Origin of the sequence: Chryseobacterium tagetis (assembly GCF_016735585.2) — a bacterium.
Lineage (GTDB): Bacteria > Bacteroidota > Bacteroidia > Flavobacteriales > Weeksellaceae > Chryseobacterium > Chryseobacterium tagetis.
Map to the genome: position 1 here is coordinate 115344 of NZ_JAERSE020000005.1, position 57671 is coordinate 173014.

General features: G+C 32.2%; 48 protein-coding genes and 1 tRNA gene (2 of these 49 cut by a window edge). 20 read left to right on the forward strand and 29 right to left on the reverse strand.

What is annotated here, in order from left to right:
- The 4 genes from JI747_RS17345 to folK all read right to left on the reverse strand — a co-directional run.
- Positions 1 to 1862, reverse strand: the 5' portion of a protein-coding gene (locus tag JI747_RS17345; protein WP_225690134.1) for a RecQ family ATP-dependent DNA helicase. It extends 40 nt beyond the left edge of the window; the window shows 1862 of its 1902 coding nt (coding positions 1-1862); it begins with the start codon at positions 1860 to 1862; the stop codon falls past the left edge of the window.
- A gap of 75 nt (positions 1863 to 1937) precedes the next feature.
- Positions 1938 to 3395, reverse strand: a complete 1458-nt coding sequence (locus tag JI747_RS17350; RefSeq protein WP_225690135.1) for an OmpA family protein — start codon at positions 3393 to 3395, stop codon at positions 1938 to 1940.
- A gap of 38 nt (positions 3396 to 3433) precedes the next feature.
- Complete coding sequence (locus JI747_RS17355) at positions 3434 to 4540, reverse strand: OmpA family protein (protein ID WP_225690136.1); 1107 nt, start codon at positions 4538 to 4540, stop codon at positions 3434 to 3436.
- Positions 4541 to 4557: 17 nt separating this feature from the next.
- Positions 4558 to 4974: a 2-amino-4-hydroxy-6-hydroxymethyldihydropteridine diphosphokinase gene (gene folK / locus JI747_RS17360; protein ID WP_225690137.1), complete on the reverse strand. Its 417-nt coding sequence runs from the start codon at positions 4972 to 4974 to the stop codon at positions 4558 to 4560.
- A 19-nt stretch (positions 4975 to 4993) separates the two neighbouring features.
- Between folK and sppA the strand changes: the two genes are divergently transcribed.
- Positions 4994 to 6748: a signal peptide peptidase SppA gene (gene sppA / locus JI747_RS17365; protein WP_225690138.1), complete on the forward strand. Its 1755-nt coding sequence runs from the start codon at positions 4994 to 4996 to the stop codon at positions 6746 to 6748.
- A 69-nt stretch (positions 6749 to 6817) separates the two neighbouring features.
- Here sppA and JI747_RS17370 read toward each other — a convergent pair whose 3' ends face one another.
- The 13 genes from JI747_RS17370 to JI747_RS17430 all read right to left on the reverse strand — a co-directional run bounded on the left by JI747_RS17370 (position 6818) and on the right by JI747_RS17430 (position 20242).
- Positions 6818 to 7081, reverse strand: coding sequence for a GlsB/YeaQ/YmgE family stress response membrane protein (locus JI747_RS17370; protein ID WP_225690139.1), 264 nt, complete (start codon positions 7079 to 7081; stop codon positions 6818 to 6820).
- A gap of 72 nt (positions 7082 to 7153) precedes the next feature.
- The gene (ftsY, locus tag JI747_RS17375) at positions 7154 to 8107 is read right to left on the reverse strand and encodes a signal recognition particle-docking protein FtsY (protein ID WP_225690140.1); all 954 of its coding nucleotides are present in this window, start codon (positions 8105 to 8107) and stop codon (positions 7154 to 7156) included.
- A gap of 102 nt (positions 8108 to 8209) precedes the next feature.
- Positions 8210 to 8359 (reverse strand): DUF4295 family protein, encoded by a 150-nt coding sequence (locus JI747_RS17380; RefSeq protein ID WP_065722020.1) that lies wholly within the window; start codon positions 8357 to 8359, stop codon positions 8210 to 8212.
- A gap of 20 nt (positions 8360 to 8379) precedes the next feature.
- Complete coding sequence (gene rpmG / locus JI747_RS17385) at positions 8380 to 8562, reverse strand: 50S ribosomal protein L33 (protein ID WP_039368104.1); 183 nt, start codon at positions 8560 to 8562, stop codon at positions 8380 to 8382.
- A 6-nt stretch (positions 8563 to 8568) separates the two neighbouring features.
- Positions 8569 to 8811, reverse strand: coding sequence for a 50S ribosomal protein L28 (gene rpmB, locus JI747_RS17390; protein ID WP_002976757.1), 243 nt, complete (start codon positions 8809 to 8811; stop codon positions 8569 to 8571).
- A 122-nt stretch (positions 8812 to 8933) separates the two neighbouring features.
- Positions 8934 to 10574 carry an apolipoprotein N-acyltransferase gene (lnt, locus tag JI747_RS17395; protein ID WP_225690141.1) on the reverse strand — a complete coding sequence of 547 codons (1641 nt, stop codon included), beginning with the start codon at positions 10572 to 10574 and terminating at the stop codon, positions 8934 to 8936.
- Positions 10575 to 10696: 122 nt separating this feature from the next.
- Entirely contained in the window at positions 10697 to 11845 is a 1149-nt protein-coding gene (locus JI747_RS17400; protein ID WP_225690142.1) for a cytochrome-c peroxidase, read from the reverse strand.
- Between the two features lie 3 nt (positions 11846 to 11848).
- A complete protein-coding gene (locus tag JI747_RS17405; RefSeq protein ID WP_225690143.1) occupies positions 11849 to 13372 on the reverse strand; it encodes a DUF6850 family outer membrane beta-barrel protein in 1524 nt (507 codons plus the stop codon).
- A gap of 4 nt (positions 13373 to 13376) precedes the next feature.
- Positions 13377 to 14606: a DUF4876 domain-containing protein gene (locus tag JI747_RS17410; protein ID WP_225690144.1), complete on the reverse strand. Its 1230-nt coding sequence runs from the start codon at positions 14604 to 14606 to the stop codon at positions 13377 to 13379.
- A 16-nt stretch (positions 14607 to 14622) separates the two neighbouring features.
- Positions 14623 to 17376 carry a TonB-dependent receptor plug domain-containing protein gene (locus JI747_RS17415; RefSeq protein WP_225690145.1) on the reverse strand — a complete coding sequence of 918 codons (2754 nt, stop codon included), beginning with the start codon at positions 17374 to 17376 and terminating at the stop codon, positions 14623 to 14625.
- Positions 17377 to 17521: 145 nt separating this feature from the next.
- Positions 17522 to 18544 carry a UDP-N-acetylmuramate dehydrogenase gene (gene murB / locus JI747_RS17420; protein WP_225690146.1) on the reverse strand — a complete coding sequence of 341 codons (1023 nt, stop codon included), beginning with the start codon at positions 18542 to 18544 and terminating at the stop codon, positions 17522 to 17524.
- Positions 18545 to 18547: 3 nt separating this feature from the next.
- On the reverse strand, positions 18548 to 19027 hold the full coding sequence (locus tag JI747_RS17425) for a hypothetical protein (RefSeq protein WP_225690147.1): 480 nt from the start codon (positions 19025 to 19027) through the stop codon (positions 18548 to 18550).
- Between the two features lie 9 nt (positions 19028 to 19036).
- Positions 19037 to 20242: a pyridoxal phosphate-dependent aminotransferase gene (locus JI747_RS17430; protein WP_225690148.1), complete on the reverse strand. Its 1206-nt coding sequence runs from the start codon at positions 20240 to 20242 to the stop codon at positions 19037 to 19039.
- A 268-nt stretch (positions 20243 to 20510) separates the two neighbouring features.
- On the opposite strand from JI747_RS17430, the gene JI747_RS17435 reads away from it, so the two are divergent.
- The 6 genes from JI747_RS17435 (at position 20511) to JI747_RS17460 (ending at position 27589) form a co-directional block, all read left to right on the forward strand.
- Complete coding sequence (locus tag JI747_RS17435) at positions 20511 to 23336, forward strand: fibronectin type III domain-containing protein (protein WP_225690149.1); 2826 nt, start codon at positions 20511 to 20513, stop codon at positions 23334 to 23336.
- 106 nt (positions 23337 to 23442) lie between these two features.
- The gene (locus JI747_RS17440; protein WP_225690150.1) at positions 23443 to 23898 is read left to right on the forward strand and encodes a DUF1801 domain-containing protein; all 456 of its coding nucleotides are present in this window, start codon (positions 23443 to 23445) and stop codon (positions 23896 to 23898) included.
- On the forward strand, positions 23876 to 24532 hold the full coding sequence (locus tag JI747_RS17445) for a YiiX/YebB-like N1pC/P60 family cysteine hydrolase (protein ID WP_225690151.1): 657 nt from the start codon (positions 23876 to 23878) through the stop codon (positions 24530 to 24532). Before JI747_RS17440 ends, JI747_RS17445 begins: the two co-directional genes overlap by 23 nt.
- 164 nt (positions 24533 to 24696) lie before the next feature.
- On the forward strand, positions 24697 to 24999 hold the full coding sequence (locus JI747_RS17450; protein WP_225690152.1) for an NIL domain-containing protein: 303 nt from the start codon (positions 24697 to 24699) through the stop codon (positions 24997 to 24999).
- A gap of 107 nt (positions 25000 to 25106) precedes the next feature.
- On the forward strand, positions 25107 to 25658 hold the full coding sequence (locus tag JI747_RS17455) for a LemA family protein (RefSeq protein ID WP_225690153.1): 552 nt from the start codon (positions 25107 to 25109) through the stop codon (positions 25656 to 25658).
- A 2-nt stretch (positions 25659 to 25660) separates the two neighbouring features.
- Positions 25661 to 27589 (forward strand): DUF2207 domain-containing protein, encoded by a 1929-nt coding sequence (locus JI747_RS17460; RefSeq protein WP_225690154.1) that lies wholly within the window; start codon positions 25661 to 25663, stop codon positions 27587 to 27589.
- A gap of 82 nt (positions 27590 to 27671) precedes the next feature.
- Here the strand turns inward: JI747_RS17460 and murA are convergent, their stop codons facing one another.
- The 3 genes from murA to JI747_RS17475 all read right to left on the reverse strand — a co-directional run bounded on the left by murA (position 27672) and on the right by JI747_RS17475 (position 30133).
- Complete coding sequence (gene murA, locus JI747_RS17465) at positions 27672 to 28979, reverse strand: UDP-N-acetylglucosamine 1-carboxyvinyltransferase (RefSeq protein ID WP_225690155.1); 1308 nt, start codon at positions 28977 to 28979, stop codon at positions 27672 to 27674.
- Positions 28979 to 29629 carry a DUF4290 domain-containing protein gene (locus tag JI747_RS17470; RefSeq protein ID WP_225690156.1) on the reverse strand — a complete coding sequence of 217 codons (651 nt, stop codon included), beginning with the start codon at positions 29627 to 29629 and terminating at the stop codon, positions 28979 to 28981. Before JI747_RS17470 ends, murA begins: the two co-directional genes overlap by 1 nt.
- 87 nt (positions 29630 to 29716) lie before the next feature.
- Positions 29717 to 30133, reverse strand: a complete 417-nt coding sequence (locus tag JI747_RS17475; RefSeq protein ID WP_225690157.1) for a thiol-disulfide oxidoreductase DCC family protein — start codon at positions 30131 to 30133, stop codon at positions 29717 to 29719.
- Positions 30134 to 30483: 350 nt separating this feature from the next.
- Here JI747_RS17475 and katG point away from each other — a divergent pair, with 350 nt between their 5' ends.
- From katG to JI747_RS17530, 11 genes are all read left to right on the forward strand, one after another.
- Positions 30484 to 32706 (forward strand): catalase/peroxidase HPI, encoded by a 2223-nt coding sequence (gene katG / locus JI747_RS17480; protein ID WP_225690158.1) that lies wholly within the window; start codon positions 30484 to 30486, stop codon positions 32704 to 32706.
- Positions 32707 to 33163: 457 nt separating this feature from the next.
- Positions 33164 to 34615, forward strand: coding sequence for a tyrosine-type recombinase/integrase (locus tag JI747_RS17485; protein WP_225690159.1), 1452 nt, complete (start codon positions 33164 to 33166; stop codon positions 34613 to 34615).
- Between the two features lie 2 nt (positions 34616 to 34617).
- Positions 34618 to 35523, forward strand: a complete 906-nt coding sequence (locus JI747_RS17490; protein WP_225690160.1) for a hypothetical protein — start codon at positions 34618 to 34620, stop codon at positions 35521 to 35523.
- A gap of 82 nt (positions 35524 to 35605) precedes the next feature.
- Positions 35606 to 35869 carry a helix-turn-helix domain-containing protein gene (locus JI747_RS17495; RefSeq protein ID WP_225690161.1) on the forward strand — a complete coding sequence of 88 codons (264 nt, stop codon included), beginning with the start codon at positions 35606 to 35608 and terminating at the stop codon, positions 35867 to 35869.
- 157 nt (positions 35870 to 36026) lie between these two features.
- Positions 36027 to 37565, forward strand: coding sequence for a hypothetical protein (locus tag JI747_RS17500; RefSeq protein ID WP_225690162.1), 1539 nt, complete (start codon positions 36027 to 36029; stop codon positions 37563 to 37565).
- A gap of 433 nt (positions 37566 to 37998) precedes the next feature.
- Positions 37999 to 40521, forward strand: coding sequence for a DEAD/DEAH box helicase (locus JI747_RS17505; protein WP_225690163.1), 2523 nt, complete (start codon positions 37999 to 38001; stop codon positions 40519 to 40521).
- A gap of 220 nt (positions 40522 to 40741) precedes the next feature.
- A complete protein-coding gene (locus JI747_RS17510; protein ID WP_225690164.1) occupies positions 40742 to 42262 on the forward strand; it encodes an LA2681 family HEPN domain-containing protein in 1521 nt (506 codons plus the stop codon).
- A complete protein-coding gene (locus JI747_RS17515; RefSeq protein WP_225690165.1) occupies positions 42259 to 43995 on the forward strand; it encodes a DUF4209 domain-containing protein in 1737 nt (578 codons plus the stop codon). The genes JI747_RS17510 and JI747_RS17515 overlap by 4 nt, the downstream gene beginning before the upstream one ends.
- Positions 43996 to 44127: 132 nt before the next feature.
- On the forward strand, positions 44128 to 44397 hold the full coding sequence (locus JI747_RS17520; protein ID WP_225690166.1) for a hypothetical protein: 270 nt from the start codon (positions 44128 to 44130) through the stop codon (positions 44395 to 44397).
- Positions 44398 to 44427: 30 nt separating this feature from the next.
- The gene (locus JI747_RS17525) at positions 44428 to 45369 is read left to right on the forward strand and encodes a HamA C-terminal domain-containing protein (protein WP_225690167.1); all 942 of its coding nucleotides are present in this window, start codon (positions 44428 to 44430) and stop codon (positions 45367 to 45369) included.
- Positions 45369 to 47618 carry a DEAD/DEAH box helicase gene (locus JI747_RS17530; RefSeq protein ID WP_225690168.1) on the forward strand — a complete coding sequence of 750 codons (2250 nt, stop codon included), beginning with the start codon at positions 45369 to 45371 and terminating at the stop codon, positions 47616 to 47618. The genes JI747_RS17525 and JI747_RS17530 overlap by 1 nt, the downstream gene beginning before the upstream one ends.
- Before the next feature lie 83 nt (positions 47619 to 47701).
- Here the strand turns inward: JI747_RS17530 and JI747_RS17535 are convergent, their stop codons facing one another.
- From JI747_RS17535 to JI747_RS17570, 8 genes are all read right to left on the reverse strand, one after another.
- Positions 47702 to 48589, reverse strand: a complete 888-nt coding sequence (locus tag JI747_RS17535) for a hypothetical protein (protein WP_225690169.1) — start codon at positions 48587 to 48589, stop codon at positions 47702 to 47704.
- Between the two features lie 36 nt (positions 48590 to 48625).
- A complete protein-coding gene (locus JI747_RS17540; protein WP_225690170.1) occupies positions 48626 to 49288 on the reverse strand; it encodes a hypothetical protein in 663 nt (220 codons plus the stop codon).
- A gap of 11 nt (positions 49289 to 49299) precedes the next feature.
- Positions 49300 to 50187, reverse strand: coding sequence for a pPIWI-associating nuclease domain-containing protein (locus tag JI747_RS17545; protein WP_225690171.1), 888 nt, complete (start codon positions 50185 to 50187; stop codon positions 49300 to 49302).
- A 162-nt stretch (positions 50188 to 50349) separates the two neighbouring features.
- A complete protein-coding gene (locus tag JI747_RS17550) occupies positions 50350 to 51432 on the reverse strand; it encodes a hypothetical protein (RefSeq protein WP_225690172.1) in 1083 nt (360 codons plus the stop codon).
- Positions 51433 to 51868: 436 nt separating this feature from the next.
- Entirely contained in the window at positions 51869 to 52183 is a 315-nt protein-coding gene (locus JI747_RS17555; RefSeq protein ID WP_225690173.1) for a hypothetical protein, read from the reverse strand.
- A gap of 19 nt (positions 52184 to 52202) precedes the next feature.
- The gene (locus JI747_RS17560) at positions 52203 to 53195 is read right to left on the reverse strand and encodes a hypothetical protein (RefSeq protein ID WP_225690174.1); all 993 of its coding nucleotides are present in this window, start codon (positions 53193 to 53195) and stop codon (positions 52203 to 52205) included.
- Between the two features lie 2 nt (positions 53196 to 53197).
- Entirely contained in the window at positions 53198 to 53590 is a 393-nt protein-coding gene (locus tag JI747_RS17565; protein WP_225690175.1) for a hypothetical protein, read from the reverse strand.
- 279 nt (positions 53591 to 53869) lie between these two features.
- The gene (locus JI747_RS17570) at positions 53870 to 56122 is read right to left on the reverse strand and encodes an nSTAND3 domain-containing NTPase (RefSeq protein WP_225690176.1); all 2253 of its coding nucleotides are present in this window, start codon (positions 56120 to 56122) and stop codon (positions 53870 to 53872) included.
- A gap of 494 nt (positions 56123 to 56616) precedes the next feature.
- Between JI747_RS17570 and JI747_RS17575 the strand changes: the two genes are divergently transcribed.
- Entirely contained in the window at positions 56617 to 57144 is a 528-nt protein-coding gene (locus JI747_RS17575; protein WP_225690177.1) for an antirestriction protein ArdA, read from the forward strand.
- Positions 57145 to 57292: 148 nt separating this feature from the next.
- Here JI747_RS17575 and JI747_RS17580 read toward each other — a convergent pair.
- Positions 57293 to 57363 (reverse strand) — tRNA-Gln (locus JI747_RS17580).
- Positions 57364 to 57640: 277 nt separating this feature from the next.
- On the opposite strand from JI747_RS17580, the gene der reads away from it, so the two are divergent.
- Positions 57641 to 57671 carry the 5' end (the start) of a ribosome biogenesis GTPase Der gene (gene der, locus JI747_RS17585; protein WP_225690178.1) on the forward strand. Its footprint extends 1280 nt past the window's final position, so 31 of the gene's 1311 nt are visible here — the first part of the coding sequence; the start codon lies at positions 57641 to 57643; its stop codon lies beyond the right edge, outside the window.

Sequence of the window (57671 nt, forward strand, 5' to 3'; positions counted from 1 at the left end):
TTCCCCGAATCCAAAAGATAAATAAGATTTTCCAGAATGTTGTCTTTCGGGTGATAAGTCAGTTGTATCGATAAGTCCTCTATTGTTGCCGGTTTTTTAGCTAAAATATTAATGATTTCCAGAGAAATGTTTTGTCCGAAAACAGATCGTTTCTTTTTTTCACAAACAGAACAATTACCACAGTTTTTTGCATCCTTTTCTCCAAAATAAGAAAGGATCAGCTTCATTTTGCAATGTCGGTTGTCTTCAAGATAGAATTTCATTTCTTCCCATTTTTGGATTTTGTTTTTTTGAATGTGTTCAAAAAGTTTCCAGTAGGAGCTGTTGATCACTCTTTCGTCTCTGGGTTTTAAAAATTTAATGCTGGAAAGTGCTCCGTCAATATATTCAACATAATTTTTTTGCTGCAGTTCTTTTAATCTTTCTTTTATTAAATGAACACTCACCTCAATTTTATTGCTTACCTGCTGTTCACTGAACATTACTTTGTGCGTAGCAATTCCTGAAACGGTTCTTAGTAGGAGCTCAATAAAATAAGCATCTTTCTGAGGTAGCTGATCAATTTCATCAGGTTTCATCAGTAGTTGAAGAGAAGAGAGGCTTTTATTATTATTAAAATAAATAATTTCCTGATTGTGCAGAAAGCCTAATACATTATTAATTTTTGCTTTTGATAACCTTGTGAAATTCTGAATTCCTGCTATATTTAGTTGGAAAACCTTTTCAGGTAGTTCGTATTCTGCAACCTGAAAGATAGAGTAGAGGTAAGAAATTATTTTTAAAAACTCGGCTTTATTCGGAATCTGGTTTTTTAAGATCTGATCAAAATTTGAAAGTTCCTGCTTGTCCCAAAGCAAAAATGCAAAACTTTTTTTACCATCTCTTCCTGTTCTACCTATTTCCTGATAATAATTTTCAATAGAAGGAGCAGGAGAGAAGTGAATAACGAAGCGAACATTATCTTTGTCGATTCCCATTCCGAAAGCATTGGTAGATATTAAAACATGCTGGTCGCTTCTGTTCCAAATATTTTGCCTTGTATTTTTTTCTTTTGTTGTTAATCCAGCATGAAAGAAATCAACATTTTTTAATTGATTTTTATGAAGAAATTCGGTAAGCTGTTCCGCATCTTTTCTTGTTCTTACATATATAATTCCTGATTTTGTAGCATATTTTAAAATGTCAAAAACTCTTTGATATTTATCTGAAATTTCTTCTGAAAATATTTTGATATTATCTCTTTTGAAACTTTTCTGAAATACAGTAGGATTCTTTAATTCAAGTTTTGCTTTTATTTCATCTAAAACTTTTGGTGTAGCTGTTGCTGTTAAAGCTAAACAGGCTATTCCGGGATGGTTTTTTCGAAATTCTTTAATATTCTGATAACTGGGTCTGAAATCTTGTCCCCATTCTGAAATACAGTGCGCTTCATCTACAGCAATAAAGGATAGCTGAATTTCTTCAATATTTTGTAAGAATTGAGTATTCGTCAATCTTTCCGGAGAAACGTACAATAATTTTGTAAGTCCGTCCTTGCATCTGTTATAAATAACTTCTGAATCAAATTCATCCAGTTCTGAAGATAAATATTCTGCTTCAATCTGATGGCTTTTCAGTTGATTAACCTGATCTTTCATAAGTGCAAGTAATGGTGAAATGACCAAACATACACCTTCCCGAAGAAGTGCAGGCAATTGATAACAAAGCGATTTCCCTGCTCCTGTAGGTAATAATGCCAGTGTGTCTTTAGAATGCAGCACAGAATCTATTATTTCTTCCTGAGAATCCCTGAAAGTATCATAGCTCCAAAAATACTTTAGAGTGTCGAATTTTAATTTTTGAAGGTCTTGTGGAGAAATCATAGGGTAAAAATAAGGAAAGTATCAACACAAAAAAAGTCACGCATTGCGTGACTTTTAAATATAATAGAAAGTTTACTATTTAGCTTCGAAATAAACCCTTCTGTTTGCTCTGTTTTTCCATTCTGGACATTTTGTAGCAGGATCACATTCAGGATATTTTAAGTCTTTTTTACCTTTACCGATAGCATTTAATTTTCCAGACTCTACTCCATTTTTAATTAAGTAGTCTTTTACATTATTTGCTCTTCTTTCAGATAATTTTTGGTTGTAAGCATCAGTACCTCTTGTATCTGTTGCACCTACCACTGTATATGTACCAGTAGATGAGTTGATATAATTTACAGCGTTGTTAAGGATAGGTGTGTTAGATGGCAAGATTCTATCTGAGTTAAGATCAAATTCGATTCCTTCAAGCGTTCTTGTATCATCTGTTACAGGCCCGGTTGTAGCAGGTGCAATAGGGCAACCAGCATTTTCAACAGGTCCAGGAACAGTTACACATTTATCGTAAAGGTCGATTACTCCGTCTAGGTCTGTATCAAGTGCAACTCCGGCTCCGTCAACTCTTGCACCAGCAGGAGTATCAAGCTGTCTGTCCCAATCGTCACAAACACCATCATTATCTAAGTCACCTTTTTTACAAACTTCAATATCTTGGTTTTTATTAGCTAAAACATCTAGTTTGTAATATACTTCCTGAAGTGGGTCATGCCACATCAAGTGAGATTCGTGTTTTCCTAATTTTAAGCTTACCCCTAAAGTAGCATTAAAGAAGTTGTCAGAAACTTGCTCTTCACGTTGGTTGATTGGACTATACTTGTTACCTCCACCATCAAATTCATCATCACCAGTGATTACATACATTAATCTACCTTCAATATCAATTCTTCTGTTAACTTTAAATTTAACACCGGCACCAGCTTGAGCAAACATAGAACCTAATTTAAAAGGTTTTTCTTCTGTAACCAATCTTTGCCCCATCTCATCTTTCTGATAAGCTCTGTAAGCTAATGTACCAACACCTCCATAAGCGTGTAAAGCCCATCTGTAAGGAGACTTGTTGTCTACTCTTCTTAATAGGTTTGAAATATTAAGATCCCCGATTAAAGAGATCGCATCATATTGAGTTCTTGCTCCTACATGCTGAGTCGAAGATGCATCTGCGGGAGCTGCTTTTTTAGTACTGAACCATCCTTGTCTGGTTTCTCCTCTGTCATATTGTAAATTAATACCAAAAGCATGAGTAATCGCTTTATCAATACTTACATATGCAGAATATCCGAAAAGGTTTTTACCGTTACCATTTTTTATTGATGTCAAATCTGCCGATTGCATTAATGGCACACCAACCCCAGCTGAAATAGCCCAATCATTAAATCTTTTAGATTTGTTAGTGAAAGGAGAAACGTTAGCTGAACCTGATGAAAAAGTATTAGGATATTTTTCTGCAGCCGAAACTGCTGTTGAGTCTTGTGCAAAGCTTACGGCAGGAACGGCCAGTGCTAATGCTACAATTGCTAAACTTATTTTCATAGTGTATTTTTATTATTTAGTTAATTAAATGATTTTATTTATTTAGGACAACCAGCATTTTCAACTGGTCCCGGTACAGTTACGCATTTATCGTAAAGATCAATCACACCGTCAAGATCCATATCAAGGGCAACACCGGCTCCGTCAACTCTTGCACCAGCAGGAGTATCAAGTTGTCTGTCCCAATCATCGCAAACTCCGTCATTGTCTTGGTCTCCTTTTTCACAAACAACAAAATCTACATTTGTATTTTCTAATGTATGAATTCTAGCATACGTTTCTTGTAATGGGTCATGCCAAGCTAAGTGAGATAGATGCTTTCCTAATTTGAAAGATACTCCTAAGTTAACAGTCCAAGCATTGTCAGATCTTCTTTTGTTGATCATGTTATACTTAGAAACATTAGATGTCGGATCGTAATCTGCAGGTCCTGCATTTCCTCCTCCGTCAAATTCATCATCCCCACTCATAATATACATCGTTCTTGCTTCTACATCAATAAGCCTTGAAACATTATATTTCAATCCAATACCAAACTGGTAATAGATTGAATTAAGATCCATTTTTTGCTTAATAAATAAAGGAACTCTTGCTGGAGTAGTACTCCACCTGAATTCATTATTATCATGTAAAGATGTATTATAACTCATTAAACCAACACCGGCATAACCATGGAACGCCCATCTGTAAGGAGAAAGGTTGTCTACTCTTCTCAAAAGATTTGAAAAGTTAACATCTCCCATTAAGGCAATCTGATTAAATTTAGTGTTAGCTTCCGCAATTCCTGCGGCAATACCAGCAGCTCCTTCAAGCTGTGCTTTCTGTGTCGTTTCACCTCTTTGGTAAATAACGCTAAGTCCCATAAAATGGGTGATTTGTTTGTCAATACTCACGTAAGCGTTATATCCCCAGTTGACCTTTTTATCGGTAATCGATTTCAGATCAGAGTGAACCATGAAAGCAGCACCTCCCCCAACTGAAATAGACCAGTCATTGAATTTTCTGGCTTTGTTGTTGAAAGGCTGTACATTGGCAGAACCAGAGGAGAACGTATTAGGGTATTCATCGTAGGAACTAACAGCAATACTGTCCTGTGCATATGTTGCAATAGGCAATGCAGCTAATAATAATAAACCTAATTTCATACAATATGTTTTATGTTTTAGATAAAGTCTTTTAAAATTATCTTAGAGAATTCCCTTTCAAAAAGATGCTTCTGATGAGGGATTTCTAGCTTTTCTGACACAAATTTCAGGTTGTCAAACTTTACAATATCAATATCTATTACTCTGTCTGTATAGCCTCCAAGGGTGCTAGAATCCTGAGTTCTTCCCATCTCAACTTCAATTCTTTTGATCTGTTTAAGTAGTTGAATAGGTGAAAAATGTGTGCATATTACTAGTGCAATATTACAAAAAATATTACAACTAGCAAATTCTACGGGTTCAGTAATTAAAAATTCACTAAGGGCTGTCACTTTTCCTACTTCCTGATTAAGCTTTTGAATGGATAACTCTATATTTTTTTTTTTATCACCAAGGTTACTTCCGAGTAACAAAACGACATGATGTTGCGACATATTGTTTAAAATAAATTTTATGAAGAGTTTCTTTAAAAATGTATTGGCAAATATAGTTGCATTTGTAATACTATCTGCCGTGTTTTTTTTCTTTTTTATAGTCGTTATTTTCTTCAGTGCGATGAGTGGAGAAAAGTCTGTTGTAGTAAAAAAGAATTCAGTTTTAACAATTAATTTGAAGACGGATATTATAGATAGTCCTACAGAAGAACAAGCAAGTATATTCAGTGTAAATAATAAGAATAAGAGTGTATTATTATATGATGTTTTAGAAGCAATTAAAAATGCTAAAACAGATGATAATATTAAAGGAATCAGTATTGAAACGGATCAATTAAATGCAGGTATTACTCAGCTTGATGATATTAGAGCTGCTTTAGAAGATTTTAAGAAAAGTGGGAAATTCGTATATGCGTATGGGAATGGAGTTTCCCAGTCTACTTATTATTTAGGATCTGTGGCAGATCAGTATTTTTTAAATCCTTCAGGAATGATCGATTTAAAAGGCCTGTCTACAGAGGTTACTTTCTTTAAAGAATTTGCTGATAAATATGGTATCGGAATAGAAGTGATCAGACATGGTAAATTTAAATCGGCTGTAGAACCTTTTATAAGAAATGATATCTCTGATGAAAACAGAGAGCAGTTAAGTACTTTGCTTAATGATATCTGGGGGAATACGGCTGCGAAAATATCAGCTTCGAGAAAAATAGATGCAGGTCAGTTCAAAACTGCTGTAGACAGTCTTTACGGGATGATCCCTGAGCAAAGCTTGAAATATAAATTAGTAGATAAATTAGTTCAGAAATCAGAATACGATGATTTTATCAAATCTAAAGTAGGAACTTCTAAAGATGATAAACTGAATAAGGTATCTATCACAAACTATATCACTTCATATTCAGATAAAAATAAATCAGGAGATGGAGTAGCGATATTATATGCTTCGGGTTCTATTAATAACGGAGATAAATATGGAGATATCTATTCTGAAAAATATGTAAAATATATTCAGGAGCTTAAGAAAGACGATAAAGTAAAAGCGGTTGTTTTCAGAATCAATTCTCCGGGAGGGAGCGCAAATGCATCAGACGAAATTTTATATGAACTTCAACAGCTTAAAAAAGTAAAACCAGTTGTAGTGTCATTTGGAGATTATGCGGCTTCAGGAGGATATTATATTGCGATGTCTGCAGATAAGATTTATTCTGAACCGAATACACTTACAGGTTCAATAGGCGTTTTTGGAGTGATGCCTTATTATAAAGAGATTGCTAATAAAAACGGGATCCGTTCAGATATTGTTGCTACAAATGCTAATTCAGCCTATTATTCAGCCTTAAACGGACTTACGCCCTATGGAGTTGCGCAAGTGACGAGAAGTGTAGAAGGAACTTATAAAAGATTCGTTCATTTTGTAACGCAAAACAGAAAACAAACATTTGAGCAGATTGATAATGTAGGTGGAGGAAGAGTATGGAGTGGAGTACGTGCTAAGCAGATTGGATTGGTAGACGATTTGGGAACGCTTGATGATGCTGTAAAATTCGCTGCACAAAAAGCAGGATTGAAATCTTATGGCGTAACTTCATATCCGAAGAAAAAGACTGCATTTGAACAAATTTTCGATGACATGAATGAAGATGAAATTTCTGCAAGAATTATCAAAAGCAAAATAGGGAAGACGAATTATGATATTCTAGAGCAGGTAACCAATGAGAAACTGAGATCTGAAGTGAAAATGGAAATGCCATATCAGATAAAAATTAACTAAATTATATATTGTACAGAAACGGCGGATTTGAATATTCAAATCCGCCGTTTTATTTTTATACTAATTTATCTAGCTGCTTTTCTTCGTTGCCATTCCGTAGATCCAGAGGATGATTAAAGCGCCTCCAATTGCCAGAATCCAGCTTCTGGGATTCCAGAAAGAGGTAACATCACCCCAGTGTAAAATATACACTCCAATAGCTCCACCTACGAAAGCTCCTATGATTCCCAAAATGATGGTGATCAGCCATCCTCCTCCCTGAGTTCCGGGCATGATCATTTTTGCGATTGCTCCAGCAATAAGTCCGAATAAAATCCATGTTAAAATTCCCATAGTTGCAAATTTTTAAATTGTTAATATTTATGAAATTGTGATACTACTAATGAAGGGAAAACATGATAAATATCATCTTTTCTTGAAGAACGAATCAACAAATTCCGTACCATTGAATAATTGGAGGTCCTGCATTTTTTCGCCGACTCCAATATATTTTACAGGAATTTGGAACTGATCGGAAATACCAATCACAACCCCGCCTTTTGCGGTTCCGTCAAGTTTTGTTACAGCCAAAGCATTTACTTCTGTTGCTGCAGTGAACTGTTTTGCCTGTTCGAAAGCATTCTGACCTGTAGACCCATCCAATACCAATAAAATCTCATGAGGAGCATCCGGAATAACCTTTTGCATTACTCTTTTGATTTTAGAAAGTTCATTCATTAAGTTGATCTTATTGTGAAGTCTTCCTGCTGTATCAATGATCACAACATCCGCATTTTGAGCAACAGCACTTTGTACGGTGTCAAAAGCAACAGAAGCAGGATCTGATCCCATTTCCTGTTTTACGATAGGAACTCCCACTCTTTCACTCCAAATTACTAACTGGTCTACAGCAGCAGCTCTAAAGGTATCTGCAGCTCCCAGAACCACTTTTTTTCCTTCTGTCGTAAATTGATGTGCTAATTTCCCGATGGTGGTTGTTTTTCCAACTCCATTTACTCCTACTACCATAATAACGTATGGTTTTTTAGAAGCGTCGATATTTCCTGTTCCTGCATGAGGGTTTTCAAGCAGGAGACCTGAAATTTCTTCACGGAGAATTTTATCTAATTCACTTATGCTAACATATTTGTCCCGAGCAACACGTTCCTCAATTCTTCCTATGATTTTGATGGTTGTAGAGGCGCCTACGTCGGATGCGATAAGTATTTCTTCCAGATCATCCAGGACTTCATCATCTACTTTGCTTTTACCGACTACGGCTTTCGTCATTTTTTCAAAGAAACCCTGACTGGATTTTTCCAATCCTTTGTCTAAAGTTTCTTTTTCTTCTTTCTTAAAAATATTTTTAAACCAACTCATAGAATTCTATATAAGATGTTGTGTTATCTGTCTTTAGGACAAAGATAACAAAAAAACTACCCAAAAGCTGAGTAGTTTTTTATATTGTAAATAAAGCGTAGATTATTTTTTCAAATAACCGTCTACTTCGTCTGCATTCATTACTTTTTCTTCGAAAACGTAAGCACCTGACTTAGATGACTTAACCATTTTCACAACTTTAGTCATTTTTTTAGACCCAGTTTGTAGGGTTGCTACTACTTTCTTTGCCATGGTAAATTATATTTGATAAATTACTTAATTTCTTTGTGAACGGTAACTTTTTTAAGAACTGGATTGTACTTCTTAAGCTCCAATCTCTCTGTAGTGTTCTTTTTGTTTTTAGTAGTGATGTATCTAGACATTCCTGCTACTCCGCTTTCTTTATGCTCTGTGCATTCAAGGATTACTTGAACTCTATTTCCTTTTTTTGCCATGATTTATTAATTCTTTTTAATCAATCCGTTTCTAGTAGCTCTTTCAATAGCTTCTTCGATTCCAATCTTGTTAATCACTCTCAATCCATGAGCTGATACTTTCAGTGTTACGTGCTTATCTTGCTCCGGAAGGTAAAACTTCTTCTCCAATAAGTTAATTTCAAAACGACGCTTCGTTTTGTTATTAGCGTGAGAAACGTTGTTACCAACCATTGCACGCTTTCCTGTTATTTGGCAAATTCTTGACATATCTCGATGTTCTTATTTGTATAATATTTGAGGTTGCAAAATAACGAAGAATTTTTTAGATAGACAAATGTTTTAAAATTTATTTTTCAATTAGTTATAATATTTTTTCAGAAATATGGCCACTAAGCCTTTTGTTTAGCCATCTTTTTCTGAATACGTTTTATCATAAAATAAAATAATAAAAATCCTAACGCAAATAAAGAGAATCGGGTGAGGAGATCTCCGGCCTTTACATAGAAAGTCTGGTTTTCATATAAATTGATTTTTGCGAAAAGTGCAGTTTTGTCTCCATAAAAAGTATCTTCTACAATCTCTCCTTTAGCATTGATGTGGGCAGAAATACCACTGTTTGCTGCACGTGCAATTTCTCTTCGGGTTTCTATGGCTCTTAATTTCGCATAGGAGAGAAGCTGTTTGTGTCCTTCTGAAACGCCCCACCAGGAATCATTGGTCATAATTCCTAAAAAGTTGGCACCTTTTTTTACATATTCTGTTACGAATTCTCCATAGATGCTTTCGTAGCAGATAATAGGGGCAATTTTTCCTTTGTTGTAAGGATTTGAAAAAGCAACCCTTTCTTTATCTGTTCCCAACGAGGCAACAGTTCCCCCCAGATTGATCATAGCATTGCCCAAAAGAGGCTTTAAATAGTTCATATAAGGGAAAATTTCCACTCCAGGAACCAATTTGCCTTTATGATACACCTGTACGTTCTGATTAGGCGTAACCTGTATTGCCGTATTAAAGCTTTCAACCCAAAGTCCCTGATTGATCTGATAAGCTTCTTTAGGCAGGTTTTCCTGACTGGTGTAAAATTTATGAGAAGAAATTCCTGTTGAAAAAACGGAGCCAGGATGTTTTGCTAAGAAATCTTTAAGGTTATTTAAAATAACACTTTTCTCAAAGGCGGTTTCAGAGATGGAACCTCTTCCCGGAAGTGCGGTTTCAGGAGCAATATAATAATCAATCTTTCCTTTTGTGTTTTTTTCGGCAAGATCCAAAAGTTCCTGTTCAATTGTTAAACTGTCTTTGGAGTATTTTTCACCATAAGGGTTAAGATCAGGTTGAAGCATTAAAACATTGACGGATCCGATAGGTTTTTCATCGAAGTTATTGTATTTTATTACTGAAATAATCATTGGGATAATGATGAGGGCGGCAAGAATAGACGAGTTTTTAATTAAATCTTTTCTCTTTCTTCCGGCTTCCCAGGTTCTTATGGTATAAAACAATAAAACATTGATTAATAAAATCCAGAAACTTCCGCCTGTTGCGCCTAAGGTATCATACCACTGAACTAGTTTTGGATATTCTGAAAATGAATTTCCTAAATTCAACCATGGCCATGTCAGTTCCCAATTCAAATGGAATTTTTCAAAGCTCATCCAGATCGCCACGAAAAAAGCCAGTCCCCAATACGTTCCCTGTGCATTTTTGTACCAGTGGTAGCATTGAAATACTAATGAATATAGCAGAGAATTGACTAAAACAGGGAATAAAACAGCCATTAAAGAATGACTTCCGTCAGGGTTTTTCGAACCATACAGCCAGCCTGTCGTTACGATATTCCAGATGACAAAACATAAGTAGGAGAGCCCGAAAACAACCCAGCTTTTTCTTTTGTAATCTGAAAATTTAGAAACTCCATGTTCCATCATTAAAAGTGGAACAAGGGCCGTAAATATGAAAAACGGAACTCCGTAAGTAGGCCATGAGATGGACAGCAACATCGCTGATATCAGCGTAAGTAAAATGTATTTCATTAAAAACAATTAACATACAAATTTACTGTTTTTAATGAAATAGTTTGGGTAAATGATAGCAACGAAATTTTATAGATTTTCTGAGCTGTCTTGAACCGCTTTTAGCTTAAAAACTTTCGCACTTATTCAACCGGGAATTCAGGTCTTCTCATCTTGAATTTTGTTCCTGAAAGCGCTTCTAAAAATGAAACCAAAGCTTTCTTTTCTTCAGCGGTTAATTTCAATGGTTTTAATAAGGGATCTGTGACCGGATAAAGGGGATCTTGTTGTTTTTTCTCGGGAGAAGGGTCGATCATGTGCATTCCGCTATCGTACATATTTACAACGCCGTCAAGATCGTTGAAAAGTCCATTGTGCATCCACGGTTGGGTAAGCATAAGATCTCTGAGTTGCGGGGTTCTGAATTTGCCCACATCTTCAGATTTTTTGGTTATATTATATAGGCCGAGATCTTCGTATTTCTTTTTGTAATAGGTAAGCCCAATGTTGTGAAAAGATTCATCCGTAAGGTTTTTACCGTTGTGGCAGTTCATGCAACGGGCCTTTGTTCTGAAAATATGCATTCCGTAGATTTCTTCATCGGAAAGAGCGTTGTATTTTCCTTCCATGAATTTATCAAATCGGCTTGGCTGGCTTTTTATGGTTTTCTGAAAATCAGCAATGGCTTTTACAATTCTTGCATAGGTAACTTTCTGATCTCCATAAGCATTTTTAAAAAGCTGCTGATAACCTTTTACAGCCTGAATTTTTGCAGGTAATGTTTTTACATCCATTGCCATTTCATGGTGGGCTCCAAGAGGTCCTGCAGCTTGTTCTTCAAGGGTTTTTGCTCTTCCGTCCCAGAAAAAAGATGTACGTTCTGCAATATTGTACAGAGAAATGGTATTTCTGTTTCCTAATAAGTGATCGTTTCCTAATGCCACTCTTCTCCTGTCTGACCAACCCATTTCCGGGTCGTGACAGGAACTGCAGGAAACCTGATTTGATTTTGATAGTTTAGGATCAAAAAAGAGCATTTTTCCTAAGATAACATTGGGTTTGTCCTGCTCTGTAAAGTAAGCGGAATCACTTTTTATGGGAGCAAATTCTTTCCATTGTACTCCGTAGTCAATATTAGGTTTTGGCCAGTCTGTAATTGCTTTTTTATAGCTTTTTACAATTTCTTCTATGGTTGGATCTTCAATTTCAATCAGATCACGGCTCACTTTTGGTGTAAAGCTTAATAGAATAAATAAAACAGTTCCTAAAACCCAAAATATACCTCTTTTCATTACTTAAAACGTTATCCCTAAAGTTGCACCTACAAAATTATTGTTTTTTTTCTGAATTTTCTGGGATTGGTATTCTGCACTTACAAAAAATGTAGGTAGTTTTTCTAATTTGAAATCATATCTTAAAGACATTCCTACTGTGAAAATATCACTTGCCTGGAAGTTATAATCCTGAAGAAGCCACTCGTCTACAGCAGCATTTCCTGTACTTGTGATGGCATTGATCGATTTATTAACCATTCTTTGCGAGAAATAAGGCTGAATGCTCAGAATTTGATTTTCTTTGATCTGTTGTTTGTAATCGAAGTTGATCCCAAAGTAAGAGTACACAAATTTTTGCCCTGAATTTGGGAAAAGTCTTCTTTCTTTCATTTCCTGATATCCGAAAAACGGAGTGGCAGCAAATGTAAAGTGATCTTGATTGTACTGATAGAAACCTTTTACCATAGTTATATAGTCTTCTTTTCTATACGATTTTCTTTTAAAAATCTGAGTCATACTCGTCGTGTTCAGAGAATATCCGAATTCAGAACCTGTTTTTACATACCCTGTATAGTTCGCTAAAAGTCCGATACGATGTTTCTCATTTAAGCTAAAGAACTTGGCTCCTTCAAACTCAAAGCTTTTATTCTCCAGATCAGATAAGTCAAAGAATGTGCTTGAATCGTTATAACTTTTAAGGTTTTTAGATCTTCCCACGGTTGCCTGAAGATAAAAATCTTTTCCTTGTTTGTTTGAAATTTGAGCTCCTCCTTTATATCCAAACTCTTCGTAAGTTGCCGCCGGATTGGTTCCTCCGTTAAATAAATAATTGGAATATCCGAATCCCGTCATCTGATAGACATAAGGTCTTCCCAGTAGACTTTGAAATTTAATGGAATTATTTTGCGTGTATTTATTGAATTCACCAAAAACACCTACTTCATATTCTTTGAAAACATTGTAGTTAAGCCCTGCATTTATTTTTAAGTCAGATGTGGTGCTTCTTAATCTGGGATCTCTTGAGCGATACCCAAGCTGAGCCAGATAATCGATTTGTCCGGAAAGAGTCCATCGATTCATTTTTTGAAGGTAACCACCGGAAAACTGATAGCGCTCCAGATTTAATTTGCCTCCCACTGAATCTGCGGTTAAATAAGGAGTTGTACGGTCGTAATCTAATGTTTCATTCCATTTTACGTGACCGGTTTTTAAATTCTGGTAACTGGCGCTTCCCCATACAAAACGGCCGGGTTTTAGCTTTTGAAATGATTTTGCTTCAACTGTAAGTCCTTGATCTCCGTCTCCAAGCTGTTGACGGTATATTTTTTCATTTCGGGAATGGTATCCAACTTCGAATTCCGAAAATGAAGCAGAACTATAACCCGACATAGAAGCCGGGTTATAGTAATATTGAGTTTTAAAATTTCTTTCTACATTGTACTGATTAGCTATTTTTTTGTACAAGCTAAGACTATCCTGAGCATACGCACTCAATGAACTTAAGCTTAATAATAGCAGATAGAAAGACTTTTTTGTAGTTAGCATAATTTTAGTGTGTAATACCGTCTTTTAAACTTGGCTGCGAGTCTTTTACAAAGTCATTAGACGAATTATTGGTATCTGAATATAATGTTTTACCATTTTGCATTTTTCCTAAAACTTTACGTCTTACAGATTTTCCGTAACGGGTTGCGTCGTTGTCTATTGTTCCGGCAGATGTCCATCCTGCATCAATACTTGCTGAAGTTAAAGTATGAACGAATTTGGTAGGAATACTGTTGTTTACCGCATCAATAATCCATGAGTTTGGAATAGCGTAAGCACTTTTTGATGTTACTGTTCCTGCACTGTTTTGGTAAGTGTAATTGTATTTTTGATTTTGTAAGAATGTGCTTTTATCTTGTCCTGCAGGGAAACGTGCAATAACATAGCTCTCGAATCCTCTGTTGTGTAAGAAGAACATATTGTACGTCATCTGAGTATAGATTACTTCTACATTAGGTACTGAAGGATTATCTACCTGTCCTAAAGAAGGATTGGTTGAAGGGAATTCAAAATCTGCATTGTGCAGATCGTAAGCTGTACTCGTATTATTTTTATGATTGATTGCATTGTCAGCAATAACGATGAAATCTCCTGGCTGTACCGGATACTGAACTCCGCTTCCAGGTAGTACCATTACCCCTTTTACCGCAAAATACTGGTTTACATCGTATGGAGTAGGGTTCTTGTCATCTGTTGTAAGGAACTCAGATTGACCAAGGATCAATCCGTCTGCATAAAGAACTTGATCTGTATTGTTGGTCAGCTTGAAGTAACGGCTTGAATTATAATTTTTACCTTCAGTAGTTTGAACGCCTGTAAAGAAAACCTCTTCTATAATAAAATCATTATGGAAAGATTTGAAATATAAAGGAATTTCCAGATTAGTAGCCAATGCTGTAATATCTGTCTGTCCTAATCCTCCTGCTGAAACCTCTTCCTGTGAAGATGTGATAACCTGACCATTTACAATAATTTTATAAGATCCGTAAGGGACTTCAATCGAAGTTACATTGTTGTTATCAACAGTTTTTTTGATAATAGCATTAGTATTTACTTCACGTATCTCTATTTCTAAAGTTTTAAACGAAGAAATATTTTCACCCGTAAATTTTAATGTCAAAACACCATTTTGAGTGGCAGTCACTCCAAAATCATCATCACTTGAGCATGATGTTACTGAGAATGTTGCCGACATCATGGCTACTAAACTTAATAGTAAAACTCTTTTTTTCATAATATTTTCTTAGTATTTAAAAATTATAATTTAATTCCATTCCGAAGTAAGGCGTATTGGTTCCTCTTCTGTACACTGTTACATTATTAAATGTATAAGGTGCACTGTAGTTAAAAAGTCTGTTGACAAATAATGAGGTACGCAGTGCTTTGTAAATGTTTTTTGTTACTTTAATATTTCCGTTTAAGGTAAATGTGTATAGAGTAGGTAGGTTATCTGATACAGAAACATTTCTTACCAGCCATTGTTTATAAGTGTCTGTTTTGTCTGCTTCGGTAAACGGATGTATGACTCCGTCCATTCCGTAATAAGAGATAGGTTCTGCTATTCTCTGGTCGTTCTTTCTGTGATCAAACAGACTTCCCTGTAAAGACGCTGAAATAATCAAATCCAGACTTGGTAAATAGGTGTCGATCAGTAAATTGTAATTCATATTCGAATTAACATATCCATAATCGTTTTGGTAAATTCCGTAATAAGGGAAAGGCTCTGTACCGATAGAAACCGTTGGTTTATAAATGATAGGAACAGTATTTCTATACTGAGTTTTAAAATAAGCTCCTGTAAATGTAAATCGTGTATTAATCGCCTTGATTCTTGGAGAGCTGTAGCCAAACTCAATTCCTTGTTTTAGCGTTGCGCTTCCGTTTTCGGTAATTTCATAGTTGGCAAAAATATTTTTGATCTGGTAAGGAACATTAGATAGATCCGGTCCGTTAGCAGTCCACTGAGTAAGATCAACCTGTGTGGCATCATATTGTTTATAAGTATGAACCGTTGAATGCCCCATACTACGGAAACCGTTTGTCATATCTTCTTTGAAGTAAGTAAGGAAGAAATCGTGATTTCTATAACTTAAATCTAACCTGATTTCCTTTTTTATGCTTTTTGCTGCTTCAAGATCCTTGTTTTCTCTTGATTGTACATAAGTCATGAAATTCACATAACGGTACTGAGCATCGTTGTGATAATAATTCAGCTGCGTATAATCCCAATATTCCTTGTTAGGATAAAGCATTAGTAAAGTCGGTTGCTTATAAAATAAACCGTATCCTAAAGTAACATCTGTTTTCAACGGATAATTGTTGATCATCAGATGAGGTAAGCTATACTGGAAGTTCAGTCTGGGCTCTGTAAATACCTTTTTGCTTATAGCATAAGACTCATCCATTCCCATATTTTTTGAGAATCTTAAACCTGCATACAATGTAAATTTGTGCTGATTGATCGCATAGCTCATCTGGTCTCCTACAAAAGCTGCCAATAAACTGGAAGCCGGAATATCACTGAAAGATCGTGGTCTTGCGATTCCTGAACTTGCAGAAGGAGGTGTTTTCATATCATAAACCAGCCCGTCTCCGTTGTTTTTTGAGAATCTCCAGTCAAGACCTGTTTCGTAAGTATGCGTTATACCACCAGTTTTTTTTGTTCCATTCAGTTGGAAAAGAGCAGTAATATCCAAAGGTTTTCCTTCCGTTGAAAAATCTGTTACATAACGAAGATCAGGAAAGAAACCAATATTTTCTCCTTGATCGTAAGCTAAAGAGAAAGAACGGGGTCCTGATAACTGTACCAGTTTTGTCTGTTCTATCTTTTCGAATCCGGCACGAATAGAGGTATTTAAAGTTACCTTATTAAAGAATGAGCTTTGATCTAACTGATACGTGAAATTGTTGGCAATACTGATCTTTTTATTGTTAGATTCATATTTATCCGTTGAAGGATACCCGTTATCCGGATCGTATTTTTTGTTGTCTATGTTGGTGGAAAAATCAAGATTAGATCTCCATTCCAATGGTTTTGACCATAGTGTAGATATTTTTTTTGAACGAAGCGAGGCTGTTATACGCTGATAATTCTCAAAAGAATCTGTAGGATCAGATTTTGAATCAAGGAAATCTGCACTTGCGCTTAACTGCCATTTGTCATTGATTTTAAATCCTTTGCCTACATAATATTGCTTGCTGTATCCGTCTGCTTTAAATCTCGCTTGTAAAGGAGATTGTCCGATTTTACGCTCAATTTTAATCAATCCGGAAGTAAGATCACCATAAGCTGCTGAAGGAATTCCTCGTATAACTTCTACCTTTTCAATATCGTTGGTAGAAATAGTTCTCATATCAACTCCGGAATAGGCTGTTTCTCTGGACTGTGGTGCCGAGCTAAATTGATTTTTGTCCACCGAAATCTGCATATCAGCATTAGAATTGATGATATTGTCATCAATCATAAACTGGACTCCTAGAGAAGAAGTTTTGTAATCGTCACTTGTCAGGCTGCCGGGATTTTCACGAAGGAAAGCTCTGTTTGCAGAATTTAGATTCGGTGCTTTTGCCAATCCTCCGGGAAGTAATTCCATCAGATCTGTAAAGCTGGAAGGCTGCAAATGCTGCATAGCCTGTCGGTTGATAATAGATTTGGTTGTCAGACCTTTACTTTCCTTTGAAAAAACAATGACCTCTTCAAGTTTACTCAGAGGTTGTAACTGAATCGTTATATTTTGCTGAGAATCTAATGTAATATTAAGTTCCTTTTCCTGATAATTAGGATGGGTGATTTTTAAATGATGTTTCCCGTTCAATAATAGAATATTGGCATTCCCATTATTATCTGTTGTGATTGAATTGTTTCCTGTAGTAATAGATACACCACTGAGTTCTTTTTGATCGCTGTTGTAAACGGTAATGTTCAGTTGAGATTTTCCTTCCTGAGCATTGATAAGCTGAGTGGTGAAAATAAAGAAGAATACAAAAGATAAAAATCTGATCATTATTGTTTTTAATTTTTCTAAATAAAATCGAACGCAAATATATTCAATATAATTGCATCTCGAAAGGTTTATTTAGAATAAATCAAAATAACTAACAAAAATCAGGAAAAAAACTACAGAAGAATTACAAGATTTTCCTGTAAACTTATATAATATTCACTTCTCTTTCCAGCTCAATTCCATATTTTTCTTTTATAGAATTAATCACTGCGGTAGAGAAATCAAAAATCTCTTTTCCGGTTGCATTTCCTGTCGCATTGATGAGTACTAATGCCTGAAGTTTATGAGACGCAACATTGCCGATCTGTTTTCCTTTCCAGCCGGATTGTTCGATCAGCCAGCCCGCAGGAACTTTTACAACTTCGCCGTTAGGATAACCAGGAATATTATTAAATTTTTCTTTTAATATTTCGAACTGAGCTAAAGGAATAGTCGGGTTTTTAAAAAAGCTTCCTGCGTTTCCGGTCTCTTTTGGATCGGGAAGTTTGCTTTGTCGGATGTTGATTACCGCTTTAGAAACATCCTGAATGGTTACATTGTCATTAATACCTAAGTTTTCCAATTCAGATTGGATGGCTCCGTATTCCGTTTTAATGTGATGATTTTTTGTAGTAAGCTTAAATGTAACTTCCAAAATCACATATTTTCCTTTTCCTTCCTGCTTGAAAATAGAATCTCTGTATCCGAATCTGCATTCTTCAAGATTGAATGTTTTGAGTTCTGAATTCTCTAAATCCAGAACTTTGCAGCTTACGAAAACGTCTTTTATCTCTGTTCCGTATGCTCCGATATTTTGCATCGGTGAAGTTCCTACATTGCCGGGAATTAAAGAAAGATTTTCCAGACCCCCGTAATTTTTTTTCAAACAATGAATAACGAAATTGTGCCAGTTTTCACCTGCTTTTGCAGTGACCAGAACTTCATTTTCATTGATGCTTTCTTCAGAAATCCCCTGTAAATTCAATTTAATGGCAAGTCCGTCAAAATCCTGAGTGAATAAAATATTACTTCCGCCTCCAAGAAACAGGATTGGAAGCTTCGGGGTATTCGAATTTGCAAAATGAAGAACTTCTTTTAATTCTTCTACGCAGGTAACCTCAGTGAAGTATTTTGCCTTAGCTTCTACGCTAAAAGTATTGAAAGGTTTTAGGGAAAAATTTTCTTGCATGAGCTATTTGTATTCTTTAGGAAGAATTTTTTCGAGTTCGGTTTTCACTTTTTGTAGTTGTCTATAATGAATAGTATCATTGTAGGCATTTACATATACATGAGATTTTTTTTTGGTTTTGATCTGAAAAGTTTCGTCAGTTCCATCTACTGATTGAGTGCTCGGTGAGCTTTTAATAAGATCTAAGGTTTTTATATCGACAGGAGAAATGAGATTTTTCCATACGAGATTATTGATGGCAACCCTTTGCTCATTATGCATGTTTTTTGCAGCAACACCCTTTTCTAGATAGAGTGAATCTTTTTTGACCTTTATGATCTTGTAATTTCCAGAGTCTCCTCCTACATACGATAGAATAATATAGTCAATTTCTTCAGGTGGATTGTCTGTTTTTTTTTCTTCTTTCGAAGAACAGGAAAAAAATATCAGCAATAAAAATGTTGAAAAGAATAGTTTCCAAGAATTATTTTTTATTGCTGACATTGTATTGTATTAAAGGTTGAACTCTAATCTGTATTGCTGTAATGCACCTTTTAGAATTTCTGCACTTCTTCTTAAATCTTCTTCTTTAAGAACATAGGCGATTCTTACTTGTTTTTTTCCCAGTTCAGGATTGCTGTAGAATCCTCCTGCAGGCGCAACCATAATTGTTTCGTTATTGTCGGTGTATTTTTCCAGCAGCCATTGAGCGAATTTCTCCGTATCATCCACAGGAAGCTCTGCTACACAATAGAAAGCACCTTTTGGTTTTGGACAAATTACTCCCGGAATAGCATTCAGTAAATCTACCAACACATTTCTTCTGTGAGTATATTCTTCTCTTACTGCTCTGATGTAAGCTCCGTCATTTTGATGTGCGGCAGTCGCTGCAATTTGACCCAAAAGAACCGGACTCAGTCTTGCCTGAGCAAAAAGCATGGCTGCATCGTGAATTTTTTTAGATCGGGTAATCAGACATCCGATTCTTACTCCACACATAGAGTAACGCTTAGATTCTGAATCGATAATAATGCAGTTTTCGCTTAATTCAGGGAAAGCAAGCATTGAGATTTGTTGTTTTCCATCATATACATACTCTCTGTATACTTCATCAGAGATAACAACGATGTCATATTTTAAAGCAATTTCTGCTAATTTTTGTAATTCTTCACGAGTGTAAAGATATCCTGTAGGATTTCCTGGGTTACAGATAACAATCGCTCTTGTTTTTTCTGTGATTTTCTTTTCAAACTCTTCAATAGGAGGAAGTGCAAAACCTGTCTCTATTGTTGAAGGAACTGCTACTACATGTACATTGAAAGTACTCGTGAATCCGTTGTAATTCGCATAATAAGGTTCCGGGATGATAACTTCGTCTCCGTCGTCACAAAGTGTTGAAATGGCAAAATTTAAAGCTTCAGAACCACCGTTGGTTACAATGAAATTGTCAGGCGTAAGATCTGTAAAATCTAAAGAATGGTAATATTCTGTAAGAGCTTTTCTGTATTCTATATTTCCTTCAGAAAGAGCATATTCTAATACTTTTAAATCAATGTTTTTTAAAGCATTCAGGGCTGTTTCGGGAGTTTCAATATCCGGTTGCCCGATATTAAGGTGGTATACTTTTGTTCCTTTCTGTTTTGCTTTTAATGCAAAAGGGACTAGTTTTCTCACCGGTGAAGGCGGCATCTGCTGTGCTCTGTTTGAAATATTAGGCATTGTTTTTTATCTAAAATTGATTGCACAAAAATAACAAAATATTTTATCTAAGGGTGAAATACTAAGGACTAAATCTAATATATTATGCTTTAAATAATAATTATGATATGTTTTGTGTTTTCTTTTATTCCGTACGTTTTTCTGGTAATTAAACGTTTGTTTATTATGTAATTTATTTAGTTTTTGTTTAAATGTTGAAAAATAATCAAAATATGTATTGTGGTTTTAGATTAAATTCATAGTTTTACGCATACTAATAAAAAAATTTATGAGAAAAAATCAACAAGCTCTTGTGCTTGGAGCATTAGGACTGTTTGTAAGTTCTTTTGCGTTGGCACAAAATTATCAGAAAATGCCTATTCAGTCAGGTTTTAATGAAGATGTGATAGCAAATGGGATTGGCACTTCATTGAGCTCTACTACAGGTATTTTAGATGGAGATTCTTATGTTTTTGTTTCGAAAGATTTTCAGGCAACTGCAACCAGTACTCCTATTACTTATGGTGTGCCTACAGATGGTATTATTAATTCGGTAGTGACAACTACACCAGGATTAAGTTATCAGCTGGGAAATCTTAGTGGACCGAATTCTTTAAGGCTTTCTAATGCCATTCCTACGGCGACAATGACTTTTGCAACTCCTAAAGCGGCTTTTACATTATATATGTTGGCTACAGGAGGAAGTGGTGCTTCAACACTCACAGTAACGGTGAATTTTTCGGATGGAACAAATCAACAGTTTACAGGAGTTTCTGTAGCTGACTGGTATAATGCAACAGGTTTTGCGGTTCAGGGATTAGGTAGAATTAATAGAACTAATGATACTTTAGATGCAGCTAGTGGTACTAACCCTAGAATGTATCAAATACCTTTAGCCATTGATGCAGCTAATCAGGCGAAATTAATTCAAAGTGTTACGCTTACAAAAACAACGACAACGGCAGCATTTCCAAATATTTTCGCTTTTTCGGCAGATGCGTATTCCACTTGTGTACCGCCTACATTACAAGCGGTGGGAACAATTACAGCGAATTCAGCAGCAATTTCGTGGACAGCTCCTACAGGATCTACACCGGCAAGTTACGATATTTACTACAGTACTTCGAATACCATTCCGGCAAGTACAGCAACACCTAATTTTCCTGGGGTAACATCTACTTCTTACACTATTCCTAGTTTGACTTCAAATACAATCTATTATTATTGGGTAAGATCAAACTGTAGTACGGGAACAAGCCAGAGTGCGTGGTCTTTTGGAGGAACGTTTAAAACAGCTTGTTCTATTTTTACCGTTCCGTATACAGAGAATTTTGATACTACAAGTACCGGTTCTTCAACAAACCTTACGGTACCAAGCTGTTGGTCATATTTAGAAACTGCTTCATCTGCAGGTTACGGGTATGTGACAACAACTTATCCTAATTCTTCGCCTAATTCTTATTATCTGTATAATTCATCTGATAATACAGGTAGCCAGATGTTGGTTTCACCTCCAACTACAAATCTTTCAAGTGGTACGAAACGAGTGAGATTTTACGCAAGAGGTAGTTCAGCGGGGTATTCATTAGTGGTAGGTACTTTATCAAATGCTGCAGATCCTACTACTTTTACACCAATTGGTTCTGCTATTACATTAACGGCTGCTCAGACACAATATACTGTTAATATTCCTTCAGGTACTAATACGCAATTGGCATTTAAACATGGTTTAGGAGGAACATATCGTGCGATTTATCTTGATGATATTACGGTTCAGGAAATCCCTTCTTGTCTTGAGCCAACTGCACTTACGTCATCGAATTTAGCTGCGTTTTCTGCTACAGTGGGTTGGACGGCTCCATCAACTGCACCTGCACTTGGATATGATGTCTATTATAGCACTTCTAACGTAGCACCTAGTTCAAGTACCGTTTTAAATAGTACTAATTCTGCGGCTTCTACGACTCTTTCTGCTCAATTAACAGGATTAGCTTCTAGTACAACTTATTATACTTGGGTTAGATCTAATTGTAGTTCTACCGATAAGAGTTCTTGGACGGGATCAATTTCTTTTACCACTCCATCATTCTGTCCTACCGTAACAGCACCTGCTGCTGGAGCAACGGGAGTTTCTGTAACGCCATCAATTACTTGGAATGCTGTAACTGGAGCAGCAGGATATAAATTGACAGTAGGTACTACTGCTGGAGGAACAGATGTCTTGAATAACGTTGATGTTGGAAACGTTACTACTTATCCATTCACTACTTCTTTAGCATTTAATACCAAGTATTATTATACTGTTAATGCTTATGTTGGAGGACAGACTTCATCATCTTGTACAGAAAATAACTTTACTACAGTATGTACAAGTACGGGTGCACCTTACCTTTTAGATTTTGAAAGTGTAACTACACCTGCGCTTCCGGGATGTACATCTAATTTGAATGCAGGAACAGGAAATAATTGGACAACAGCGGATGCTCCTACTGATTGCCCAGGATTGACCACTAAGGTATTGAGATATGCTTGGAACGGTTCAAATGCTGCGAATGCTTGGTTCTTTACTCAAGGATTGAGTTTAACGGCTGGAACTCAGTATACGATTTCTTATAAGTATGGAAATAACTCTACATCATATACGGAAAAATTAAAAGTAGCATTCGGTACTTCAGCAACTGCAGCTGCAATGGTTAATCCTATAGGAGATTATCCTACTATTAATGATAAGACTGCTCATACGGTATCTGTTAACTTTACAGTACCTACAACAGGAGTTTACTACTTCGGATTTAATGCTTATTCTGCGGCAAACCAATATTATTTATATGTTGATGATATTAATGTTACTAACTCAAGTTTAGCTACTTCAGAAACATCAGTTAAGAAAAATGAGATTAATGCATATCCAAATCCATTTACAGATGTTTTAAATATTTCTGACATCAAAAATGTAAAATCTATTTCTATTGTGGATATTGCAGGAAGATTGATTAAAAACATTGAAAGTCCTTCTTCAACGCTTCACTTAGGAGATTTGAAACAAGGAGTGTATTTGGTTGTGCTGAATATGAACGATGGTTCTAAGCAGACAATCAAAGCAATTAAAAAATAACATTTTATTTTAATTATTTAAGCGGCTTTACTTTTTGTAAAGTCGCTTTTGTTTTTACGCTTAATATAAAAATGGTTAATTTTAAACCGTTAAAAATTATACTTATATGCAAATTCCTGCAATTTCAATAGATGATTATGTCTCAAAGATTCCTGAGGAAAGACAAGAAGGTTTTAAGAAGCTTTTCGATGCTGTAAATGATAATTTACCAGAAGGTTTCTCAGGAAATATCAGTTACGGAATGATTGGTTGGGCGGTTCCGCTTGAAACCTATCCCCCGGGATATCACTGTACTCCAAATACGCCGCTTCCTTTTATCAGTTTGGCGTCTCAGAAAAACTTCATTGCATTGTATCATATGGGAATTTATTCTAAACCGGAATTGTTGAATTGGTTTGTGGAAGAATTTCCTAAATATTCAAAAAGAAAACTGGATATGGGGAAATCCTGCATTCGCTTTAAGAAAGTTGAGGATATTCCTCTGGAACTGATTGCGGAATTAAGTAAAAAAATAACTGTAGACGAATGGATTGAGACCTATGAAAAGAATTATAAAAAATAAAACCCTTACTTCGTTTTTGTTTCTTTGTATCGTTCTGCTTATTATTTCAGGATGTGCGGGAGTTAAAAGTTCAGGGTTGAAAAATGGAGATTTGCTTTTCGTTACTGCAAAAAATTCAGGATTATCCGGAGCGATTAATAATGTCACGCAAAAAGAGAAGAATGCTTCCTTTGATCATATTGGAATTGTAGAAAAAGAGAATGGGGATTATTTCGTACTTCATGCTTCTCCCAAAAGAGGATCAAACAAACAGAAACTTAAAGATTTTGTGGAAGATGAAAAAAAAGACGGACAGGGTATTTTTGTATATAGACTGAAACCTGAATATCAAAGTGCAATTCCTGATGCTATTGCTAAAGCAAATTCAATGTTGGGAAAACCTTATAATTTTAATTATATCCTGAATGAAGATTCATACTATTGTTCGGACTTTATAGAGAGAATTTTTAGAAAAGATCATATTTTTAAACTGGATCCCATGACTTTTATTGATCCGAAAACAGGTAAAACCAATGAGTTCTGGCAAAAGTTTTATCAGGAGAAAAACCTTAAAGTTCCCGAAGGCGAATTGGGCTGTAATCCGAACGGTTTAGCAGGATCGCCCAAAATAGAAAGAATAAAACAACTTAAATAACACTAAAGAAGCAATACTGCTTCTTTTTTTTATGGAAATAAATTTTAAAAAATATTAGTCTATTAATTTGGTAGACTAATATTTTTTTATATTTTTGTCCTGTATTTAATAACCGATAACAGTATGTATTTCAGAAAATAACTTTAATCAAAAACCTAGATGTTATGATAACAAATTTGCAGACACTGCCCAATAACGTAAACCTTATCAAAAAAGAACTGATTGTAGAAGTAGAATTGAACGGGAAAATGAAATTTGATCATTTGCTCAATATTATCTATCAGCAGATGGGGATGTGTTACAAGCTTTTGAATGCAGATGTAGAATACATCAACGGAAATGATTTCGGCTCATTTCAATTATACCTTAATGCAACTTCAGAAGATTTTCATCAATTGGAATTTTTTCTGAATAAAAATAAACTTTTGAATACCACTGTAGAATATGTCTGCAGGAAGTACTCTTAGTTGTGTAGATCCATATAGTTTGAGAAGCGTTCATTTATTGAGCGCTTTTTTTATTTCCTTTCCGGTAAAAAGACTATTTTTATCCTAATTAAAAAAATCACAAAATTATGGTTACCCTTATTATTATCGGTGTTGTAGCAATTTTTCTTCTGTATGCGGTTTCTATTTATAACCGCTTGGTAAAGCTTAAAAATCTGGTTCAGGAAGCTTGGAGTAGTATCGATGTGATGCTGAAGAAACGTCATGACCTTATTCCTAACCTTGTAGAAACAGTGAAAGGATATGCAACTCATGAACGTGAAACCCTTGAAAACGTTACAAGAGCAAGAAATCTGGCGGTAGGAGCCAATTCCTTAGAAGCTAAAGAAGCTGCCGAGAAAAGCCTTAATCAGGCGATGGTGAATCTTTTTGCTGTGGCAGAGCAATACCCTGATCTGAAAGCAAACGCCAATTTCCAACAGTTACAATCAGAATTAACCTCTATTGAAAATGATATTGAAAAATCAAGGAGATATTATAATGGAACTGCCCGTGAAAACAATACACTGGTAGAATCTTTTCCAAGCAATATAGTCGCTAATATGTATAAATTCGAAAAAGTTTCCTATTTCGAGCTGGATAATATTGCAGAACGGGAAGTTCCAACCGTAAAGTTTTAACGATGAAGAAATTTCTGCAATTTCTCTTTCTTCTGTGCTTTGTCCTTGGTTTTGCTCAGGAAGATAATTCGTTAAATGAAGATCTCTCCAGAACGGAAAGAATCTTATCCTTTCATTCAGATATTAATGTTGATACCCATTCTGGGCTCGATGTTACTGAAAAGATTAAAGTTCACAGTCTTGGAGATCAAATTCGAAGAGGGATTTTCCGTACGTTGCCTTTATCGAGAAATCTGAATAACAGAACCCAGAAGGTAAAATATGAGATCATTTCCATAAAGAAAAACGGGGAAGAAGAAGATTATCATGAAGAAATAGAAGACGGATTTCTTAAAATCTATATCGGAAATAAAGATATAATCCTCCAACCCGGAAATTATAACTATGAAATCCACTACAAAACAGAAAATCAAATCGGTTTTTTTGATAAATATGATGAACTGTACTGGAATGTAAACGGAAATTATTGGGATTTTCCTGTTGATACGATTTCTGCTACCGTAAACCTTCCACAAGGAGCAAACATTTTGCAAAATTCATGCTATACAGGTTTTGCAGGAAGTACGGAGAAAAACTGCAATTCAAAACTCCTTTCAGTTCATTCAATCGAATGGAATGCTTCAGGTTTTCAGGCCAATGACGGTCTTACAATAGCAGTCGGATTTAAAAAAGGAATCATGATTCCGCCGCCGCCGCCAAGTTTTTTAGAAAAATTCGGAATATTGATCGGAGGTTTTCTGGTATTTCTGGGATTGTTATATTATTACTATTCAACCTGGAGAAAGTATGGGGTAGATCCTGAAAAACCGATTGTATATCCTCAGTTTAATTCTCCAAACGATCTTTCGCCAGCATCTTTAGGATATTTAAAAACGGAAACTTTTAAAAATAAATATATAACAGCGGCATTGGTAAATCTTGCAATAAAAGGATATATCCAAATTATTGAAAAAGAAAATGACGGTCTTTTGGGCTTTTTTAAATCAACATATTATACCGTTAAAAAATTAAAACCATCCGATGATAAACTTCCCAAAGAAGAAAAAAAGCTGATGGATCATCTTTTGCCAAGCTCTCGCGAAACAATTGATTTTGATGGTAAATATGACTCTAAAATAGAACAGGCGGTGTTGAATTGTAAAGAATCGTTGAAGTTTCAGCACGATGCCTTTTTAAATGAAGGAAATAATGCCAAGAAACTTATCCTGCCTTCTTTGCTTATTACCTTTGTGTATCTTGCAGGCTTACTTTTGAGTTTCAGGATGTTCCCTGAATTTGAAAAAGTTTTTATCGGACTGATCTTATATGTAGTTCTGTTCGTTGCATTTTTTATTGCGGCCTTATTATTTAAATATTTTCCGGGGCTCTTTAAGATCTTCTTAGCATTTCCGGTCATTATTTTTATAGGTATAGGGTTATTTATTCATAAAAGCAGCGATTTTACCATTGATAACAATTTTAATATCTGTTATATTTTTATTGTATTAGGATTTACATCACTTGTGATCTATGAATTTTTAATCAAAAGACCTTCCGAAGAAAAATTAAAAATAAAATCTCTTATAGAAGGCTTTCAGATGTATATGGGAGCTGCAGAAAATGAACAGCTTAAATTTCATAATCCTCCGGAAATGACTCCGCAGGTTTTTGAAAAATACCTTCCGTTTGCAATGGTGTTGGGCGTAGATGAAATTTGGGGGCAAAAATTTGATGCAATGCTTTCGAAAATGTCAACTGAATATCACAGTAATTGGTATGTAGGTTCTACTTTAAACCGTTATGCTTTTGCGAGTACACTTAATTCAAGTCTTACTAGCTCAATACAGTCTTCATCAACGCAACCTTCCAATAATTCCAGCAGTGGTTCTGGTTCAGGAGGGGGTGGTTTCTCCGGTGGCGGAGGTGGCGGAGGCGGCGGAGGCGGTTGGTAGGCCTGTTTCCATACTTAATAAATAAAAAAAGCGTTCAGAAATCCTGAACGCTTTTTTATTGTATATGTTTAATGATAAACAATTAAATTCTTTCAATATCAGCACCAATAGCTTTTAATCTTCCATCAATATTCTCATATCCTCTGTCGATTTGTTCGATATTATGGATAATAGATTTTCCTTCAGCAGAAAGTGCAGCGATAAGAAGTGCGTTTCCGGCTCTGATATCCGGAGAAACCATTGTTGTTCCTCTTAATGGTGTTTCCTGATTTAATCCAATTACAGTGGCTCTGTGCGGATCACACAAGATAATCTGTGCTCCCATATCGATTAATTTATCAACAAAGAACAATCTCGATTCAAACATTTTCTGATGTACCAGAATACTTCCTTTAGCCTGAGTGGCAACCACTAAAATAATAGAAAGCAAATCCGGAGTGAATCCCGGCCAAGGAGCATCTGAAATCGTAAGAATAGAACCATCTATGAATTTCTGGATCTTATAATTTTCCTGTGAAGGAATGTAGATATCATCACCGCTTTGCTCCAGTTGGATACCAAGCTTTCTGAAGGTATTTGGAATTACCCCAAGTTGATTCCAGTTGACATTTTTAATCGTGATTTCAGACTTAGTCATAGCAGCAAGACCGATCCACGATCCGATCTCTACCATGTCAGGAAGCATTGTGTGTTCAGTTCCTCTAAGGTGAGTCACTCCTTCAATCGTTAGAAGGTTTGAACCGATTCCTGAGATATTTGCTCCCATTCTGTTCAGCATTTTACAAAGCTGTTGCAGGTAAGGCTCACATGCTGCGTTATAAATTCTTGTTTTTCCTTTTGCTAAAACGGCTGCCATTACAATATTTGCAGTTCCGGTTACAGAAGCCTCTTCCAGAAGAATGAATTTCCCGTTTAGCTCTTTAGCTTTTAGAGAGTAGAAATATTGCTCTTCATCATAATTGAATTCAGCACCCAGTTCTACCAATCCCTGGAAGTGGGTATCCAATCTTCTTCTTCCGATTTTGTCTCCGCCCGGAGTCGGCATATAAGCTTCTCCGTATCTTGCAAGCATCGGTCCCATCAGCATGATAGATCCTCTTAGTTTGGCACCGTCTTTTTTGAATTCCTCAGATTTTACATAATCGAAGTTAACAGAATCAGCCTTAAACGTGTAATCACCGTGGCCGTTTTTCGTCACCTTTACCCCAAAATCAGCTAAAATTTCGATCAGTCTGTTGACGTCATGAATGTCTGGAATATTTTTTATCCTTACTTCTTCATCTGTTAACAAAACCGCACACAAAATCTGTAAAGCTTCATTTTTTGCTCCTTGTGGGGTGATTTCACCTTGCAGTCTTTTCCCTCCTCTTATTTGAAATGTTCCACTCATTATTTTCTGTTCTTGTGATTATTGTTATGCCTTCTCTTGTTAGGTTGATTGTTTTTATTATTGTTGTTATTACCGCCTTTACTGTTACGGTTATTTCCTGTATAATAAATCTTACTTTTCTCCAGTGTTTCAATTCCGGTAAGATCCAGTCTGTTTTCAGAAAGCTCTTTCAAATGACGGAAAATAACATCATCAGTTACGTGTTCCTTATTGTAAACATTATAAGACTTTTTCATATTGTTGGCAATAACCTCGATCAGAGCTTCTTTTTCATCTCCGGCTTCAAGTTCAATTGCTTTTTCTATCAATTGAAGGATACTTTTTCCGTAAAATTTGAAATCTCCCTGTAGTTTAGGGTATTCCATTTTTTTAGGTTTTTCGGCAAGTTCTTCTCTTGTTGGGAACGGATAAGGTGAATCAACATCCAGTTCATAATTCGCTAAAATAAAAAGATGATCCCAAAGTTTATGTTTATAATTTTCTTCGTCGCGGAGTTGTGGGTTTCTCTGACCCATAAAATCAATAATGGCCATTGCCATTTCGCTTCTTTCTTCTTTTGTAGAAAGCTCTTTGCAACGCTCAACCAACTGTTGTATGATTCTACCGTATTCCGGTAAATGAAGCTGTGTTTTTTGGGTATTATATTCCATAGTTTGCAAATATATGCATTAAAAGAAAAATCGTTCCGAAAAACTTTATTCTTTATAAATATTTAATGATAAATGTTGAAGCTTGTTTTATATTTCTATGAATTTCTTTTTCTGATGTGCGTCGGGTAGAAAACATTTTTGAGCAGAAAGCTTCATTCTGTTTTTAGAAATAAGATCATAAATCGTATTACTTAAAAAGGTAGGAGAAACTTTTCCGAATACACTTAATAGTTTATAAAAACCTCCTAAAATATCCGTTATTTTTAATACTGCTTTAGATTTTATCAGATAATATTGCTGAGGTTTCCAAAGATAAAGCGTGTTGAATTGCTTGGTTTCAAGCCCCCGTTCTGTAAGAAATCTCTGTCCGAAATCTGATTGAAGTGATGCAAACATGAACTCATCATTTTTATCTTTCTCCAAAATCCATTGAACCCAAAAATTACAGACACCACATTCTCCATCAAAAAAAACAATGTGTTTATGTTGTATGTCCTCTCGCATAATTCAGTTTTTGATATTTAAAAATTCTATAACAAATAAAGATAGTGAATTTTTAATTAATCATAATAAAGAAGCTAATAGTTTCATTAATAGTAATTTGAATAATTCTAAATAGGTTGATTCTATTTAAATTTTTAATAAAATACAATGAAATTTTTCTAACTTAATTGCAGGATAATGTAATTTGATTTCTGGAGGTGTATAAAAATGTATTTAAAACTTATTTATAGTTTTTAACTATTGTAAAAATATTTTTGATAGATTGTATTTATATATTAACTGTTGTAAGTTTGTCCTGTCTTTAAACAAAGAAAATTTAAAATAATCAATATAAAAAAATTTAAACAGCAATGGAAAACGATTCAAATGACATCAGTAAATGTCCGTTCCATAACGGAACAATGGAAAAACAAAGTGTTGCAGGTGAAGGTACAAAGAACTTAGATTGGTGGCCCGATCAGTTGAGGGTAGATATTCTTCGTCAGCATTCTTCCCTGTCAGATCCAATGGGTAAAGATTTTGATTATGCTGAAGCATTTAAAAGTCTTGATCTTGATGCTGTGAAAAAAGATCTGCATGCATTAATGACCGATTCTCAGGATTGGTGGCCTGCGGATTTTGGACATTATGGTCCTTTGTTTATCCGTATGGCATGGCACAGTGCTGGAACTTACCGTGTAGGAGATGGGAGAGGAGGAGCCGGAGCAGGACAGCAGCGTTTTGCACCATTGAACAGCTGGCCGGATAATGTAAGTTTGGATAAAGCGCGAAGATTGCTTTGGCCTATCAAACAAAAATACGGAAACAAAATATCTTGGGCAGATTTGCTGATTCTTACGGGAAATGTTGCACTGGAATCTATGGGCTTTAAAACATTTGGTTTTGCCGGAGGGAGAGAAGATGTCTGGGAGCCGGATATGGATGTATATTGGGGATCTGAAAAAGTATGGCTGGAACTAAGTGGAGGAAATAATAGTCGTTATTCAGGAGACCGCGATTTGGAAAATCCTTTGGCAGCTGTGCAGATGGGATTGATTTATGTAAATCCTGAAGGACCGGATGGAAATCCTGATCCGATTGCAGCGGCAAAAGATATTCGTGATACCTTTGGAAGAATGGCGATGGATGATGAAGAAACCGTTGCTTTAATTGCTGGAGGACATACTTTTGGAAAAACACACGGAGCGGGGCCTGCAGATCATGTAGGAAAAGAGCCTGAAGCAGCAGGAATTGAACTTCAGGGATTAGGATGGAACAGTTCTTTCAACTCAGGAGTGGGTAAAGATGCAATTACCAGCGGATTGGAAGTTACATGGACAGAAACTCCGACACAATGGAGTAACTATTTCTTCAAAAATCTTTTTGAAAATGAATGGGAACTTACAAAAAGTCCGGCGGGAGCTCATCAATGGGTGGCGAAAAACGGAGAAGAAATTATTCCTGATGCATTCGATTCCTCTAAAAAACATAAACCTACAATGCTTACGACCGATTTGTCGTTGAAGCTTGATCCTGTTTATGAAAAAATTTCAAGAAAATTTTATGAAAATCCTGATGCGTTTGCTGATGCATTTGCCAGAGCTTGGTTTAAATTAACGCATAGAGATATGGGACCTAGAGCTCGCTATTTAGGCCCGGATGTTCCTGCGGAAGAACTGATTTGGCAGGATCCTATTCCTGAAGTGGATCATGTATTGATTAATAATTCTGATGTTGAAGCTTTAAAGTCAAAAATATTAAATTCTGGATTAAGTATCTCTGAATTGGTTTCTACCGCTTGGGCGTCTGCTTCTACGTTCAGAGGAAGTGATAAAAGAGGAGGTGCAAACGGAGCGAGAATCCGTTTAGCTCCACAAAAATACTGGGAGGTGAATAATCCAACTCAGCTTCAGAAAGTTTTATCTGTATTGGAAAATATCCAGAAAGAATTTAACGAAAGTCAGACAGGAGGGAAAAAAGTTTCCCTGGCAGATTTGATCGTTTTGGCAGGAAGTGCCGCAGTAGAAAAAGCCGCTAAAAATGCAGGACATAATCTGATCGTACCATTTGCGCCGGGAAGAATGGATGCTTCTCAGGAGCAGACCGATGTAGAATCTATGGGGTATCTTGAACCTGCTGCAGACGGTTTCAGAAATTATTTGAAGAAAAAATTCTCTGTTTCTACAGAATCCTTATTGATTAACAAAGCACAGTTATTGAATCTTACAGCTCCGGAATTATCCGTATTGGTTGGAGGATTGAGAGCTTTAAATGCGAACTTTGATGGCTCATCTCATGGGATTTTTACTAACAATACAGAGGTTCTTTCCAATGATTTCTTCGTCAATCTTTTAGATATGAATACACAATGGAAAGCAGCTTCTAATGATAATGAACTGTATGAAGGTACAGATCGTAAAACCGGAGAAAAAAAATGGACAGCAACCCGTGCAGATTTGGTATTCGGTTCAAATTCTGAATTGAGAGCCGTTGCCGAAGTTTATGCAAGTTCAGATGCGAAAGAAAAATTTGTAAATGATTTCGTTTCTGCCTGGGTAAAAGTAATGAATGCAGATCGATTTGATTTGAAATAGTTATAATATCTGATTCAATATAAATGAAAACCATCCTTGATGTAAGGATGGTTTTTGTTTTTATGCAAGAAATTATTTCCAAAAAAAGTAAAGTTTTTAAAAGAGTAAAATGCTATTAATAGAGCTAATACAATACAGATTAAAGAGACTGCCATATTTTAAATTATCCTTTTTTTGTAGTAAATGATATTTGAAAAATAATAAAGCCAAGCATTAGTTAAATAAAAAAATCTCCTAATAATTATTAGGAGATTGCTTGAATGTAGACCCACAGGATATAACATCTTTCATTTGTTTATATCTGGTTGAGTAAATTTTATTGCTTGTATTGTTGATTAATAGATGATTAAATTTTATTGAATGTAAATAAATCTAAATGTATTCAAAATTTACAGTGACCAAAATAGTGACCAAAATAGAAATATTCGTATATTTGTTATGGAGATATTTTTATTTTATGGCACAGTATAACAACGAAACAGGAAGCGTAAATTTCAGGCTGAAAGAACCAAAATCGGACATCTCCCGAATAATGGGAAGATATTCGTTCAAAGGCTTACAGACGGATTTTTCTACAGGTTTAAAAGTTATTCCGAGTAGTTGGGATAGTGAGACTAAAACGGTTACTTCGGGAACCGATAAAAGAGAAATCAACCAAAAGCTAGGCAAATTCAAAACTTCTATTGTAGATGGTCATAAAAATTTCAATGAACATTACAACCGTGTGCCGACCAAAGAAGAACTAAAGACAATTGTTGATAATGCGGTAGAGGGAAAAGAACTCAACACCGTGCAAAAGAACAAGAAATCTTTTGATGATGTATTTCAGGAGTTCATGAGATTGATTGAACTTAAAATTAAACGTGCTATTGCATCAGGACAAAAACCATTACATAAAAGTTATGTATCATCTTTCAATGTGATGTATCGAGATTTAAAAGATTTTGCCTTAGATAATAATATTTTTCTGGATATTGATAAATTTGATGAAACACAGTGTTTGGAATTTCAGAACTGGCTTTTGGGTACTGAAAGGGTAGGAGAGCTGAGTACACTCAGAACCCGAATTAAAAGATTATCTGCTGTACTTAAACGAGGATTTGAAAAAGGCTATACAGAGAATAGAAGCTATATGCAGGATGAGTTTAGCGTTAAAGTTCCCCCAAGTTTCCATACAGTACTAACAGAACCTGAAATCAAAATATTGTATGAACATGATTTTTCTAATTCTCCGAGATTGGAGAGAGTTCGTGATTTGTTTGTTCTCGGCTGTCATTGCTCACTCAGGTTCGGAGATATAACAAGAATTGAAAACGGACATATTGATATTAGTTCAGGAACTCTGAGTATATTATTGAATAAAGGTTCTCGAATTGATAAATATAAAACTGTCAATTTTCCAATCTTTGGTTATGTAGGAGAGATTTTGAGCAAATATGACAACAATATTAAAAGCATTGCTATATCTAATCAAAACACTAATGAGTACCTGAAAGAATTGTTTAGAGAGATTCCGTATTTCAATGAAAAGGTGATTACCCGTGAACGTCCAACCAATGAGGGAGTAGTATTTGAAACAATCAATTTTGCGGACAAAATAGCGTTTCACGATTCTAGGAGAAGTTTCTGTACCAACCGATATATTGAGGGATGGGACTTACTAGAGATATGGCAGTACACGGGTCACACAGATGAATCTGTTTTCAAAACCTATTTCAAACCGACCTTTGAACATGAGCAAATAAGAAAGGAAAGTATCATAGCAAGAAATGAAAAACTTCAAAAGGCTGATTTACAAACTAAAGAAATTGAGGAACTAAAAGCCCAAATGCAGAAAATGCAAGAACTTATTGAGAGTGGAAACATTGAGCAATTGGCTGAAATCATAAATTTGAAGAATATTGGCTAGCAATGAGAGATTATACAGAATTTAAATATCATAAGCATTTTTTTGAATCCGAAAGGTTATTAAACAATTTGATTATTCAAATATTTCCAGAATTTTCATGGAGATATTATAAATGTAATGAAACCGTATTACTTGATAATGGATTTTTAGATTTTAGTAATTCTGCTCTTACTGAAATAAGTGAAGAAGAATACAAATCGGGAAAATCGATTAAGTACCAAACATTGAATTATGAGATTCAAGATGAAATTATGCAATCTAAAAACTTTTCTCAGAAGGTTAATAGCTTTATGAAATTTCTTTTAGTTGAATTTCAACATTATACTCATAAAGTTTATAAAGAAACTGAAAATAGAAATAAAGATTATTTATTTAGGAATATTTTTAAAGTTATTGAGGAATCAACTGATTATTATAAAAGTCTTTTGGATAGCTCTAATATCAATGAACTACAAAGAATAATTATCCAAAGTCTTATTAAGGAAAATCAAATAAAATTGGAATTAATTAAAAAAGAGTTTTCTGATTTAGTTTCCTATGTTCATAATTATTTGGTAACAAATTTATCTTCACAAACATTCAAAATAAAGTTAGAACAGCCACAAAACTTTCACAATATTTTTGTTTCTAAAGATGCAGAGAGTTGGTTTATTCATGCAATGGAACAACTTAATTGGCTTAATCAATTTGATAAGAGAGGTTTTCAGGCTAAGGTTCTTGCTTTTTTTGATTTACCCGAAAGCAGAAAGAAAATATTCAAAGCAACTGTTTACAAGAAAGACTTTGTTGACTTTTTAAATCTGTATTACGAAAAAGAAGTTATTAAACCAGCAAAAAATTACTCAAAATCTGACAATGCCCAAGTGGACTTAAAAAAGCATATTTCAGCTTTCCCTTTTCCTATCTAATAAAAATCTAACAAATTCAAATTTTATCCCTATAACCAATTTCAGTCCTTTGCATAATTAATTAAACAAATAAAAATTAATTATGGATTATTTTAAAGATTTTTTCAAAAAAATTGAAGATTTAATTAATGATAAATTAAATCAATTTGAAAGTAAACTGGCGGAAATGTATAAGCCAGAGGATAAAGAAATAATGACGAGAAAAGAAACAGCGGAGTATTTCGGAGTTTCGCTCGGAACATTAAACAATTGGGCGAAAAGCGGGGTATTAGTTCCTATCGACTTCGGCGGTAGGGTCTACTATACCCGCAATGAAATTCAAGTAAAATTAAGATTGGCTTCTTAACAATCTTTTCCAGTTGTACATGTGTGGTTTGATTACGTATAAGGACCCACTGTACACAAACGTCCTTTTTTAATCTCCAAAAATTTTAACGAATTGAGGTCTAGCCGTAGTAAAGGTACTATGGAGAGCTATTGCTATGCCTTTTTATAAAGAAATTATGAAGAATAATAAAAGAAGAATTAAAAATTACAATACAAAAACAACTAGATTTAAAACTAATGTAGCTACTTTTTATCATGAAGGTTTTAATTGGAAAGTAATATTACCCACTATAGTTTATAATTATTTATTAGAAAAAATAGAGGAGCAACCCCCATTCAAAGAATTTAAGATAGACATTGCAATGTATTATCTAAGTTTGATTATAAGCATTCCAGCTCGAAAAAAAGATAAAATTTATAAATGGGGATTTGTTCCCTTGAATTCTAAATTGTTAGAGAAAATATATTATAAATATAACTGGTATTTTGATTATTTTATTGACATCCAGATTTTAGAAAAGAAAAATCATTCAAGTACATATCATAAATGCACGAGCTATAGATATAATTATTCAGCTATTAAGATTAAAGGAGAAGAATGTATAGATTTTACGGCTTATGAAATTAATGATAGGGTAGGTAAAAAGATTCAGGAAGAAAATTTCAATAATGACTGCGCACACTTATCAAAGTGGCTTAATGAAAACCTTATTATTGATTTTGATAGTTTAATTCAAAGCTTACAAGATGAATTTTGCTATAATAAATACAATTTAGGCTATGATAAATTTAATCCTATCAAATCAAAAGCATATAATTATTGGTATTGTGCACTTACGTTAAAAAATCAATGTTACAGAGCAACCCGAAATCATGATGCAGATAGTAGATTGCATACTAATCTTACGAACTTACCATCGATTTTTAGACCTTATATAAACTATGATGGAGAAAATATTATAAGTTTAGATATAAAGAATTCTCAGCCATATTTCCTGGTCCTTTTATTAGAAAGATATAATGATGAAAGAATACATAAAATCATAAAAAAAGTATTTGGTAGAAAAACAAAAACAATTCTAGAAAAATTGGAACGAATCATTGAAACTGATTCATTTCAGGATGAATTTCGAGCAATTAAAGAATCAATATTGTCCGGGACTTTTTATGAATATTTAGGCGAAATTTTTCAAGATATTAAACCTTTTAAGGTTGAATGTGATAAAGAGACAGGAGAAGAAATAGAATATTATAAGGCTCGCTTTTATAATCCTGATGCCGAATTTTCTGAACTCAAAGTTTTTGAAGGTAAAAGAAACTTGATGAAAAAACTAACATTACAGATTCTTTACACACCGCTTAAAAAACCATCAAAAGAATACAAGATATTTAAAGCGCATTTTCCATTGTTGTGTGAATGTATGGAAATTTTTAAAACTCAATCAGAAAGTGAAGATGCTTTTAAGTTGTTCCCTAAGCTTTTACAACATATTGAGTCTGATTGCGTTCTAGACGTTATTACAAGAACATTAGCTGATTACTATCCTGAAATGCCCCTCTGGACAATCCATGATTCTATCTGTACAACACAAAGCTGGTTTTACCTGATGGAAGATACTGTAAATACATTGTTTTTAAGCTATTCTGTAGGTGTTGTTCCTAGTTTTAAAGCCGAATGCTGGACGCATACAAAAGATTGTTTAAATGCTGCTTAAAACAGCTTTTTTGATTAAGTCCTCATTGATTGGGGACTTTTTTTTTTTTGTCCTCTTTCCCTGTTTTAATAATATATAAAGAGAAATAAGAAAGAAATTAAAAAGTAAAATAATAAAAGAAGTATTCAGAATAAAATTTAGTATAATGGGTATAATGTTCGAGATTTTATAACAATCTTTTTATTCGTGGTGGTTTCGGAGAATTTTTATATGTTTTAAATTAAAATCCCCATGTTTATACTTCATTACTGTTTGATTATAAAAAAATCTGATGTAGACAAAATTTATGGATTGATATACGAAATATTTATCCGTTAGATTGGCTATGCTCCAAATATGACCCAAAAGTTTGGAGCTAATATTATAAAATGTGGTTTCCCATAAAAAGGGTATAGGTTAAATTTTTATATTTGAGTTTAAAAAACTAATAACAATGGTAGACTTTAAGAAAAGGTTAAATAAACCTGATATTGAAAAAAGAACAAATCCAATAGAGATATATTCAACTCTTGATAGACAAAGTATTGCGGGGCCTTTAAGGCCTGCTCAATATAAAGTTTTGACAGAATGGTTTGAAAAAAGATTAAATGATAGAGATTTAATTATTAAGCTACATACAGGGGAAGGGAAAACTTTAATTGGACTGCTAATTTTAATGTCAAAAATTAATTCTGGTAAAGGTCCTTGCTTGTATATATGTCCGAATTTATATCTTGTACATCAGGTAAAAAAAGATGCGAAAAAATTTGGTATTCCTTTTTGCTCAATTGAAGAAGATGGGTCATTACCTAACGACTTTATTGAAGGAAATAAGATATTGATAACGCATGTCCAGAAAGTTTTCAATGGTAAAACGATATTTGGATTAGGAAATGATTACATACATGTTAATACTATAATTTTAGATGACTCTCATGCTTGTATAGATTCTATTAAAGACTCTTTCACAATTTCAATCAGTAAAAGTCATACAGTTTATAAAAGAATATTTAATCTGTTTAGTGATAGTTTACCTGAGCAAGGGCATGGTACATTTCTAGAAATTGAAAATGGTGATTATAATTCCTTTTTACCCATCCCCTATTGGAATTGGATTGATAAATCCGATGAAATTTTACAAATTTTATCGGAAAATAGAGATGATAATAAAATAAAATTTGCTTGGTCATTTATTAAAGATAATATTACTAATTGTCAAGCATTTATTTCGGGGCAAGTATTAGAAATTAGTCCTATGCACATACCAATAGAAAAGTTCTCTTCTTTTCATAAAGCAGAGCAGAGAATATTGATGTCTGCTACTACGCAAGACGATTCTTTTTTCATTAAAGGCTTAGGTTTTGATATTGATGCAGTAAAAAAACCTCTTGAAAATCGTGAACAAAAGTGGTCTGGAGAAAAAATGCTCTTAATTCCCTCATTAATGGATGATTCTCTTGATTATACTACAATTGTCAATGGTTTAATACCTCCATTTAAGAGAAATTATGGAATTGTATCTTTAGTATCTTCTTTTTCTAAGACAACAACATATAGAGATTTAGGAGCTATATCTCCCGAAAGTGAAGAAATTGAGGAGGTTGTTAAAGATTTAAAAAAAGGTCATTTTGAAAATTCTGTTGTTTTTGCAAATAGATATGATGGAATTGATTTGCCTGATGAAGTGTGTAGAGTTTTATTAATAGATGGGAAACCATATTTTTATTCCTTATCTGATAGGTATGAGGAATCAAACAGAATTACCAGTGACTTAGTAAATATAAAGGTTGCTCAAAAAATAGAACAAGGTTTAGGCAGAAGTGTTAGAGGAGAAAAAGACTATAGTATTATAATTATTATTGGCGCGGATTTAGTGAAATTTATAAAAAGTTCAAGAACTAGCAAATACTTTTCAGCCCAAACAAGAAAACAAATAGAAATAGGCTTTGATATTGCTCAAATGGCAATTGAAGATATTTCAAATAATACTAAGCCTATTGATGCTTTAAAGGGGCTAATGCTACAAAGTCTACAACGGGATGAAGGATGGAAAGAGTTTTATTTGGAGGAGATGAATAAGGTAATTGATTCTCAAGAAAATATTAATATTTATGAGATGCTTGTTCTTGAAAGAGATGCATATCTTGCAGGGTTTATTGGAGACTATGAAAGAGCAGCAAGCAAAATTCAAAAAATAGTAGATGATTTTTGTTTTGACGATAGTGAAAGAGGGTGGTATCTCCAGATTATGGCACGCTATAAATATTTTACTAGTAAGGTTGAGTCAAATAATCTACAGAAATCAGCATTTTTAAAAAATCATGAATTATTAAAACCTAAAGAAGGAATAACTTATAAAAAAATAAATTTTATTAATGAAGACAGGATAGTAAGAATTAAAAATTATTTATCTGACTTTGAAAGCTACCAAGACTTAATGATTTCAGTAGATGGAGTATTGTCCGATTTAGAGTTCGGTACAGATTCTGATAAGTTTGAAGCTGCATTTAGAGAGTTGGGTTTAATGCTAGGTTTTTTAAGCGAAAGGCCAGACAAAGAGTTTAAAACGGGTCCAGATAATTTATGGTGTGGGGTAGGTAATAAATATTTTATTTTTGAATGTAAAAGTGAGGTTGATGGAGGTAGGCAAGAGATTAATAAAAGTGAAGCTAGTCAGATGAATTCTCATTGTGGATGGTTTCAAGATATTTATGGTGATGCAGTTGTCAAAAGAATTTTGATAATACCAACAAAGAATTTGGCTTTTAATGCTAATTTTACTCATGATGTCGAGATTTTACGAAAAGGAAAGCTTAGATTTCTGAGAACTAATGTAAAATCATTCTTTAAAGAGTTTTCAAATTATGACCTTCAATCACTTACTGATTTGAAGATAAACAGTTTCTTGGATTCTCATAAGCTAGATTTAAATTCTTTGTGGACTGAATATTCAGAGACTTATTATAAGAAAAAATAGTCAATAAGATATCTTGTTAAAAAGAATTAGTTTCACAATTCAATTATGTGAGTCGTGAATCATTCAAATGAAAACCATTCTGATAGAAGGTTGAAAAATTATAAAATAAGTCCGTTTTCACTAGCTGTGATACGGACTCTTTATTATTTAAGAGATAATTTATAAAGTATGTAGATACAGTGCGTAATCGTGTAGTATTTTTGATTAAATCTAAATTTTTATGAAAAATATGTTAAAAACTTTTTTAGAGTTAGATAATATAAATGAAAAAACACCCAATGAAATTAATCTAATTTTAGGTACTATTTATGAATACTCAAGAGAACTAAATGCCATTAAGGATTTAGAAAGAGGGATTGAAATATCGTCTACGATTATTCTAGATAATTTTACAGATGATGATAAAATGACATTTTATTATAATTTATCAAATGCTTGGTCTTATAAAAAAATGATGATTCAAAATTTAAATTCTCCAGAATTTTGGGAGTTTGAAAACGAAGAGTTAATTCAAGAAATTCTAAATTGCAGAAAGGCTTTATTGTATTCTATAGATACAGAAAATATATATAGAAAATGTGAAATACTAACAAACTTAGGAAATGATTTAAGTCATTTAGGAAGATTCTCAGAAGCAATAGATTCTTGGCAAAGAGCATTAGATATAAAAGAAGATTTCTCAATGGCAACAGGGAATCTTGGATTTGGATTATTTCATTATGCACAAGTTCTCTATGATGATTCTCACAAAGCTTACTTCTTAAAAGAATCATATAATTACTTAAAGAAAGCAATAATGTTAAATGATATTTATCCTGAAGCTAAAATGTCGTTTTCACAAATTGTTTCTTGGATAGAAGAAAAAGTAGATAATACATTTTTAAATTCTGAAAATATTTTTGACAATTATTCTTTAGGAGAAAGTTTAGAAGAAAAAAACTATAGGAAATGGTGTATCAATAATAGTTTATTCTTAAATCCACTAAATGATATTATAAATGATGACATTGTTGCGCAAGACATATTGTGTCTCCCAACAATTATTGTAAAAAAAGCAGATTTAGAGATTTACAATTATCATTCGTTTTTTAATCAAATTAAGCAAGAGTTTTGTTCTGCAAGATATTTATTTTATGATTCTATTACTAATCAAGAACCTCATTTCTCTGATAGAGAAAATGCTATCATAGATATTCTTGATTATTCAACATATTCTTATAACCTTGAAAAAAGTAAAATAGCATTTAGAACATTTTATTCTATTTTAGACAAAATAGCCTATTTAATAAATACCTATTTAAAATTAGGTTTTGAATCTAGAGAGGTAAATTATAGAAAAATATGGTATGTGAAAGGAAAGCCAAATCCAATAATCATGGAAAGTCAAAATTGGGCGTTAAGAGGATTGTTTTGGCTTTATAAAGACTTTTTTGAAAAAGAAGATTTACATTCATTTCTAGAACCAGAAGCTAAAGAGCTATCTACAATTAGAAATTTTATAGAACATAAATCATTTAAGATTGTAGAGTTTGAAAACTCAAGAACCCCAAAAGATAATTTTACATACGTTATAGACAGAAATGACTTCATAGATAAAACATTTAAACTAATGAAAACAATTAGAGCTGCAATAATATATACTTCTCTATTCATTAATATCGAGGAAGGTAAGAAGGAATATAACTCTAATGAACTTGGAAGCATGCAATTATTTACTTTAGATGACCAATTTAAAAAATGATGGAAAAAGCTAACCTAAAAGAACTGTATCAAAAACTTGAACTTACTAAGGATATTAATGCAAAAGACACTGATTATGTTCTTGAAATTAAGTTTGGTGAGATATTAAATGATGAAGAGATAGAACTTATTAAAATTGAAAGAAAAATTCTTTCACTAATGTTCAATAAAGGCAAACTTATAAGTAGATTTTTTACTCCCGAAATTGTCTTTGATGAATTATTCTCTGATTATGAAACAGATTATATAAAAGAAAGGATTGAAAATACTCAAAACACTTACATTACAATAAGATACCTTATTATCCTTTGGAATAAGACTAAAAATCAAGAATATTCAAAAATAGCATTTGACAAAACTTTTAATATCTTAAAAAAAGAAATTAAATCTAAAAATATAACATTTGGAGATGCAAATGAATTATTTCTGATTTGTAGAAAAATTGTAGAAAAAACTAAATATAGAAAAGAAGAATACTTAAATTATCTCCAGAATTTTAAAAATAATATCTCAACTCCTTATGATTTTTATTCCTATTTAGAACAATTAGTCGATAATAAACTGATTTCATCGATATTATTAAAAACATTACTTTCAGACTATAGGGATTATATAAAATTTGAGATACAATATTATTTTCCAAACCAATACGGATTTGAGATATTGATTCCATTAATTCAGAAAGCAAAACTACCTATCAAAGAATTATATTCACTGATGGCTGAAAATGAAAACGTCTTAATTAATCATAGAAAAGAAAATGATTTTGTTAAGCTCAATTTATTAAGAAAAAAAGCTGATTATGAAAAGCTAGCAGGAAAGACTGTTGATAGTGAACAAACTTTAGAAGAATTAACTAAAATCAAATTCGATGTAAATCTTAATAAAGTTGATTTTTCAATGTCCAGTGAAACTAATAAAGGTTTGGAAATATTATGGGAAATCATTGATTCTAAAAGTAGTTTTCTTTCAACATTAAGTGCAGAATATATCATTGGATATTTTGCAACTCAATTTGATAATCTACATACAGTAACAACAGAAAAAGGGAATAAATCTTTGTTTGATGGTCATTTCACAACAATATTGATGGATATAAATAATAATGCTAATGAAAAGAAAAGTAGAAATAGTCTCAGTGAAAATATTTCAACTTATTATAGTTTATTTTTTATGCCAATCTTTGAACAAACACTTTATAAATCAATTCTCAATGGGCATTTAAATTATCAAAATTTCAGTAATTTTCTCAAAGGAACATGGATAGGCCAACCGACCAAATTTTACAAAGGGGATATTGAAATTGAAGAAAGTTGGTTAACCTTACTTCAACCTGGTTTGTATAATTTTTTTAGTTTGTTTGAATATCAGACTATTCATAATAAACTTAAAACTGATTCATTTATATTGAGTATTGATTCTTTGACATTAAAATTTGAAGGTATTCTCAGAGACTTTATAAGATTATGTGGCGGAACAACAATAAAAATAAAAAATGGAATTAGTGAAGAAATTTTGTTAGAAGAAATGCTGGAACATAAAGTGATAAAAGAAACTTATGAAGAAGCTGAGATAGAATTGTTTAAATTAGTTTTTACAAGGCAAGGTCTTAATATTAGAAATGATATAGCCCATGGTTTTTATAAATTATCTGATTATAATTTGAAAAAAATAAGTTTGATTTTGTTATGCATTTTAAGAATAAGTCGGTTTGAATTTGGCGTAGAACAGTGATTATTTTAAATAAAGTTAAATGTTATTTCAATGATTTATAATAATCAATAATTCAATTTCATATATTTGATTATTAGAGCTTTTCGTTGATTTGAATTGTGATAAAATATAAATATTTAGAATAAAAAATATATGGGAGCTACAAAAAAAATAATGGATGATAATGAACTGAACAATTTGCTAAATGATTTAATTGTTGATGACAATGAATTTATTGTTGATAAATTTAATCGACAGCTACTAACTTCAATTAGTATTCCTGAACAAGGATTAAATTTCAATAATAAAGGAGAGTTAATAGCATATCAAGATGGGGACCAGAAAAGACTAGTAATTCAATATCTTGTTTCGGAATATCCTTTAATCTATGAGTCAAAATTGTTCAATTATAAGAAAAAATAATTTTAATAAACTAATTAACATGTTAATCAAATGTATAAAACACCTTTTGGCTCAGAAAATATTATTACTCACAAAATAAATGAGGTAGACTTTAGTACGTTTTTAGTAGGTTTTGATTTAGATGATAATGGTGGGAAAGTATATAGACTCAAGCCATTAGTTAAAAAATTAACCGAAGTGATACATGAATTTGCTTTCGGCTTTCATGAAGACACACAAACGGATAATACCCAAACACTAAATAAACTTACTGATGCTGCTATATCAATTTACAAGATAGACGCATTTCAGAAAGTTAAAGATATTTATGATAATGGTGGAGAAATTGATGACGATTTAGAGGATAAATATTTAAAACGTGGGGAATTTGGGGAGCTCATACTTCATCTATTATTACGGGATTTTTATAAAACCGTACCACTTTTATCAAAAATTTATTTTAAAGACTCTCTTGGTCATGCTGTACATGGATTTGATTCTGTGCATATCCAAGAAGATAATGGGACATTGTGGTTAGGAGAATCTAAACTTTACACTAATAGTAAAAAAGGGATTAAGGAATTAATTAATGATATCAAAGAACATTTTAAATCAGATTATTTAAAATCGGAGTTTATTTTAATATCTAAAAAATTAAAACACTTAAATAATATTCCTAATATGGATTATTGGCTTAACACTCTTACTAATTCTGGAGCTCTTATTGAAAAACTAAAAACTATTAATATTCCTTTATTATGTACATACCAGTGTGATTTATTTTCAAAATATGACGACGAAATATTAGATGAATTTGTAACTGAATATTTAGAAGAAATGAATTCCTTAAAAAAATATTTTGATGATAATAATGACCATCCTTTTAAAACAAATCTTAATATTATTCTAATATTATTTCCTATACAGAATAAGAAAGAGATGGTAAAAGCATTACATCATAAATTATCTTTATTACAATCTATTGGAGAATAATGGAGGATATAATTAATTATATAGAAACGCAGGAGCTTATTGATTTTGAAAATACTTTTAAAATTTTCAAAATAATTTCTGATTTAATCACAACAGATGAAAGTAGTTCGCAAAAACTTCTAGTTAATGTTTTAGCTAATCTATCTAAATTCGACAGTTCACTTAATCCAATATTAGCTGACTTGATAGAAGGAATTGGATTTTATCCATATATATCTAAAGAAAATTTAGAATTAACATCTACAGATGCGCTGATACGAAATGCATATCATTCCTCCTCTAATATTGGAAAGGTACTACACGAAGACCAAAAATATTTATTATCACTTCTAAACAATACTCAAAATATTATAGTAAGTGCACCTACTAGTTTTGGCAAAAGTCTTTTAATTGAAGAAATTGTAGCAACTTTAAAGTATAAAAATATTATAATTATTCAACCTACTTTAGCTCTACTAGATGAAACAAGAAAAAAGCTTTTAAAATATAGAGAAAATTATAAAATAATTGTACGCACTACACAAACTCCTAGTGCTGATAAAAAAAACTTATTCTTATTAACTGCGGAAAGAGTCAATGAATATAGACAGTTTACTAATGTTGATTTAATCATAATAGATGAATTTTATAAATTAAGTGCAAAAAGAGACGATGAACGTGCAGATTCATTAAATAATGCTTTTAATTATATACTAAAAACATTCAATCCGAAATTTTATCTTCTAGGGCCGAATATTGATTCTATTTCAGAAGGATTTGCTGAAAAATATAATGCAATATTTTATCGAACAAAATCTTCATTAGTTGACACTAAAGTTATTGATATGTATAAACCTCAGAAAGACTTTTTTGACAAGCCAATTAAATATAAGGAATACAAAGAAAATGTGCTATTTGAGTTATTATTATCACTACAAAATGAACAATCTATAATATACTGCTCATCACCTGCTAGAGTAAGATATTTATCATTAAAATTTCTTGAGTTTTTATTAAAGAACCAAGTAAATTTAAATCAATATGTAGAAATTGATTTGATTGAATGGATTGAAATTAATATTTCAACAGAATGGTCATTAATTGATTTACTTAACAATCAAATTGGTATCCATGATGGGGCTTTACAAAAACATATAACAAATACTATTATAGAATATTTTAACGAAAATAAACTAAAGTTTCTTTTTTGTACGAGCACCATTATTGAAGGGGTTAATACTAGTGCTAAAAATATAATTTATTTTGATAAAACTAAAGGTAATAATGTTGAAATCGACTTTTTTGATTACTCTAATATAAAAGGACGTGCTGGCAGACTGATGATTCACTATATTGGTAAGATTTTTAATTTTAATTTAGTTCCAGAAGATGAAAAAGTAATTGTAGATATACCATTTTACGAGCAGAACCCTATATCTGATGAAATTTTGATAAATTTAGAATACAATGAAGTTAAAGATGAAAATCTTAAACAATATTCTATTATTTTAGAAATTCCCGAAAACGAAAGAAATATAATAAGAGATAATGGGGTACTGGTTTTTGGTCAAAAAAATATTTTTGAGGAAATAAGAGTTAACTTTAAAAATGTTTACCCACTAATTAGCTGGACAAGATATCCAAATTACGAACAATTAAAATATTGTTTGACATTAGGATGGAATTACTTAATGAAAAAAACAGAATCAAAAAGTTTAGGAATAGGAAGGTTAGTTAATAAAACATTTGGTTATGGGAATCATAATAGTATAAAAGTCTTAATTAATAATGATATTGATTATGTTATAGAATGCATTAATTTTTATGAAGACAATAAAGATAAGAGTAAAGATGAAATTGAGGAAATAAGAAAGTTCAATTACGGAAAAAAGTATTCGTCAAAAAGTAATTTTGAAATTGAGGAGGAATTTATTCTTATGAACTTTCAAATTCAAAAACACTGGTTTGAATATAAAATTCCTAAATGGTTATCAGTAATAAATTCAATTCAGGAATGCATTTGTAATGAATATGGAGTTAGACCAGGAAATTACAACTATTACAGTAATCAGATAGAGAATGATTTTTTACGGGAAAACCTATCATTATTAAGTGAATTTGGAATTCCTTCTTCTGCTTTAAAAAAAATAGAAAAATTAATTCCACCAGATTTAAATGAAGAACAAGTTATTGATTATATTAGAAATGAAAAGATATATACTAATGATATTTTCATAAATTATGAAAAAAAGAAATTTAAAGAAATTTAGATTTTACCTATTAATTTGAATTAGCCAATACTTAATCTGACTGTTACTTTATTGAAACATTGTATTGGCTGACTTAATTTTCTTTAAAAATATTTTTTTATTAATTTGCTGTAAGCTTTTCCAAAAATGTTGATAAAATTTCTTGTATCTCTCTTTTTTAGGAGCATTTTGTTTTTCTTTATACATGAAAAATTTTCAATTTCATTATAAAATATATTTTCAAAAACACAAGAATATAAGTCTAACATAATCAATGCTCGATGACATATTAAAAATGTTTTCTCTCTAGACCGTAGAATCACTCCAGACTCCTTTTCATCTTTAAGATTGACATAATAATGGTTTGCGAATTGTGAAGAATCAATATGAGTTTTTGAACTAAGTTCTCCATAAAGAATGCCAATACTTGGATAGAATTCTTTTAATTTAGAAATTGATTTTGTTGGTGATTGAAAATCTTTTATTTCATTTCTAAATTGTGTATCATATGCAAAAGCTATTTGTTCAATCATCTGTCGAATTATCGCATAACATTCATAAATATAATCATACTTAATCAACATTCTTAGTGCGCTGAAATTACTATCAAGCTTTTTATAAATTAAACCACAATGAAAATATGCAACGCTTTTTTTCTCAAAGTTGATATTATATAATATTTGTTTGTATTTAAGATATATTTTTTCTTGAAATTCAAAAAAAGTATTTCTCAAATCATCATATTCTTTAAGGTCACTTTCTTCATAATTCCTTTTATTTTGAAGCATGATTTCAACATTATCTTTAAAATAACTACTTTTTAAAATATTATCAACCGAAGTATTTCCATAAAATAAAGTTCTTAATGCAGCTTTTATATATTTTTCTTGTTCAAACGTTAGTGTTTCAGGTACAATTAATGGCATGTCAGCAAACCAAATTACTTTGGTTTTAGCAAAATCAATGGAATAAATGTTTTGTTCAATATACATAGCAATTAGTGAATAAAATAATTTAATGATTCTTTTTTATTTATCAATAATAACCTCCCAAATAATTAACCGAGTTTCTTTTTTTATATTTATAGCTTTAAGTTTTTCATTATAGACAATATTGGATTTTATATTTTTATTTAATGGAGAAAAAACAGCTAAAAATCTACTGTCAATTTTATTTGTTTTTTGCTTCAACTGATGTGTAATAAAATCCTTTGTTATGAGATAATCAGATGGAAATTTATCAATAAAGTCATTTTGCATTTTGTGTCCAATCATTTTATAATCTGCAACACAAATGAAAAAGCCTCTGCTATTTTCAAATTTTGAATGCAAAGAAGCTCTAATCATGTCATTTACCATTTTTATAGTTCTTGCTGTTTTATTTATTGTGCCCTCTTCATTAGTGTTCTGTCTAAATAAACCAAATTCAGCACAAATCTTTAACGTTGGTGTGTTTAGAATTAAATCAATCAGTGGCTTTTCATTTCTTTTAGATTTTTCATTTAAATAAGGTACGAAGCATTTTGAATTAAGGGCAGTTTCTACTTCAATTTGATACGGCTCTAGATTATATGTTTTCAATAAGGCAATAAAAAAATCATATCTAATGCTGTCTTCTCCAATTGATAATAACGTTTTGTGATTTAATCTTGCTTCGAGTAAATTTTTATAATTTTCAAAAAGTATTTTCATGGCAAGCTGTACTATTCCTCTTTTTCAATCAATTTATCTAATTCTTCATCAGTGATATCATCATCTCCATACCAACTTGAAGTATCTACATCAAAGGAATCGACTTCATATTCATCGGATGGAAATCTATCAGAAATTTTATATCTTATTTGAGTTTCGTATGGAAAACTTTCACCAATATCTAAACCATCACCAATAGCACGTTCACTTCTGGAGCCATATTCAAGTGTTACAGATAATGAGCCAAAAACATCTACAATAATTTCCCTATCATTTATTTCGCTGATATGATATTCATACACTTCACTATACTCCAAAGAATAATGTGGTGCTAATGAATCTATATTTTCATATGAATTATAAATAACTGTATCAATCATATGGTCTTCAATTTTACCATCTAAGAAATCTTTTAAGGTTTCCCGATAATTATCAATTGTCTCAACAAAAGCTTCAAAAGTTTCTAAAACCTTTTGACTATTTGACTCAATTTCATTTTCTGTTAAATTGAAACTTTCGGGATTCACATGTGTGTATTTGCTCAATGAATCAATAGTAGTTTTAACTTCTTTAATAGTAGATTTCAATTCATCTATATCAAAGTTCATATTTATAAGATTTTCATCGGTTAAACCTCCTTGAATTGCATATTTTATTTTTTGCCCCCTTGTTGGCTTCCCATTGTCGGTTTCAACTTTAAACCAGCTACAATCTAATATACGTTCTTCTGGAGCTAATGAATTTAAAAAATGTCTTGATAGCTCTCTTATACTATAGGAAAAATTATGATATCTAAGTTTATTATTCTTGTCTTCTAGATTTTTTAAACTGGCGTCAAAAAGCTCGTTTTCAAATTCTGATTTTAGAATCTTTTTAATTTTTTCAATTGTTGTAGTCATGGTTATATTATATATTAATTATATCTTAAACTTATTTTTTGATAGAAAAGTTTATAAATTGATATTTGTAAGAACAATAACTGTTTTCGAATTCAAACAAATAATTTAAATCCAGTTAGGTTTTTAAATTATTAACAATATTGTTATTTTTGATTTGTAAAACTATCTTATTACTTGTCCACCTACAGTTACACTTCTATTTCTAAGATTACCTTCTGAAGTTAATGTAGCAATAATAAAAGAAATTTTAAAATTTTGAAGAAATATTAGCCCTGCAGATAGCTGACCAAATGTAAAATTATTATTTAAAATACCTAGATTATCCCTAAATGTATTCGTTCCAAAATACATGTTCATATTAAAGTTAGCAAAAAAACTTATTTCATTTTTATTGGTCGTTGCCTCTCCATATAAATTTAATCCAAATGAACCACTTCCAGCCCATTTTGAAGTACTTGTTCCAAAAGCTGGTATGTCTGCCGTACCTTTGGTATTAAAAGTTGTTATAAAATTATATTTATTGTTCTTAGAATGTATATATATTAAGGGATATTCAAAATTTAGCACAGTGTTACCCCCATTGCTAATCAGTCTTTGATAAGCTTCATTATTTTTCACAGCTATACTATCTTTATTTGAACTTTTGGCAATCATCGCTCCTAAACTCACCCTCATCACACCCAAGTTTGCACTTACAATTTCTGAATATAATGATGCAGTTTCATTTCCAAAGTTTAATCCTGTATTTCCAAGTGCTCTAAAAGTTTTCCCTGTATTTCCATGTACAACATCAAAAAAGGCTTGGGATTTTTTAACCCCAAAATTTAAAAAATTTACATTCTTAGTAGCCATAAATTCTTTAGTATAAATCATATAAAGACTGTCTTGTGTATTTTCAATTTTTGAAATCTCAGTTTCTAATATTTTTATACTATCCGCCTTAGCTTTTATCTTTGCTTTATCAAATTTATTAGAGGTACTTGCTTTAGAATCAATATATAATTCATCAGTTATTTTTGTCAAAAGTTTTTTTTTATTTTCTTTTTCTTTGGAATAATAATTATACTCAATAATTTCTATAGTTTTATATACATTTTTATTTTTCCCATTTAAATTGACTGATTCGGTAGTTTCAACACTTAATGCTTGGATTGAATTACTTGGATTAATTTTAAAACTAGAAATTTGAGCAGTTGCAGTATAGAACAACAATACAGTAAATAAGATGCTTAAAATTGTTTTCATGGCGTTTTTTATTAGTTTCCTATGAAATTACGAATTTATTTTAATAAATTATTTAATATTTAATTTTGATTTTTCTTCAAATAAAGAAGGGATATAAAACAAGCCTCAACCATTATGGTCAAGGCTAATGCTATAATTAATATTTGCTATAAATGTGCTTCCAATTGTTATATCTAAGATTGATTATGAAGCCTATACCTAACTGTCAATATATTGTATTGGTTTGAAATCAAGGATTTTGTATGTTTTCTACGAATCTGAATTATAATTCCTTGTCCATAGGTATTAGTGGCTATTATAATTAATATTTTCTTTAATATACACGATTCGGTTCAATATCTGCCTACATTTGGCATACTCTGTTCTTATCTGGAATTTTGCACGAAATATATTGCAGATAAAATAAGTAATACAACAAATAAGAGGCTTCTCATTGTTAATTATTTTTAAAAGGATTATTACCTTCACGCATAAAAACCGTTCCTATCTTTTGATACTTAATAGGCTTTCCTTTTACACAAGCCGTATAGATTCCACTACCTAGGCCGTTTTGGGCTCTGATAATGATTACTTCTTTTTCTTCAACTCCGTTGTCAATTGCCACGAACTTTTTTAATCTGTTATTTTTAATTGGCTCTTTGAAATCTTTAGGCAAATCACATTCTTTTGCAGTTTCTTTCGGTTTTTCTTCCTGCGCAAAAAATAATACTGGTGTTATTGCTAGTAGTAGTGTAAAAAATAGTTTTTTCATAATTGATTTATTTTTGAGATTAATTGTAGTTTCTTTTTTGTTCATTTTCCCAGATTTCATATTCGGTTTGCATTCTTTCAGCTTCTTTATGTTCTTCAGGTGTTATGCTTTTCCAATCTTTGATTATTTGCTCCTGTTCTTCTTTGGTCAAGGTTTTGGGTGACCATTTTTCTTTTGCGGAAGCTTGACTAGTTGTGGTATTGCGGATGTTAGAGATTCGTTCTTTTTCCTGACTTGCTTCTGCATAGCTGTCAAATCTCATCATGTATCTCTCAATAATGTTTTTGTCGAACAAATAAGCGTGGCATTTAGCCTGTGTATCATCTAAAATCATGTATTCCTTATCCTCGCTAATATTATAAGGTGTGTTAAAAATTCCTGTTACAATTACAGATTCTTTCCCAAAGTATTTATCTTTTACTTTGAAGACTACAAACGAGTGTTTTATTGCTGTTTTAAGCGTGTTTTGAGGTATTGTCGTATGGTCGTTGTTTGCATTGGTTTTTGCCGTGTCTATGGGTCTTATACAGCTTCCAATTGGTTCTTGTTTAGTTTTGTCACAACTCATACTTAAAGTTGGCAGTATCAGAATCAAAACCTTTAAGCGGTATTTTTTGAAAAACAGGATAATAAGAGTATATGCTAACCAAAATAGCAGGAGATATTTATAATCACTAAAAACAGATTTTGCATACAATACTCCTTTATTGGAATAACTTTTAAACTCAGAATCATACATTAGCTCACTGCACATCATGCCGTTTGTCGGGAGGTTTATTTTTGTTCCAAAAGGTGTTGTTTGATGTAATGTAGCTACTGGTGTTGTGGTCGGGTCATATGTTCCACTTAAAATAATCTTTCCGCTACTATCAGTAGTTGGTATATTCAAATTGGGGATATATGAAAATGTACTAAAATGCTCTACTGCAAAAACAGTCAAAAAAGCTAATACAAAACCTATCAATATTGATTTAGGTATGTTTTTGTCTACTTGAATAGTTTTCTTTTCCATGATTATCTCACTCTTATATAGTTAGAATTGTTTTCTAAGTGGGAAATCATTTTTAAGAATATCTGGAAGTAATCATAATCATTCATAAATACTTCTCGGGATATATTTTGGATGTTGTCACGATACAGTTTGTAACTGTTCTCAGTACCGAATTTATGGTCTTGATATGCTGCGTCAATACATATCTGTCTCAAACTACTTTCGTTAAATGTCTTTGAAATTAATACTGGAATTACTTCATCACCATTTTTGAACTTGTATTTAAGTCCGTATTCTCGTAACTGATAATACTTGTTGAGATAATTTGTTTTACAAAGATTGTTGCAATCAAATTTTTCCTGTGAGAATACTGTTATACCCACGAACAGCAGGAGAGAAATAAAAAGTTTCTTCATAAGTGATTTGTCAACTCACTCAGCCCCTAAAGTGAAGGTTAATAAATGCAAAAAGCGTGAAGGACTAAACTCAATTTGCAAACAGAGGTTCTGACAAAACCTAATAGCACAAACAAGTAATTGCCCAACACGCCAGACGTGGGGCATCAACTGTTTATTCTGTGCTATAATTGAAACTGTCAGATTTCTGTTTACAGAATAAAAGCTAACGCTTTATATTTTTCGATAAAATTCTAAGCACAAATATATAAAAAAATGAATTCTTAATTCAGAAGATAGTTATAGTTCTTTTAAGCCATTGAATATTTCTTTAATTATTACATCTTCGTTTAAGTTATCTGTAAAATAATCATCACTTTTCATGTTACTTGTAATATCTATTTCATGATTGATGTAGCTGTCGAATTGGGCTGATAATATCTCAATTTCGTTTATGTGATTTTCTAAACCTAAATTATATTTTGCATTAACTGTTTCTAACGTAGCTTTGTAATAGATAGTTTCTTCATCCTTGATATTTTCTTCCAGTATTAATCTATGGGCTAATGCAAAAAAACGAGTTGAATTAATATATTCTTGATATTTTTCTGGAAAAATAGAAAAAAAGCTTTCAAATAATTCTAAATGATAAATTGAATAACTGTAAATGAGAAAGGAATCTAAAATTAGATATTTATCAATCTTAAATTTTGACAATTCAAGTGTTCCTAATAGGTTTAAATAATCTGAATGATAACTGTAGCCTGTAAAAATTAGTCGTTGATTAAAACTATTATAAATAAATTCTTTTATTTTTCTATTATATATGGAATAATGAGTATTTAGATAGTTAATAAATCCATATATATAATCATAATTTTTAGTAAATTGTAAACCATTAACTTCAATTTTGTAAATTCTACAGGTTTTGTAGTTGTTTTCTAGCTCTATTAATTTATCTGCTAGACTATCTATTAATTCTTGCTTTAATCTTATCTTACCAAATAATTCTTGTCCAGAAAATATTGTTTGAAATTGGTCCACAAAAATAAAAGAAGTTATTAAATCATCTATTATTTTATTCTTGTCCTTTAAATAATTTACCAAAAAATCATAGATAGAAGGATTTTGATACTCAATAACAATGTCCCCTTTTTTGTCTAGAATTGTTTTTATAAAAGTATTTTCTAATTCTCTTATTGATTTGGAAAAAGTCAACGAATCAAAATTAATTCCTAATTTAGAATTTTTCAATAGAAAACTTTCTACAGCTATTTCCAAATCTGTCAATAATACTGGATTTCCAAGTGTTGATAGAACTAGAAGTGTATATTGAGAAAACTTATCTAAAGAGTTTTCAAAACTGTACAACCAGACACTTTGAGGATTGTCGAAATACCCTTTAATAGTGTTAAAAAAAAGTACTGGCTTACAATTATTCCAAATCTTTTGCTTAATAAAAGTTTCGATTATTCTAGGATTATAATTGGTGTGATTAATTAGTTTCTTATAATTATCAAATTCAAGTAAATTGTTGAGGTATTCTTCAGGTATTTGTCCATGAAATAGATGGTTATATAAAATTTTCGCTTTAATTATTTTTGTATATGTTGATAAATCAATTATACATTTTGCAATTTCTATATCATGTATTTTAAATGCCTCATAAACTTCTTTAGCTTGATTTAATATATATTCTCTTGTAGCTAATATTAATATTTTATCAGGAGAGTCTTTAATCTTATTAATGAATTTTACTATTTTATCATCATTCTTTTGGAGACTTTTTGCCTCAAAAAAATTTTTACCAAGGAAATCATCAAATAAAAACACTTGTTTTTTATCCTCTTTAAAGTAAGTATAGCCATCATCAATCTTATCACTTAAATAAATAAATTCATCATATCCATTTGAAAGAAGATATTGTGTTAAAATTCTGGATAATGTTGTTTTTCCAATTCCAGGTATTCCCGAAATTATAATGTAACGATATTTATCTAATATTTTTAATGCTTCATGAAAACTTTCGTTTTGAACAAATAATTTTGTTTGGTTTTTAATTTCTTGTAGTTCAAATTGTGATTGGTTATAGATTTTGTTATGGATTACTTTTTCTAGTATTGTGGTACTAGCAATCCATAACTTATAATATTTTTCTTCAATTTTTTTATTTTGGGCTAGAATATTTAATAAATCATCTTTTCCATATATATTTTCTGTTGATTCTATATAGGGTTCAAAAAGTTTTTTAATTTCCTCTTTATTATAGGGAGATAGTCCAATACTAGTTGTAATTATATAAGATGAGGGATTCAGTTTTTTTACTTTTGGAACTTCTTTTTTCAGATTGTTTTTTAAAGATGTGATGTCCTTATATCTTTTAGATTGAATAATAACATTTTTATTTTCAGGAGTTGAAAATCTTAAATCTATACCGCCATCCTTTCCTGTTTTAAATGATTCTATAAATATATTTAGTTTGACCTGTAATATATCTCTGCAGAATTCTTCAAATTCACTTGGAGAAAAGATGTTTAAATCGTATTGTGTCATTTTAAAATTAAAATAATATTAAGATAAGATACAACTTTAAAGTTACTAGTGAACATTCTTTTGTTGTTATTTGGGTTCTTAATTATTTCTTACTAATATTAGTCGTTTTTTATATAATATTTATAGTCTTATTTACCCAAATCTATATATAAAATCTCCTGTAGTCAAATCTAAAAATTTTTGTAAAGATTTGGAGTAGCTACCTACTATATCCTTTTCCCACCCCTTACCATAGATTTTTTTTAATATACCCCCTATTTTAAAGTTATCATTTTTTGGTTACTATTTTTATTTTTCTACGCTCGGAGAGATTAGAAAGTTTTAAAAGGCGTTGGTATTTTGGTTAAAAAGTGTTGTAAATACTTGTATTTATGGGCTTTTTGTTGTATATTTATTACTGCTTTTGTGAGCGGCTTTTTACAAAAAAATGCCTAGAAGTATTGGCGTACTGCTAGGCGAATCAATAAATTTTAACGTATCTAAAACTTATCAACATGACAAAGTTAACAAATTGTCTCGATACTGCTAGTATCTATTGTGGCACGTATGCCAAGTATAACAACGGAAGCCTTTACGGTAAATGGTTAAATCTTTCAGATTATTCGGATTATGACGAATTACTTACTGCAATGTATGATTTACACAGTGACGAATCCGCCCCTGAGTTTATGTTTCAGGATTACGAATGTCCTTTTCTTGAAAAAATGGGATTGTTGAGCGAATGCCACATATCTAAAGACATTTACGAAATAATTGAACAAATCAATGATTCAGGTCATGACCTAGAGGTTTACGAAGCGTGTTTGGATAATCTCGGGAAAATGGACTTCCAAAGTCTGCATGAGTATGTAAACAATTATTATTACGGCGAGTATTCGAGTGATGAAGATTTTGTACAGGAATTATACGAAAATGATATTCCTTTTGGTCTTCCTAACTTCGTTGTGATTGATTGGGAAGCCACAGCACGTAACATTATGTATGATTATTTCGAGTCTAACGGACATTACTTCGGTGCTTAAAAATACAATCAGATTCAAATAGATTCAATTAGGTTTACTCAGGGCGGTTTTTAGAAAAACAGTGACCAAAATCGTGACCAAGTGACCGAAAGTGACCAAAATAAAAAAGCAACTTGCTGTAAATCAGTAAGTTGCTTTTGTTTGGTTGTAGACCCACAGGGATTCGAACCCCGAATGACGGTACCAAAAACCGGAGTGTTACCGTTACACTATAGGTCTGTATTTTGATGAGGCAAATTTATAAAGTTTATTTTAAATATGAAAATAAAAATTAAAGATTAGTTCATGAAAAATGCTTGTGAATACTTTATTTATTGATAGTCAAAGAATTATTTTTTATAAAATTTTTGTGATATATTAATTCGACCGATAGGCGATTTGGGTTTTGAACTTGATGGCACAAAATATTGAAGTTAAATAAAAACCTTATCTTTGCAAAAAATTGGGCTCCAAAAGTTGGAGAAACCCATTAATAATCATATTATTAAACATTTTTATGTCGAATATTGTCGCAATCGTTGGGCGTC

What these genes read in the sequence shown, in the direction of transcription:
- JI747_RS17425 (WP_225690147.1), bottom strand. Translation starts at nt 19,027, where the DNA reads ATGTCAGCAATAAAAAATAATTCTTGGAAACTATTCTTTTCAACATTT.
- JI747_RS17550 (WP_225690172.1), bottom strand. Translation starts at nt 51,432, where the DNA reads ATGAAAACAATTTTAAGCATCTTATTTACTGTATTGTTGTTCTATACT.
- JI747_RS17535 (WP_225690169.1), bottom strand. Translation starts at nt 48,589, where the DNA reads ATGTATATTGAACAAAACATTTATTCCATTGATTTTGCTAAAACCAAA.
- JI747_RS17430 (WP_225690148.1), bottom strand. Translation starts at nt 20,242, where the DNA reads ATGCCTAATATTTCAAACAGAGCACAGCAGATGCCGCCTTCACCGGTG.
- JI747_RS17455 (WP_225690153.1), top strand. Translation starts at nt 25,107, where the DNA reads ATGGTTACCCTTATTATTATCGGTGTTGTAGCAATTTTTCTTCTGTAT.
- JI747_RS17475 (WP_225690157.1), bottom strand. Translation starts at nt 30,133, where the DNA reads ATGCGAGAGGACATACAACATAAACACATTGTTTTTTTTGATGGAGAA.
- JI747_RS17490 (WP_225690160.1), top strand. Translation starts at nt 34,618, where the DNA reads ATGAGAGATTATACAGAATTTAAATATCATAAGCATTTTTTTGAATCC.
- JI747_RS17450 (WP_225690152.1), top strand. Translation starts at nt 24,697, where the DNA reads ATGATAACAAATTTGCAGACACTGCCCAATAACGTAAACCTTATCAAA.
- JI747_RS17445 (WP_225690151.1), top strand. Translation starts at nt 23,876, where the DNA reads ATGAAAAGAATTATAAAAAATAAAACCCTTACTTCGTTTTTGTTTCTT.
- sppA (WP_225690138.1), top strand. Translation starts at nt 4,994, where the DNA reads ATGAAGAGTTTCTTTAAAAATGTATTGGCAAATATAGTTGCATTTGTA.
- lnt (WP_225690141.1), bottom strand. Translation starts at nt 10,574, where the DNA reads ATGAAATACATTTTACTTACGCTGATATCAGCGATGTTGCTGTCCATC.
- rpmB (WP_002976757.1), bottom strand. Translation starts at nt 8,811, where the DNA reads ATGTCAAGAATTTGCCAAATAACAGGAAAGCGTGCAATGGTTGGTAAC.
- JI747_RS17355 (WP_225690136.1), bottom strand. Translation starts at nt 4,540, where the DNA reads ATGAAATTAGGTTTATTATTATTAGCTGCATTGCCTATTGCAACATAT.
- rpmG (WP_039368104.1), bottom strand. Translation starts at nt 8,562, where the DNA reads ATGGCAAAAAAAGGAAATAGAGTTCAAGTAATCCTTGAATGCACAGAG.
- ftsY (WP_225690140.1), bottom strand. Translation starts at nt 8,107, where the DNA reads ATGAGTTGGTTTAAAAATATTTTTAAGAAAGAAGAAAAAGAAACTTTA.
- JI747_RS17545 (WP_225690171.1), bottom strand. Translation starts at nt 50,187, where the DNA reads ATGACTACAACAATTGAAAAAATTAAAAAGATTCTAAAATCAGAATTT.
- JI747_RS17540 (WP_225690170.1), bottom strand. Translation starts at nt 49,288, where the DNA reads ATGAAAATACTTTTTGAAAATTATAAAAATTTACTCGAAGCAAGATTA.
- JI747_RS17530 (WP_225690168.1), top strand. Translation starts at nt 45,369, where the DNA reads ATGGAGGATATAATTAATTATATAGAAACGCAGGAGCTTATTGATTTT.
- JI747_RS17520 (WP_225690166.1), top strand. Translation starts at nt 44,128, where the DNA reads ATGGGAGCTACAAAAAAAATAATGGATGATAATGAACTGAACAATTTG.
- katG (WP_225690158.1), top strand. Translation starts at nt 30,484, where the DNA reads ATGGAAAACGATTCAAATGACATCAGTAAATGTCCGTTCCATAACGGA.
- JI747_RS17470 (WP_225690156.1), bottom strand. Translation starts at nt 29,629, where the DNA reads ATGGAATATAATACCCAAAAAACACAGCTTCATTTACCGGAATACGGT.
- JI747_RS17410 (WP_225690144.1), bottom strand. Translation starts at nt 14,606, where the DNA reads ATGAAAAAAAGAGTTTTACTATTAAGTTTAGTAGCCATGATGTCGGCA.
- JI747_RS17510 (WP_225690164.1), top strand. Translation starts at nt 40,742, where the DNA reads ATGAAAAATATGTTAAAAACTTTTTTAGAGTTAGATAATATAAATGAA.
- murB (WP_225690146.1), bottom strand. Translation starts at nt 18,544, where the DNA reads ATGCAAGAAAATTTTTCCCTAAAACCTTTCAATACTTTTAGCGTAGAA.
- JI747_RS17460 (WP_225690154.1), top strand. Translation starts at nt 25,661, where the DNA reads ATGAAGAAATTTCTGCAATTTCTCTTTCTTCTGTGCTTTGTCCTTGGT.
- JI747_RS17415 (WP_225690145.1), bottom strand. Translation starts at nt 17,376, where the DNA reads ATGATCAGATTTTTATCTTTTGTATTCTTCTTTATTTTCACCACTCAG.
- JI747_RS17370 (WP_225690139.1), bottom strand. Translation starts at nt 7,081, where the DNA reads ATGGGAATTTTAACATGGATTTTATTCGGACTTATTGCTGGAGCAATC.
- folK (WP_225690137.1), bottom strand. Translation starts at nt 4,974, where the DNA reads ATGTCGCAACATCATGTCGTTTTGTTACTCGGAAGTAACCTTGGTGAT.
- JI747_RS17560 (WP_225690174.1), bottom strand. Translation starts at nt 53,195, where the DNA reads ATGGAAAAGAAAACTATTCAAGTAGACAAAAACATACCTAAATCAATA.
- JI747_RS17380 (WP_065722020.1), bottom strand. Translation starts at nt 8,359, where the DNA reads ATGGCAAAGAAAGTAGTAGCAACCCTACAAACTGGGTCTAAAAAAATG.
- JI747_RS17350 (WP_225690135.1), bottom strand. Translation starts at nt 3,395, where the DNA reads ATGAAAATAAGTTTAGCAATTGTAGCATTAGCACTGGCCGTTCCTGCC.
- JI747_RS17525 (WP_225690167.1), top strand. Translation starts at nt 44,428, where the DNA reads ATGTATAAAACACCTTTTGGCTCAGAAAATATTATTACTCACAAAATA.
- JI747_RS17500 (WP_225690162.1), top strand. Translation starts at nt 36,027, where the DNA reads ATGAAGAATAATAAAAGAAGAATTAAAAATTACAATACAAAAACAACT.
- JI747_RS17400 (WP_225690142.1), bottom strand. Translation starts at nt 11,845, where the DNA reads ATGAAAAGAGGTATATTTTGGGTTTTAGGAACTGTTTTATTTATTCTA.
- murA (WP_225690155.1), bottom strand. Translation starts at nt 28,979, where the DNA reads ATGAGTGGAACATTTCAAATAAGAGGAGGGAAAAGACTGCAAGGTGAA.
- JI747_RS17505 (WP_225690163.1), top strand. Translation starts at nt 37,999, where the DNA reads ATGGTAGACTTTAAGAAAAGGTTAAATAAACCTGATATTGAAAAAAGA.
- JI747_RS17565 (WP_225690175.1), bottom strand. Translation starts at nt 53,590, where the DNA reads ATGAAGAAACTTTTTATTTCTCTCCTGCTGTTCGTGGGTATAACAGTA.
- JI747_RS17405 (WP_225690143.1), bottom strand. Translation starts at nt 13,372, where the DNA reads ATGCTAACTACAAAAAAGTCTTTCTATCTGCTATTATTAAGCTTAAGT.
- JI747_RS17570 (WP_225690176.1), bottom strand. Translation starts at nt 56,122, where the DNA reads ATGACACAATACGATTTAAACATCTTTTCTCCAAGTGAATTTGAAGAA.
- JI747_RS17555 (WP_225690173.1), bottom strand. Translation starts at nt 52,183, where the DNA reads ATGAAAAAACTATTTTTTACACTACTACTAGCAATAACACCAGTATTA.
- JI747_RS17485 (WP_225690159.1), top strand. Translation starts at nt 33,164, where the DNA reads ATGGCACAGTATAACAACGAAACAGGAAGCGTAAATTTCAGGCTGAAA.
- JI747_RS17495 (WP_225690161.1), top strand. Translation starts at nt 35,606, where the DNA reads ATGGATTATTTTAAAGATTTTTTCAAAAAAATTGAAGATTTAATTAAT.
- JI747_RS17440 (WP_225690150.1), top strand. Translation starts at nt 23,443, where the DNA reads ATGCAAATTCCTGCAATTTCAATAGATGATTATGTCTCAAAGATTCCT.
- JI747_RS17575 (WP_225690177.1), top strand. Translation starts at nt 56,617, where the DNA reads ATGACAAAGTTAACAAATTGTCTCGATACTGCTAGTATCTATTGTGGC.
- JI747_RS17435 (WP_225690149.1), top strand. Translation starts at nt 20,511, where the DNA reads ATGAGAAAAAATCAACAAGCTCTTGTGCTTGGAGCATTAGGACTGTTT.
- JI747_RS17515 (WP_225690165.1), top strand. Translation starts at nt 42,259, where the DNA reads ATGATGGAAAAAGCTAACCTAAAAGAACTGTATCAAAAACTTGAACTT.